The organism is Aeromonas sp. A35_P (assembly GCF_002259925.1).
Taxonomy (GTDB): Bacteria; Pseudomonadota; Gammaproteobacteria; order Enterobacterales; family Aeromonadaceae; genus Aeromonas; species Aeromonas dhakensis.
Genome location: NZ_NEVB01000231.1, coordinates 1 through 55706, shown reverse-complemented (window position 1 = coordinate 55706; position 55706 = coordinate 1). Strand labels below are relative to the sequence as shown.

At 61.7% G+C, this 55706-nt stretch carries 50 protein-coding genes, 4 tRNA genes and 1 pseudogene (1 of these 55 running past the window's edge); 21 read left to right on the top strand and 34 right to left on the bottom strand.

Annotated features, from left to right (window positions below; genetic code table 11):
• The 6 genes from yidD to CAK78_RS18485 all read right to left on the bottom strand — a co-directional run.
• A protein-coding gene (gene yidD / locus CAK78_RS18510) for a membrane protein insertion efficiency factor YidD (protein ID WP_010635605.1) crosses the window boundary here: on the bottom strand, positions 1-118 show its start. It extends 131 nt beyond the left edge of the window; 118 of the gene's 249 nt are visible here — the first part of the coding sequence; its start codon is at positions 116-118; its stop codon lies beyond the left edge, outside the window.
• Positions 85-444 (bottom strand): ribonuclease P protein component, encoded by a 360-nt coding sequence (gene rnpA / locus CAK78_RS18505; RefSeq protein ID WP_005307159.1) that lies wholly within the window; start codon positions 442-444, stop codon positions 85-87. The genes yidD and rnpA overlap by 34 nt, the downstream gene beginning before the upstream one ends.
• Positions 444-578, bottom strand: a complete 135-nt coding sequence (rpmH, locus tag CAK78_RS18500; protein WP_005307156.1) for a 50S ribosomal protein L34 — start codon at positions 576-578, stop codon at positions 444-446. Before rpmH ends, rnpA begins: the two co-directional genes overlap by 1 nt.
• Positions 579-847: 269 nt before the next feature.
• A complete protein-coding gene (locus CAK78_RS18495) occupies positions 848-1582 on the bottom strand; it encodes an amino acid ABC transporter ATP-binding protein (protein WP_005307149.1) in 735 nt (244 codons plus the stop codon).
• 87 nt (positions 1583-1669) lie between these two features.
• Entirely contained in the window at positions 1670-2338 is a 669-nt protein-coding gene (locus CAK78_RS18490) for an amino acid ABC transporter permease (RefSeq protein ID WP_094698249.1), read from the bottom strand.
• Positions 2339-3097 (bottom strand): amino acid ABC transporter substrate-binding protein, encoded by a 759-nt coding sequence (locus CAK78_RS18485; RefSeq protein WP_005307144.1) that lies wholly within the window; start codon positions 3095-3097, stop codon positions 2339-2341. It abuts the gene before it with no gap.
• Positions 3098-3410: 313 nt separating this feature from the next.
• Here CAK78_RS18485 and dnaA point away from each other — a divergent pair, with 313 nt between their 5' ends.
• The 4 genes from dnaA (at position 3411) to gyrB (ending at position 9482) form a co-directional block, all read left to right on the top strand.
• The gene (gene dnaA, locus CAK78_RS18480) at positions 3411-4781 is read left to right on the top strand and encodes a chromosomal replication initiator protein DnaA (RefSeq protein WP_005307141.1); all 1371 of its coding nucleotides are present in this window, start codon (positions 3411-3413) and stop codon (positions 4779-4781) included.
• Between the two features lie 83 nt (positions 4782-4864).
• Entirely contained in the window at positions 4865-5968 is a 1104-nt protein-coding gene (dnaN, locus tag CAK78_RS18475) for a DNA polymerase III subunit beta (protein WP_005307138.1), read from the top strand.
• Between the two features lie 2 nt (positions 5969-5970).
• Positions 5971-7074 carry a DNA replication/repair protein RecF gene (gene recF / locus CAK78_RS18470; RefSeq protein ID WP_094698248.1) on the top strand — a complete coding sequence of 368 codons (1104 nt, stop codon included), beginning with the start codon at positions 5971-5973 and terminating at the stop codon, positions 7072-7074.
• A complete protein-coding gene (gyrB, locus tag CAK78_RS18465; protein WP_017766631.1) occupies positions 7071-9482 on the top strand; it encodes a DNA topoisomerase (ATP-hydrolyzing) subunit B in 2412 nt (803 codons plus the stop codon). The genes recF and gyrB overlap by 4 nt, the downstream gene beginning before the upstream one ends.
• 69 nt (positions 9483-9551) lie before the next feature.
• Here gyrB and CAK78_RS18460 read toward each other — a convergent pair whose 3' ends face one another.
• From CAK78_RS18460 to CAK78_RS18450, 3 genes are all read right to left on the bottom strand, one after another.
• Complete coding sequence (locus CAK78_RS18460; protein WP_094698247.1) at positions 9552-10316, bottom strand: GNAT family N-acetyltransferase; 765 nt, start codon at positions 10314-10316, stop codon at positions 9552-9554.
• Between the two features lie 94 nt (positions 10317-10410).
• Positions 10411-10788: a VOC family protein gene (locus CAK78_RS18455; protein WP_042051610.1), complete on the bottom strand. Its 378-nt coding sequence runs from the start codon at positions 10786-10788 to the stop codon at positions 10411-10413.
• A 66-nt stretch (positions 10789-10854) separates the two neighbouring features.
• Positions 10855-11559, bottom strand: coding sequence for a helix-turn-helix transcriptional regulator (locus CAK78_RS18450; RefSeq protein WP_094698246.1), 705 nt, complete (start codon positions 11557-11559; stop codon positions 10855-10857).
• A 236-nt stretch (positions 11560-11795) separates the two neighbouring features.
• On the opposite strand from CAK78_RS18450, the gene CAK78_RS18445 reads away from it, so the two are divergent.
• On the top strand, positions 11796-12209 hold the full coding sequence (locus tag CAK78_RS18445) for an Hsp20 family protein (protein WP_010635612.1): 414 nt from the start codon (positions 11796-11798) through the stop codon (positions 12207-12209).
• Between the two features lie 93 nt (positions 12210-12302).
• On the top strand, positions 12303-12743 hold the full coding sequence (locus tag CAK78_RS18440; protein ID WP_094698245.1) for an Hsp20 family protein: 441 nt from the start codon (positions 12303-12305) through the stop codon (positions 12741-12743).
• Positions 12744-12836: 93 nt separating this feature from the next.
• On the opposite strand, the gene CAK78_RS18435 is transcribed toward CAK78_RS18440, so the two are convergent.
• Entirely contained in the window at positions 12837-14087 is a 1251-nt protein-coding gene (locus CAK78_RS18435; RefSeq protein ID WP_094698244.1) for a valine--pyruvate transaminase, read from the bottom strand.
• A gap of 281 nt (positions 14088-14368) precedes the next feature.
• Between CAK78_RS18435 and CAK78_RS18430 the strand changes: the two genes are divergently transcribed.
• Positions 14369-14602: a hypothetical protein gene (locus CAK78_RS18430; RefSeq protein ID WP_094698243.1), complete on the top strand. Its 234-nt coding sequence runs from the start codon at positions 14369-14371 to the stop codon at positions 14600-14602.
• On the opposite strand, the gene CAK78_RS18425 is transcribed toward CAK78_RS18430, so the two are convergent.
• Positions 14532-15356 carry an AraC family transcriptional regulator gene (locus CAK78_RS18425; RefSeq protein ID WP_094698242.1) on the bottom strand — a complete coding sequence of 275 codons (825 nt, stop codon included), beginning with the start codon at positions 15354-15356 and terminating at the stop codon, positions 14532-14534. The two genes, CAK78_RS18430 and CAK78_RS18425, sit on opposite strands and share 71 nt — an antisense overlap.
• A gap of 92 nt (positions 15357-15448) precedes the next feature.
• Between CAK78_RS18425 and CAK78_RS18420 the strand changes: the two genes are divergently transcribed.
• Positions 15449-16576: a multidrug effflux MFS transporter gene (locus tag CAK78_RS18420; protein WP_094698241.1), complete on the top strand. Its 1128-nt coding sequence runs from the start codon at positions 15449-15451 to the stop codon at positions 16574-16576.
• 96 nt (positions 16577-16672) lie between these two features.
• On the opposite strand, the gene CAK78_RS18415 is transcribed toward CAK78_RS18420, so the two are convergent.
• From CAK78_RS18415 to CAK78_RS18365, 10 genes are all read right to left on the bottom strand, one after another.
• A complete protein-coding gene (locus CAK78_RS18415; protein WP_017780324.1) occupies positions 16673-17356 on the bottom strand; it encodes a response regulator in 684 nt (227 codons plus the stop codon).
• 38 nt (positions 17357-17394) lie between these two features.
• A complete protein-coding gene (locus CAK78_RS18410) occupies positions 17395-19983 on the bottom strand; it encodes a sensor histidine kinase (protein WP_094698240.1) in 2589 nt (862 codons plus the stop codon).
• A 102-nt stretch (positions 19984-20085) separates the two neighbouring features.
• On the bottom strand, positions 20086-20613 hold the full coding sequence (locus CAK78_RS18405) for a potassium-transporting ATPase subunit C (RefSeq protein WP_094698239.1): 528 nt from the start codon (positions 20611-20613) through the stop codon (positions 20086-20088).
• Between the two features lie 60 nt (positions 20614-20673).
• Positions 20674-22731: a potassium-transporting ATPase subunit KdpB gene (gene kdpB / locus CAK78_RS18400; RefSeq protein ID WP_094698238.1), complete on the bottom strand. Its 2058-nt coding sequence runs from the start codon at positions 22729-22731 to the stop codon at positions 20674-20676.
• Between the two features lie 55 nt (positions 22732-22786).
• Positions 22787-24481, bottom strand: coding sequence for a potassium-transporting ATPase subunit KdpA (gene kdpA / locus CAK78_RS18395; protein ID WP_094698237.1), 1695 nt, complete (start codon positions 24479-24481; stop codon positions 22787-22789).
• 396 nt (positions 24482-24877) lie between these two features.
• Complete coding sequence (gene gorA / locus CAK78_RS18385; RefSeq protein WP_094698236.1) at positions 24878-26227, bottom strand: glutathione-disulfide reductase; 1350 nt, start codon at positions 26225-26227, stop codon at positions 24878-24880.
• Between the two features lie 76 nt (positions 26228-26303).
• Positions 26304-28271, bottom strand: a complete 1968-nt coding sequence (locus CAK78_RS18380) for an ATP-binding protein (protein WP_176452850.1) — start codon at positions 28269-28271, stop codon at positions 26304-26306.
• A 122-nt stretch (positions 28272-28393) separates the two neighbouring features.
• Entirely contained in the window at positions 28394-31474 is a 3081-nt protein-coding gene (locus CAK78_RS18375) for a multidrug efflux RND transporter permease subunit (RefSeq protein WP_094698234.1), read from the bottom strand.
• 15 nt (positions 31475-31489) lie between these two features.
• The gene (locus CAK78_RS18370) at positions 31490-32596 is read right to left on the bottom strand and encodes an efflux RND transporter periplasmic adaptor subunit (RefSeq protein ID WP_094698233.1); all 1107 of its coding nucleotides are present in this window, start codon (positions 32594-32596) and stop codon (positions 31490-31492) included.
• Between the two features lie 32 nt (positions 32597-32628).
• Positions 32629-33192 carry a TetR/AcrR family transcriptional regulator gene (locus tag CAK78_RS18365; RefSeq protein WP_176452849.1) on the bottom strand — a complete coding sequence of 188 codons (564 nt, stop codon included), beginning with the start codon at positions 33190-33192 and terminating at the stop codon, positions 32629-32631.
• Positions 33193-33452: 260 nt separating this feature from the next.
• Here CAK78_RS18365 and CAK78_RS18360 point away from each other — a divergent pair.
• The 5 genes from CAK78_RS18360 to CAK78_RS18340 all read left to right on the top strand — a co-directional run bounded on the left by CAK78_RS18360 (position 33453) and on the right by CAK78_RS18340 (position 34604).
• Positions 33453-33529 (top strand) — tRNA-Arg (locus CAK78_RS18360).
• Positions 33530-33580: 51 nt separating this feature from the next.
• Positions 33581-33656: transfer RNA gene (locus CAK78_RS18355), tRNA-His, on the top strand.
• 20 nt (positions 33657-33676) lie between these two features.
• A tRNA-Leu gene (locus CAK78_RS18350) sits at positions 33677-33762 on the top strand.
• Positions 33763-33826: 64 nt separating this feature from the next.
• A tRNA-Pro gene (locus CAK78_RS18345) sits at positions 33827-33903 on the top strand.
• Positions 33904-34091: 188 nt separating this feature from the next.
• Entirely contained in the window at positions 34092-34604 is a 513-nt protein-coding gene (locus tag CAK78_RS18340; RefSeq protein WP_094698231.1) for an RICIN domain-containing protein, read from the top strand.
• A 63-nt stretch (positions 34605-34667) separates the two neighbouring features.
• Here CAK78_RS18340 and CAK78_RS18335 read toward each other — a convergent pair whose 3' ends face one another.
• The 7 genes from CAK78_RS18335 to CAK78_RS18300 all read right to left on the bottom strand — a co-directional run bounded on the left by CAK78_RS18335 (position 34668) and on the right by CAK78_RS18300 (position 42067).
• Positions 34668-35480: a Cof-type HAD-IIB family hydrolase gene (locus CAK78_RS18335; protein ID WP_094698230.1), complete on the bottom strand. Its 813-nt coding sequence runs from the start codon at positions 35478-35480 to the stop codon at positions 34668-34670.
• Positions 35481-35573: 93 nt separating this feature from the next.
• Complete coding sequence (locus CAK78_RS18330) at positions 35574-36614, bottom strand: alpha/beta fold hydrolase (RefSeq protein WP_094698229.1); 1041 nt, start codon at positions 36612-36614, stop codon at positions 35574-35576.
• Complete coding sequence (gene trmH, locus CAK78_RS18325) at positions 36604-37347, bottom strand: tRNA (guanosine(18)-2'-O)-methyltransferase TrmH (RefSeq protein ID WP_094698228.1); 744 nt, start codon at positions 37345-37347, stop codon at positions 36604-36606. Before trmH ends, CAK78_RS18330 begins: the two co-directional genes overlap by 11 nt.
• 122 nt (positions 37348-37469) lie before the next feature.
• Positions 37470-39587, bottom strand: a complete 2118-nt coding sequence (gene spoT / locus CAK78_RS18320; protein WP_011704079.1) for a bifunctional GTP diphosphokinase/guanosine-3',5'-bis pyrophosphate 3'-pyrophosphohydrolase — start codon at positions 39585-39587, stop codon at positions 37470-37472.
• A 137-nt stretch (positions 39588-39724) separates the two neighbouring features.
• Positions 39725-40000: a DNA-directed RNA polymerase subunit omega gene (gene rpoZ / locus CAK78_RS18315; protein ID WP_005307060.1), complete on the bottom strand. Its 276-nt coding sequence runs from the start codon at positions 39998-40000 to the stop codon at positions 39725-39727.
• 79 nt (positions 40001-40079) lie between these two features.
• Entirely contained in the window at positions 40080-40706 is a 627-nt protein-coding gene (gene gmk / locus CAK78_RS18310) for a guanylate kinase (RefSeq protein WP_094698227.1), read from the bottom strand.
• 302 nt (positions 40707-41008) lie between these two features.
• On the bottom strand, positions 41009-42067 hold the full coding sequence (locus CAK78_RS18300) for a glycosyltransferase family 9 protein (protein WP_094698260.1): 1059 nt from the start codon (positions 42065-42067) through the stop codon (positions 41009-41011).
• 155 nt (positions 42068-42222) lie between these two features.
• Here CAK78_RS18300 and CAK78_RS18295 point away from each other — a divergent pair, with 155 nt between their 5' ends.
• Both CAK78_RS18295 and CAK78_RS18290 read left to right on the top strand, forming a co-directional pair.
• Positions 42223-42936, top strand: a complete 714-nt coding sequence (locus tag CAK78_RS18295; protein ID WP_026139294.1) for a 3-deoxy-D-manno-octulosonic acid kinase — start codon at positions 42223-42225, stop codon at positions 42934-42936.
• A 70-nt stretch (positions 42937-43006) separates the two neighbouring features.
• Positions 43007-43870 carry a sensor domain-containing diguanylate cyclase gene (locus CAK78_RS18290; protein WP_176452848.1) on the top strand — a complete coding sequence of 288 codons (864 nt, stop codon included), beginning with the start codon at positions 43007-43009 and terminating at the stop codon, positions 43868-43870.
• A gap of 7 nt (positions 43871-43877) precedes the next feature.
• Here the strand turns inward: CAK78_RS18290 and CAK78_RS18285 are convergent, their stop codons facing one another.
• On the bottom strand, positions 43878-44732 hold the full coding sequence (locus CAK78_RS18285; protein ID WP_094698226.1) for a DMT family transporter: 855 nt from the start codon (positions 44730-44732) through the stop codon (positions 43878-43880).
• Between the two features lie 43 nt (positions 44733-44775).
• Here CAK78_RS18285 and CAK78_RS18280 point away from each other — a divergent pair, with 43 nt between their 5' ends.
• Positions 44776-45234: a DUF6314 family protein gene (locus CAK78_RS18280; protein ID WP_094698225.1), complete on the top strand. Its 459-nt coding sequence runs from the start codon at positions 44776-44778 to the stop codon at positions 45232-45234.
• Positions 45235-45355: 121 nt separating this feature from the next.
• On the opposite strand, the gene CAK78_RS18275 is transcribed toward CAK78_RS18280, so the two are convergent.
• On the bottom strand, positions 45356-45517 hold the full coding sequence (locus tag CAK78_RS18275) for a hypothetical protein (protein WP_094698224.1): 162 nt from the start codon (positions 45515-45517) through the stop codon (positions 45356-45358).
• Entirely contained in the window at positions 45502-46401 is a 900-nt protein-coding gene (locus CAK78_RS18270; protein ID WP_172442892.1) for a DMT family transporter, read from the bottom strand. The genes CAK78_RS18275 and CAK78_RS18270 overlap by 16 nt, the downstream gene beginning before the upstream one ends.
• Before the next feature lie 91 nt (positions 46402-46492).
• On the opposite strand from CAK78_RS18270, the gene CAK78_RS18265 reads away from it, so the two are divergent.
• Complete coding sequence (locus CAK78_RS18265) at positions 46493-47467, top strand: LysR family transcriptional regulator (RefSeq protein WP_094698222.1); 975 nt, start codon at positions 46493-46495, stop codon at positions 47465-47467.
• Here the strand turns inward: CAK78_RS18265 and trpS are convergent.
• Entirely contained in the window at positions 47446-48459 is a 1014-nt protein-coding gene (trpS, locus tag CAK78_RS18260; protein WP_010635647.1) for a tryptophan--tRNA ligase, read from the bottom strand. The genes CAK78_RS18265 and trpS overlap by 22 nt on opposite strands.
• A 191-nt stretch (positions 48460-48650) precedes the next feature.
• Positions 48651-49085: a universal stress protein gene (locus CAK78_RS18255; protein WP_010635648.1), complete on the bottom strand. Its 435-nt coding sequence runs from the start codon at positions 49083-49085 to the stop codon at positions 48651-48653.
• Positions 49086-49521: 436 nt separating this feature from the next.
• On the opposite strand from CAK78_RS18255, the gene fabV reads away from it, so the two are divergent.
• Positions 49522-50709 carry an enoyl-ACP reductase FabV gene (gene fabV, locus CAK78_RS18250; RefSeq protein WP_094698221.1) on the top strand — a complete coding sequence of 396 codons (1188 nt, stop codon included), beginning with the start codon at positions 49522-49524 and terminating at the stop codon, positions 50707-50709.
• An 18-nt stretch (positions 50710-50727) separates the two neighbouring features.
• On the opposite strand, the gene CAK78_RS18245 is transcribed toward fabV, so the two are convergent.
• Positions 50728-52518 carry a GGDEF domain-containing protein gene (locus CAK78_RS18245; protein WP_094698220.1) on the bottom strand — a complete coding sequence of 597 codons (1791 nt, stop codon included), beginning with the start codon at positions 52516-52518 and terminating at the stop codon, positions 50728-50730.
• A gap of 209 nt (positions 52519-52727) precedes the next feature.
• Between CAK78_RS18245 and ftnA the strand changes: the two genes are divergently transcribed.
• The 3 genes and pseudogenes from ftnA to CAK78_RS18230 all read left to right on the top strand — a co-directional run bounded on the left by ftnA (position 52728) and on the right by CAK78_RS18230 (position 55701).
• The gene (ftnA, locus tag CAK78_RS18240) at positions 52728-53255 is read left to right on the top strand and encodes a non-heme ferritin (RefSeq protein ID WP_021470024.1); all 528 of its coding nucleotides are present in this window, start codon (positions 52728-52730) and stop codon (positions 53253-53255) included.
• Between the two features lie 163 nt (positions 53256-53418).
• Positions 53419-54604: pseudogene (locus tag CAK78_RS18235) on the top strand (NAD(P)/FAD-dependent oxidoreductase).
• A 146-nt stretch (positions 54605-54750) separates the two neighbouring features.
• Positions 54751-55701 carry an IS1595 family transposase gene (locus CAK78_RS18230; protein WP_094697266.1) on the top strand — a complete coding sequence of 317 codons (951 nt, stop codon included), beginning with the start codon at positions 54751-54753 and terminating at the stop codon, positions 55699-55701.
• The last annotated feature ends 5 nt before the right edge of the window (positions 55702-55706 follow it).

Here is a 55706-nt window from a genome sequence, read left to right as displayed (position 1 = left end):
ATTGGGAACAAGTCGGGGTGAAACGGCAGCGCGGCCCGAGCAGCGGGCTAATGATTAGCTGATACAGGCGTATCAGTTTGACAGCTACCCATTGCAACGGCGTGACAGAGTGCGCCATAGCTTTTCCAGTAACTTGAACAGTTCCTCGTTATCCATCTCCTTCACCCCGGCCTTGGCGATCACGACGATGTCGATAGCGGGCAGATTGGCTTGATTGAGGCGGAAACTTTCCCGAACCACCCGTTTTACACGGTTGCGCCAGACGGCACGCTTGAGTGCTTTTTTGGGCACGGCGAGACCAAGGCGAGGGTGTTCGAGCGAATTGGGAGAGGCGAGAAGTGTAATCTGCGGAGAAGCGGCCCGGACAGGCTCGGCGAAAACGCGTTTGAAGTGTTCGGGAGTTAACAGACGTAACTCCCGAGAAAAGGCGTGCTGGGTAGGCATTAGACTACCAGGCGGGCACGACCCTTGGCACGACGAGCGGCCAGAACTTTACGACCGTTGGCAGTTGCCATGCGGGCGCGGAAACCGTGAGAGCGCTTGCGCTTCAGGTTGGACGGTTGAAAAGTACGTTTCATGATTCGATTCCGTATTTCTGTACAGTTTTGATTGTCACACTTAGCCGACGCGCCAGCTATAGCGTGTGACGACTAGCAAAAGAGGCCGAATTCTAAACAGAGTTCGGCTTTTAGTCAATCCGCCGTTCCCTCCCATCCTGCCCCGACCTTGAAAAGGTCTTGGGCGAACGTGAGGATCCGAAGGATCAAGGGCTCCGGATTATACTGGCAACCCGGGGTTTAACAAGGATCCTCCAATAAAAAAGGCGGCAATGCCGCCAAAGAGAGAGCTATTTAAGCACTTTGCGCAGGAACTCCCGGGTGCGGGGATCCTGCGGATCGACCAATATCTGATCCGGCGGGCCCTGTTCCACGATCCGGCCCCCCTCCATGAAGATCACCCGATCGGCAACATCTCGAGCAAATTCAATCTCATGGGTTACCACCACCATGGTCTGGTGCTGGCGAGCCAGCTCCTTCATCAGGCCCAGTACTTCGTCGACCCATTCGGGATCGAGGGCCGAGGTGGGCTCGTCAAACAGGATCACCTTGGAGTGAGCCGCCATGGCCCGGCCGATGCCGACCCGTTGCTGCTGGCCGCCCGACAATGAGGCCGGATAGGCGTCCTGCTTGTCGGCGAGACCTATGTCCTTGAGGATGCCGAGGGCGGTGGCACGGGCCTCAGCCTTCGGCTGTTTCCAGACGGTGATCAGCCCCTCGGCGATGTTGTCCAGCGCCGTCTTGTTGGCAAACAGGGCATAGTTCTGGAACACGAAGGAGGCGCGCTTGCGCAGTTCGATGGCCTGCTGCTCGCTGGCCTTGGCCAGGTTGAGTTGCAGATCGTCAATGGCGAGGGTGCCCGTGTCGGGAGTCTCCAGCAGGTTGAGGCAGCGCAGCAAGGTGGACTTGCCGGTGCCGGAGGGGCCGATGATTACGACGATTTCCCCCTTTTTCACCTCCAGATCGATGCTGTTCAGCACCTGATTGCCGTCATATGCCTTGGAGAGGCCGGTTAGCTTGATCATGATGGCCCTCCTTTAAACAGGCGCAGAGTTAAAACGGACTTCCGGCGTGCATTGCAAGCGGGTCGGTTGCGTTGTCATGGCAAACCCCTAATAGGCACGGTTGAGCCGCACTTCCAGCAGATGCTGCAGGCGGGTAAAGAAGATGACTACCACCCAGTAGACCAGGGCCACCGCCATGAAGCTCTCGAAGAACTTGAAGGAGGAGGAGGCTTCCATCTGCGCCTTGCCCATGATCTCGGCCACCCCCAGGGTGAAGGCCAGCGAGGTGCTCTTGATCATGTCGATGAAGTAGTTCATCAGGGACGGCGTGGCGATGCGGGCCGCCTGCGGCAGTATGATCCGCTGCATTGCCTGGTAACGGCTCATGCCGATGCTGAGGGCAGCTTCCATCTGGCTCTTGTGGATGCCAATGATGGAGGCGCGGATCGACTCGGCCATGTAGGCGGCAAAGTGCAGGGTCAAACCGACGATGGCGGCGGTGAAGGCATCCATTCCCACGAAGATGGGGAACAGCTGCGGCAGCCCGTAGTAGAGCAGGAACAGCTGGACGAGCAGCGGTGTACCCCGAAAGAACGAGATATAGAGCATCGCCAGCCAGTGGATCACGGGAACGCGAAAGACCCGTACTATCGCCAGGGCCAGCGACAGTACGAGTGCCAATGCGAATCCCCACAGGGCCATCTCCATCGTGGTGCCCAGATACTTGAGCAGGATGGGAAACAGCCCCAGCGTGTATTCGAGGTCAAATGCCATCATTTATTTGTCGGTGATGTCGGAAGCGAACCATTTTTCAGAGATCTGACGCAGGGAACCGTCCTTGCGCATGGCGGTGAGGGCGTCATCGACCTTCTTCAGCAGTGCCTGCTTTTCCGGGGTCTTCAGGAAGGGCAGGGCGTTCTCGATGGTTTCGAACGGTGCGCCGGCCTGTTGTAGCGGCAGCTTGGATTCCTTGATCAGCTGGGCGGTGGAGACGCGGTCCATCACGAAGGCATCGATGCGGCCCAGGGCAACGTCCTGCTCGAAGGCGGAGTCATAGGTGCGGATGTCGATCTTCTTGTTGGGGTCGTTCTTGCGCAGCAGCTCTTCGAAGTTGGAGCCCAGGTTCACCGCGACCTTCTTGCCTTCCAGATCCTTGATGCCGTGAATGGTGCTGTTGCCCTTGCGCACCACAATCTGGGCGCCGTCATAGACGTAGGGCTGGGAGAAGGCGTACTTGGCCTTGCGCTCGTCGGTGATGGTGATCTGGTTGGAGATGGTGTCGACGCGGCCGGTTTCCAGCATGCCGAACAGGCCGGAGAAGCTGGCGGTCACGAACTCGACCTTGTAGCCGGTGCGCTCGCCGATCTGGTTCCACATGTCCACTTCAAAGCCCTGCAGCTTGTCCTGCTTGACGAAGGTGAACGGGAAGTACTTGCCGGACATGCCGACCTTGATGGTTTCTTGGGCGATGGCTTGACCGGACAGGGCGGCCAGCAGAATGGCGGCGCCGGAGACCAGCTTGATGGATGACGTCATGGTGATTCCTCTCTCTCTGTAGTTCTGTATTTTTAGTTGTAAACGCTGGGGTTGCGCTGATGTTATTGGAATAAAACATAAAGAATAAATGATATTTGGTTATATAAAATAACCGCTTCAGGTCTGGATCTTTGGTGCATCGGTGACGGGATCGGGCTGTGGGTAACTTTGGGGATGAAATCAGATCCACGGCTGCTGGATCCTTGAAAGTCAAGGATCTTATTTGCTGGATCCGCGAGGTCGCGGCTAGAGATCCAGCCGCTAAAAACGTAGAATAGCCGGTCTTTAGTTAATCAATCGACGGGAGTTTAGAGTGACTGCTTCGCTATGGCAGCAGTGCCTTAACCGGCTGCAAGATGAGTTGCCCTCGGCAGAATTCAGCATGTGGATCCGGCCGCTTCAAGCGGAGTTGAGTGACAATACTCTGACCCTGTATGCACCGAATCGTTTCGTTCTGGACTGGGTTCGAGACAAGTATCTCATCCGGGTGAACGGCATCATCAATGAGCTCTGCGGAGTCGATGGCCCCACCCTGCGTTTTGACATCGGCAATCGTCCCCATCCCGTCGCGGTGGCCAGGGCGCCGGCGCGGGGTGCGGATCCTGTGAATAACTCGCAGAAGAGCTGGGAAAGCAAGGCCGAGGCCAAGCCCGAACCGAACCACAAGAGCAACACCAACGTGAACTATACCTTCGAGAATTTCGTCGAGGGTAAGTCCAACCAGTTGGCCCGTGCGGCTGCCCGTCAGGTGGCTGACAATCCGGGCGGGGCCTACAACCCGCTGTTCCTCTATGGCGGCACCGGTCTGGGCAAGACCCACCTGCTGCATGCCGTCGGCAACGCCATCAAGGAGCGCAAGCAGGACGCCAAAGTCATCTACATGCACTCCGAGCGGTTTGTGCAGGACATGGTGAAGGCGCTGCAGAATAACGCCATTGAAGAGTTCAAGCGTTATTACCGTAGCGTCGATGCCCTGCTCATCGATGACATCCAGTTTTTCGCCAACAAGGAGCGCTCCCAGGAGGAGTTCTTCCACACCTTCAACGCCCTGCTCGAAGGCAACCAGCAGATCATCCTGACCTCGGATCGCTATCCGAAGGAGATCAACGGGGTGGAAGATCGTCTCAAGTCCCGCTTCGGCTGGGGCCTGACGGTGGCGATCGAGCCGCCTGAGCTGGAGACCCGGGTTGCCATCCTGATGCGCAAGGCGGACGAGAACCAGATCCACCTGCCGGACGAAGTGGCCTTCTTCATCGCCAAGCGACTGCGCTCAAACGTGCGCGAGCTGGAAGGGGCGCTGAACCGGGTGATCGCCAACGCGAACTTCACCGGTCGCGCCATCAACATCGACTTCGTGCGCGAAGCGCTGCGCGATCTGCTGGCGTTGCAGGAGAAGCTGGTCACCATCGACAATATTCAAAAGACGGTGGCGGAGTACTACAAGATCAAGCTGGCGGATCTGCTCTCCAAGCGCCGTTCCCGCTCCGTTGCCCGTCCACGCCAGCTGGCGATGGCGCTGGCCAAGGAGCTGACCAACCATAGCTTGCCGGAGATAGGTGATGCCTTTGGTGGTCGTGACCACACTACCGTGCTTCATGCCTGCCGCAAGATCGAGCAGCTGAAGGAAGAGAGTCACGACATCAAGGAAGACTATTCCAACCTGATCCGTACCCTTTCTTCCTGATGACGGAACTGAGTGCACAGATGCAGCTTGAACATGCCAACCTGATCCGAAACCTTTACTCCTAATCACAACGGAGAGCACAGATGCAGCTCGAAATTAGCCGTGAGGCCCTGTTACGTCCTCTGCAACTGGTGTCCGGTGCCCTGGGTGGCCGACCGACCCTGCCGATCCTCGGCAATGTGCTGCTGGATGTCAGCAACGGTCTGCTGTCACTGACCGGGACCGACCTCGAAGTGGAGATGATCGGTCAGGTCTATCTCAACAGCGACAGCCAGGATGGCCGCACCACAGTACCGGCGCGCAAGCTGCTGGATATCTGTCGCGGTCTGCCGGAAGGGGCGGACATTCGCCTCAATACCGAAGGCGAGCGCCTGATCATCCGTTCCGGCCGCTCCCGCTTCAACCTGTCGACCCTGCCGGCCACCGAATACCCGAACATCGAGGATTGGGAATCCGTGCTCGAGTTCGACATCGGCCAGCTGGAGCTGAAAAAACTCATCGACGCGACCCAGTTCTCCATGGCCAGCCAGGACGTACGCTACTACCTGAACGGCATGCTGTTCGAGAGCGAGGGCCATGGCCTGCGTACCGTGGCCACCGACGGTCACCGGCTGGCGACCTGCCGCCGCGAGGTGGTGAGCGAATCGCTGCCCGATCATCAGGTTATCCTGCCCCGCAAGGGCGTGCTGGAACTGGTGCGCCTGCTGGAAGCGGAAGACAAGCCGGTACGGCTGCAGATTGGCCGTAGCAACCTGCGCGCTGCGCTGGATGGCTTCATCTTCACCTCCAAGCTGGTGGATGGTCGCTTCCCGGACTGGCGCCGCGTCATTCCGCGCAACAGCGACAAGGCCCTGATCGCCGGCCGTGAGGATCTGCGCCAGGCCTTTGCCCGTGCCGCCATTCTCTCCAACGAGAAATTCCGTGGGGTGCGTCTCAATCTGCAGGAAAACCTGCTGCGCATCACCGCCAACAACCCGGAACAGGAAGAAGCCGAAGAGCTGCTTGACGTACAATACGAAGCCGGCGAGATGGAGATTGGTTTCAACGTCTCTTATGTGCTGGACGTGCTGAATACGTTAAAATGTGACCAAATCCGGATCAGCCTGAGCGATTCCATCAGCAGCGCCATTATTGAGGATTTTGACAGTCAGGATGCTCAGTACGTGGTAATGCCGATGCGGATCTAGTCGTGTCCCTGGTCAAACTCCAGCTCAGCGACTTTCGCAATATCCAGCAGGCCAGTCTCGCGCTGTCACCCGGCCTCAATATCCTGGTCGGGTGCAACGGCAGTGGCAAGACCAGTGTGCTGGAAGCCATTCACTACCTCGGTCTCGGTCGCTCCTTTCGCACTCACCTGACCGGGCGGGTCATCCGCCAGGGGGAGAGGGCGTTTACCCTGTTCGCCCAGTGCGAACTGGAGGGGCGCCAGGTGCCCATCGGCCTCGCCAAGGACAAGAGTGGCGAGACCCAGCTCAAGATCGCCGGTGCCCAGGCCCAGCGCCTGGCCGAGCTGGCCGAGCTGCTGCCGGTGCAGCTGATCCACCCGGATGGCTTCAACCTGCTGACCGGCGGGCCCCAGGCTCGCCGGGCCTGGCTCGACTGGGGTGTTTTTCATCAGGAACCGACCTTCTTCTCCCTGTGGGGACGGGTACGGCGGCTGCTGAAACAGCGCAATGCACTGCTGCGCCAGAGCACCCAGTATCGCCAGTTGGCGTTCTGGGATCAGGAGCTGGTGCGGTTGGGGGGAGAGCTGGCCGAGTTTCGCGCCAGTTATTGTCAGGCCATTACGCCCCTGATCAAGGAGATGACGGCGGACTTTTTGCCGGAATTCGACATCAGCCTTGGATTCTATCGAGGCTGGGAAAAAGATACCCCACTCAATCAGTTGCTGGAGGCGGGGTTTGAGCGGGATCGGACGCTGGGTTACACGGGCGTTGGTCCGCAGAAGGCCGATGTGCGCCTCAAGGCGAACGGCGTGCCCGCTCAGGATATTTTGTCCAGGGGTCAGTTGAAGTTGTTGGTCTGTGCCATGCGACTGGCCCAAGGGCTCTATTTGAATCAACATAGCAGCCGTGGCTGTATTTTTTTAATTGACGATTTTGCCTCTGAACTGGATGTCGACAAGCGCCGCTTGCTGGCCGCAAGGCTGAAGCAGTGTGCGTCCCAGGTGTTCATCACCGCCATCGACACCGGTCAGCTCGCAGACATGATGGATGCGAATGACTGCAAGTTGTTCCACGTGGAACAAGGCAAGATCTCCGAAACGTTAGAGAAGGCAGAGAGTAAGCTATGAGTGAAAATACTTACGACTCCTCGAATATCAAGGTACTGAAGGGCCTGGATGCGGTCCGCAAGCGCCCGGGGATGTATATCGGCGATACGGATGATGGCTCGGGCCTGCACCACATGGTGTTCGAAGTGGTCGATAACTCCATTGACGAGGCGCTCGCTGGCTACTGCTCCGATATTCAGGTCAAGATCCACTCCGATGGTTCCGTCTCCGTCCGTGACAACGGCCGTGGCATTCCTGTCGACATTCACCCGGAAGAGGGTCGCTCCGCCGCAGAGGTCATCATGACCGTGCTGCACGCCGGCGGCAAATTCGATGACAACTCCTACAAGGTGTCCGGCGGTCTGCACGGCGTAGGCGTCTCCGTGGTAAACGCGCTCTCTGACAAGCTGCTGCTGACCATCCGTCGCAACGGTCACGTCTACGAGCAGACCTATCACCTGGGTGAGCCGCAGGCTCCGCTCAAGCAGATCGGCGATGCCACCACCACCGGGACCGAAGTGCGCTTCTGGCCGAGCCCGACCATCTTCAGCGACACCCTGTTCCACTACGAGATCCTGGCCAAGCGTCTGCGCGAGCTCTCCTTCCTCAACTCCGGCGTCTCCATCCGTCTGATGGACGAGCGTGACGGCCGCGAGGCGCACTTCTGCTACGAAGGCGGCATCAAGGCGTTCGTCGAGTACCTGAACCAGAACAAGACCCCGATCCATCCGAAGGTGTTCCACTTCACCACCGAGCAGGACGGCATCGGCGTCGAAGTGGCTATGCAGTGGAACGACGCCTATCAGGAAGGGGTCTACTGCTTCACCAACAACATTCCGCAGCGTGATGGCGGCACCCACCTGGTGGGCTTCCGTACCGCGCTGACCCGTACCCTCAACTCCTACATGGACAAAGAGGACTACAGCAAGAAGGCCAAGTCTGCCGCCAGTGGCGACGACGTGCGTGAAGGTCTGATTGCCGTTATCTCCGTCAAGGTGCCGGATCCCAAGTTCTCCTCCCAGACCAAGGACAAGCTGGTCTCTTCCGAAGTGAAGACCGCTGTCGAACAGGCGATGGGCGAGAAGCTGGCCGACTTCCTGCTGGAAAACCCGGGCGATGCCAAGATCGTGGTCAACAAGATCATCGATGCGGCCCGTGCCCGTGAAGCGGCCCGCAAGGCCCGCGAACTGACTCGCCGCAAGGGTGCGCTGGATATTGCCGGTCTGCCCGGCAAGCTGGCCGACTGTCAGGAAAAAGACCCGGCGCTCTCCGAACTCTACATAGTGGAAGGGGACTCTGCTGGCGGTTCCGCCAAGCAGGGTCGCAACCGGAAGAACCAGGCCATCCTGCCCCTCAAGGGCAAGATCCTGAACGTGGAGAAAGCCCGTTTCGACAAGATGATCTCCTCCCAGGAGGTGGGCACCCTGATCACCGCACTGGGCTGTGGTATCGGTCGCGACGAGTACAACCCGGACAAGCTGCGCTATCACAACATCATCATCATGACCGATGCGGACGTCGATGGTGCGCACATCCGTACCCTGCTGCTGACCTTCTTCTATCGTCAGATGCCTGAAATCATCGAACGTGGTTATGTCTACATCGCCCAGCCGCCGCTCTACAAGGTGAAGAAGGGCAAGCAGGAGCAGTACCTGAAAGACGAGGATGCGCTGCTGCAGTACCAGACCGCCATGGCGCTGGATGGTGCAACCCTGCACGTCAACGAGTCCGCTCCGGCCATCGGTGGCGAGGCACTGGAGCGGCTGGTCAACCAGCATCGCGCCGTGACCCACCTGATCACCCGCATGTCCCGCCGTGCGCCGGAAGCCGTGCTGACCCAGCTGATCTATCAGCCGGAACTGAACGAAGCACTGCTGACCAGCGAGAGCGATCTGCAGGCCTGGTGCCAGAGCATGGAAGCCGTGCTCAACGAGAGCAACCACGGCATCCAGTACCAGATGCAGGTGCGCCGCGATGAAGAGCGCCGTCTGTTCGTGCCGCACGCCGTGGTGCGTCAGCACGGCGTCGACCGCGAATACCCGATCAGCTACGACTTCCTGCAATCCTCCGAGTACCGTCAGCTGGTCTCGCTGGGCAAGGAGATCGCCAACCTGATCGAGGAAGGCGGTTACATCAAGCGTGGTGAGAAGGTGAAGCCGGTCGCCAGCTTCGTCGAAGCGGTCGAGTGGCTGATGGGCGAAGGCAAGCGCGGCATCTACATCCAGCGCTATAAAGGGTTGGGTGAGATGAACCCGGATCAGCTGTGGGAAACCACCATGGATCCGGAAGCCCGTCGCATGCTGCGCGTCACCATCGATGATGCCGTCGGTGCCGACCAGCTCTTCTCCACCCTGATGGGTGACGCAGTAGAGCCGCGTCGTGACTTTATCGAGACCAACGCCCTGCGCGTAGCCAACCTCGACGTCTAATCGACGCAGTCAGACAGCAAAAAGCCGCTCCCTGTGAGCGGCTTTTTTACATCCCCTGTCTGCGCCTTATCAGAGCAGTTTGCTCATGATGACCAGATTGTGGGGGAGCTCGGCACGATCGCTAGCTGTGCGGTGACGCAACGCTGGCACTATGTGGTGAATGGTCTGGAAGCCCAGTTTGGCATAGAAGGGCTCGGCGGTCTGGGTACCGAGATTGACCTCGTAAACCCCTTGCTGCGTCAGGTACTCCAGCACGGTATTGGCGAGCCGTATGCCGGTTCCTGCGGGTTGCCCAGGTTGCACCACCACAGTGCCGATATAGGCGTATCGCCGATTGTCTGTGGAGTAGATAGACCCGGACATACCTCCCAGCAGCCCATCATCCTCATCATGCAGCATCAAGACAAAGGTCGGCCGGATTTTGGGATCCTGCTCGTTGACGGCTTCGATATAGAGGGTTTTGCCTGCTGGCTGAGAACCGCAATGCACTCTGAAGATTGCAGTGTGATCCGGGCCTGCGGGCATATGAACGGCCTCGTGCTGATAACCGCTTTGGGTGAGAGGGGTATAGAGCTCCTGATACGTGGTGAGTATCACCACCTCATTGATGAGGCGGCCCTGCTGCCGTTGTTCATCGATCAGCTGATCCAGATAATCGAGCGGAGTACCGAGAAAGCCGGCTTCCGGGTAGTGGACGATGACGTTGGGGTTGAAGCCAAACTCCTGCTCACGCAGTTGCAGCAGGGCAAAAAGAGCCAACTGCTTCTCGCTCAGTTCATCGGCTGTGCAGTTATCTGGCTGATACAGTTTCAGTGGATTATGTCGAGTGGTCATTGTTTATCCATAAAATGATGCGCGCAGATGATAACACAGCCGATGGGATGGGCACGTTCCACGTGAAACATGGCTCTGTCTTGATGGTGCCGGCTCAACCCAGTTCGGGGGCCGGGCAGTAGAGACGCAGGCGATGGCCGTCCGGATCGAGGGCCATACAGGTGTAGCCAAACTCCATCCGGGTCGGTGCCTGGATCAGGGTGAGCCCGCGCGCCTGCCACTCCGCAGACTGGCGATCGACGGCGGCATCATCGGGGAGGGCGAAGGCCAGCTCCATGGCCCCGGCAGTTTGGGTCACGGCGGGTTCGACCGTGGCGCTGGACCAGAGTGCCAGTCTGGCGCCTGACTCGAACACGAACATGGTAAAGGTGGGGGACTCTTCTACCGGTGGGCGGCCGAACAGCTCGCGGTAAAAGAGGGCGCTGCGGGTCGGGTTGGCAACGTAGAGGATGGTGAACTGGGGGACTAACATGGTGATGCTCCTTGCTGATGAGATGGCGCATCGGCGCCGACCCCATCAGCATGGCGCCGCCTGCTGTCAGTTTCTGTCAGCAATGAATCTGGGTTGCGGGATCTGCTGGCTGGCGCGCCACTCCTTGAGCAACCGTTCCCGATTGCCAGGATAAGGTTCCGCCTCCAGCCGCATCGCGCTGATCCTGTCCACCCGAAAGTGGCGAAAGCCCTGGCGCAGCTCGCACCAGGCCACCAGTATCCGCACCTGGTCGAAGTAGCCGAGGGCACAGGGCCAGACGGTGCGCTCCGAACTCGCTTCCTTGAGATCCCGATAGCTCAGGGTCACCTTGCGCTGCTGGCGGATGGCGCTGCGCAGCGGAGCCTCATCGACGGGGCTGTCACCGCGAGAGGTGCCGATCAGCAGGGCATTGGCATGCAGCTGTTGGCGGTAGTCGGTGGGCAGCACGGCCTCTATCTTGGCCAGCGCGCTGCTGGCGGCGGTACTGAGGGCATGATCGGCATGGGCCGCCACCCAGCGTGAGCCCAGTACCAGCGCATCCAGCTCCTCTTCGCTGAACATCAGCGGCGGCAGCATGAAGCCGGGGCGCAGCACATAGCCGATACCCGCTTCCCCCTCGATATGGGCGCCCTGTGCCTGCAGGGTGGCGATATCCCGATAGAGGGTGCGCAGACTGATACCAAGCTGGCTGGCCAGCTCGCTGCCGGTAATGGCGTAGCGGTGGCCGCGCAGCAGTTGCAGCAGGGCCAGCAGGCGTTCGGAACGGGACATGATGCGACTCCTCAAGATCTCCGCTCAGGGTGCCATGTTTGTGACTGGAGGAGGAAGCCCAATGAGGAAAAAGCCAGCAAATGGGCGGAGAGAAGATTTTTCGATCAGAGCCCTTGAAAGCCGAAAGCGGGCCCCTATATAGATAACAAGGCCGGAACGCTCGACAGAGGTTTCGACCAGGCGCCCGTCCATAAGGAGGGCAAGCAATCGGTTATCGCTCAAAAGAGGATAATACTATGCGTTCTATCGACTTTTCTCCGCTCTATCGTTCTGCCATCGGTTTCGATCGTCTGGCCAATCTCATCGAGTCTGCCGCCAGCAATGGCAATGCCGGATACCCCCCCTACAACATCGAGCAGCTAGGTGACAGCGATTACCGCATCAGCATGGCGGTGGCGGGCTTTACCCAGGAAGAGCTGGAGCTGAGCTTCCAGGAGAATCTGCTGACGGTGAAGGGCAACAAGCAGGCCGACACCGAGCGTAACTATCTCTATCAAGGCATAGCCGAACGCGGCTTCGAGCGTCGCTTCCAGCTGGCCGACTATGTGCGGGTGAAGGGGGCCGACCTGAAAAACGGTCTGCTGCACATCGACCTGGTGCGTGAAGTGCCCGAGGCGATGAAGCCCCGCAAGATCGAGATCAACGGCTGACAGCCTGACCTCGTTGCATTGTTGATGTTTCCCGGGTGCCGATTGACGGGCCCGTGGAGAGTAAACCCTGTTGCTTTATAGAAGGATAGGATCATGCGTAACCTCGATTTTTCTCATCTCTATTCCAATGCCGTCGGCTTCGAACGGATGGCCCGTGAGCTGGAAGGCCTGTTCGATCAGAAGACCTCGGCCTACCCCCCGTACAACATTGAGAAGCGCGATCACGACGGTTACCTCATCACGGTTGCCGTGGCCGGTTTCGATCGCAATGAGCTGGAGCTAGAGACCGAAAACGGCACCCTCAAGGTGAAGGGACGCAAGGTCGCCACCATGGGTGAGCGCCAGTTCCTCCATCAGGGGATCGCCGAGCGGGACTTCGAGCTCGCCTTCAAGCTGAGCCAGCATGTAGAGGTGCAGGGCGCCAAGCTGGAGCATGGTCTGCTGACCATAGAGCTGGCGCGCGAGCTGCCGGAGGCGCTCAAGCCCCGCGCCATCCCCATCGGCAAACCCGAGCAGCTGGCGCTGCCCGGCTAAACAGTACCGCTGACCAGTTGATAGAAGAGAGGCCTGCATTCGCAGGCCTCTCTGTTTTTGTATCGCCTGACTGGCTTAGCTGGCTTAGCTGGCTTAGCTGGCGTAGAGGGCGTTGATCTCGTCGGCGAGAATGGTGATGCCGCGGCGTACCAGCTCCTCGCTCTGGGAGTAGTTGAGGCGGATGCATTCCCGGCTGTGACGCCACTCCGGGTCGTCGATGCCGGGGAAGAAGTAGTGACCCGGCACGATCAGCAGGTTCTTCGCCTTCAGTCGCTCATACAGCTCCTGACAGTGGATCGGCAGGTCTTCGAACCAGAGCCAGAGGAAGAGGGCACCTTCCGGTTTGTGGATGTGGAAGCGCGAGTCGGGGATGGCTTCGCGCAGCAGCTGCACCGCCAGCTCCGCCTTCTGCCGATAGAAGGGTTTCACCACCTGCTCGCTGAGGGCGATGATCTCGCCGCTCTCGATCATCGGGATGGTGATGGCTGGGCCCAGACTGCCCGGTGCCAGATTGATGATGCCACTCAGGTTGGTGATGGCCTGAATGATCTTCTCGTCGGCGATGACGATGCCGCAGCGAGTTCCCGGCAGGCCGAGCTTGGAGAGGCTCATGCAGAGGATGGTGTTGGCGTTCCAGAATGGCTTGGCCTCGCTGAAGATGATGCCAGGGAAGGGGACGCCATAGGCATTGTCGATCAGCAGTGGAATGCCCTTGTCGCGGGCGATCTGATCGAGGTGCTCGATCTCTTCATCGGTCAACACGTTGCCGGTCGGGTTGGTCGGCCGGGAGACGCAGATCACCCCGATGTCGTCACCCACCTGCAGGCTCTCGAAGTCCACGTGGTACTTGAACTGGCCGTCGGGCAGTTTCTCGATGGTGGGCTTGTAGGCCACGAAGTAGTCGTCCGCCAGTGCCGAGTCGGCATAACCGATGTACTCGGGAGCGAGCGGGAACAGCACCTTCTTCTTGCGGCCATCGGCAAATTCGCCCGCCAGCAGGTTGAACAGATAGAAGAAGGCGTTCTGGCTGCCGTTGGTCAGGGCGATGTTGCGGGCGGAGATCTCCCAACCCAGCTCCTTGCTGAGCAGGGCCGCCAGCGCCTTGGTGAACCTGTCCTTGCCTTGGGGGCCGTCGTAGTTGGCCATCGCCTTCACCAGCTCGCCGTTGTCGAGCAGGCTCTTGGCCTCGGCCTGAAAGCGTTCCAGCATGGCGGGGATGGGGGCCGGATTGCCGCCACCCAGCATGATGGCGTCCGGATTGGTCAGCCCCTGATTAAGGTCATCCATGAGTTGGGTAATACCGGCATGGCGAGTGAACTTCTCGCCGAACAAGGAAAATTCCATTCGGTGACAGATCCAGAGTCAGTTACGGGGGACTAGCACCATAGCTCAGTTTAAAAGCGGGTGTCGATCAAAAAGATGGGACGTTCCACGTGGAACAGCAGGCAAAATCTAGTGTGGTGAAAATGACCACTTGTTGGTTCAATCCTGACTACAGGCTGTTTTCCAACTGGCGCCACTTCTCATCTAAAAGCAATTAATTCGAATAAAATCATTGTGTTATATATTTGGCACGACAATTGGAATAGCTATCTGGTCATCTCAACCACACCGGAGCACACCAGATGAAAATCCTGATCGCAACCTTGATTGCCAGCAGCCTGAGCCTGAACGTCATGGCCGACGAATACCCCAGACCCGAACTGGACAGCGTCAAGCTGGAGCAGGAGGTTTTGGCCCAGCAGCAGCAGGCCTCCCTTGCCGTGGTGGCGGAAGCCATCCACAACCTCAAGCCGCTGGCGCTGGAGACCCTGGTGGTGGAGGCGAGCTCGGCCGATGCGACTCACCCCGAGAGTTGAGATAGCGCAACGGGGTCTGCCCCGTGTACTGCCTGAAGAAGCTGATGAAGGCGCTGTCGCTGGCGAACTCCAGCGCAGCCGCCACCCGGCTGATGGGCTCGGCTTCTGCCAGCAGCTCCAGCGCCCGCAACAGTCGCCACTGTTGGCGCCAGGCCTGGTAGCTCATACCGGTCTCCCGCATGAAGATGCGGCCTATGGTTTTGTCACTGGCACCCACCCGTTCGGCCAGCCGGTTGAGCCGATCGGGCAGGGCGTCGCCCTGTTTCACCTCCTGCAGCCAGCCGGCCAGTCGCACGTCTGACGGCAACGGCAGCTGCCAGGATTCCCGCGGCGCTTGCGCCAACTCCTCTTTCAATAATGCCAGCGTACAGGTCTGCTCTGCCTCCGGCTTGTCCCACGGCCAGAGCGCCATCCGTTCGATGATCTCCCGCAGCAGTGGGTTGACCGCCAGCACCCCCATCACGGTCGGCAAGCCGGGTTCGGGTTTGAAATAGAGGGAGCGATAGGCCACCACCCCGCGCATCAGCACCCGATGGGGCAGACCTGCCGGCAACCAGGCGGCCCGCGTCGGTGGCAGCAGGCAGACCTGATCGTCCAGCTCTATGGTCATGCAGCCAGCCTGGGCGAACAGCAGCTGATGGCGCCTGTGCTGATGACGCCCCGAGTTGTGCCAGCCGAGGGCGGCGGCGATTCCGATGGCACTGCCGTCGTGCTGGTCAGGATCAAAAGAGTGATCGGGAGGAATGAAGGCCATGTGTCCGATTCTTGATGTTTATAGTCCTGCTTATTGTAATCGGACAATCGAAGGCGCTCTAGAATGATGGCCTCTTGTGAAGGAGGTTTGTCATGAACAACAAGTTGCCACCGCTCTGGCTGGTGGTTGGACTGATGATGTTTCCCCAGATAGTGGAGACCATCTACAGCCCGGTACTGACCCATATCGCCACTGAGTTTCGGGTGAGCGAAGGGCAGGCATCCCAAACCCTGTCGGTCTATTTTCTGGCGTTTGCGGCGGGCGTGGTCTGCTGGGGTCGGTTGTGTGATCTCATCGGTCGGCGCCCCGCCATGCTGGCGGGGTTGCTGACCTATGGCGCCGGCACCCTGCTGGCGTTGCTGGCCACCCAGTTTGAAACCTTGCTGCTGGCCCGGGTCATTGCGGCCTTCGGTGCCGCCGTGGGATCCGTGGTGACCCAGACCATGCTGCGCGACAGCTATCAGGGCAGCGATCTGGCGCGGGTCTTCTCGGTGATGGGCATAGCGCTCTCCCTCAGCCCTGTGCTGGGGCTGGTGAGCGGCGGCCTGCTGGCCGATGGTTTTGGTTATCTCGGGGTATTTGGCGCCCTGCTGGCACTGGCAATCGGCTTGTGGCTGATGGCCTGCCGGCAGTTGCCGGAAACCCGGCCGATCACCACCCAGCGAGTGGCACTCTGGCCGCTGGCATGTCGGATGGTGCGTGATAGCGGTTTGTGGCGCAGCGCCGCTCTGGTGGCGCTGTTCAACACCATGCTGTTCGGCTACTACAGTCTGGCGCCGTTTCTGTTTGCCGGGCTGGGGTTGAGCGCGGGCGAGTTTGGTTACTCCGGTGTCGTGCTGGCACTGGCGACCCTGGGGGGGAGTCTGCTCAACAAGCGTCTGTTGGGACTTGGCTGGTCGCCTGCCTCCCTGATCAGGCTCGCCGCCGTGCTGGCGCTGGGTTCCGGCTGGCTGGTGTGGGCCAGCCAGGCTTCACTCTGGTTTCTGCTGCCCATGATGGGGGTAGTGGTGGCGTACGGGCTGGCGATCCCCAATGTGCTGAGTCAGGCGCTGCTGGCCTATCGGGAGGTGGCAGGCAGTGCCGGTGCCCTGTTCGGGCTCGGTTACTACCTGCTGCTCAGCCTGGGGTTGGCGGTTGCAGCCAGCTTGCAGGATCTCGGTCTGCTGCTCGGTGGCTGCGGTCTGTTGGCACTCTGCTGTGGTTGGCGTCGTTCCACGTGAAACATCAGCTGCCGATAAAACGGTAACCGATGCCGGATTCGGTCTCGATGAGGGTGGGTTGCTGGGAATGTTGCCGCCCAGCTTCTTGCTGCAATATCAGCTGCCGATAAAGCGGTAGCCGATGCCGGATTCGGTCTCGATAAGGGCGGGGTCTTGAGGGTTATCCCCCAGCTTCTTGCGCAGGCTGGCGATGACGATGCGCAGGTAGTGGGTGTCCTCCTTGTGGCTCGGGCCCCAGATGTCGTTGAGCAGCTGGGTCTGCAGCACCAGCTTGCCGGGGTGGCACACCAGGGCCTGCAGCAGGGCGAACTCCTTGCGGGAGAGAGCCACCTCTTCCTCCCCCAGGGTGACCCTGTGGCTGCTGCTGTCCAGGGTCAGTCCACACTGGGGGAAGTGGCGGCACTCACCGCTGCTGACCCCGGCCCGCTGGCGCAGCAGCACCCGGATACGGGCCATCATCTCGCCGACGCCAAACGGCTTGCTCATGTAGTCATTGGCTCCGGCATCCAGCAGGCGCACCTTCTCCTGCTCCGAGTCCCGCGCCGACAGCACCAGTACCGGATGCTGATGGTGCTCGCGAATGGCCTGCAACACCTGGAGGCCATCCCCATCCGGCAGACCCAGATCCAGGATCACCAGGTCGGGGTTGAGGTGGCGATACTGCGCCACACCCTCGTTGACGCCGACCGCCTCGCTGACCTGATGGCCTTCGGCGATCAGGCTGATCCGCAAAAAACGGCGGATGGCCGCCTCGTCATCGATGACCAGTATGTGAGCCATTCAACCTCCAGCTCGCTGATGAAAAAGGGCGGCGACCATCAGGCCGCCGGAGCATTGAGGGCCAGCGGCAGGGAGATGCGCATGCAGGTACCGTTGCCGTTGGGGCCGGAAAAGGCCCAGATGCGGCCCCCATGGACCTCTATCATAGCGCGGGAAATGGCGAGGCCAAGCCCGGTACCACGGCTTCCGCAATCACCGACCGGCTGGGTGTAGAAGAGATTGAAGATCTTGTCGCGGTCTGACTCGGCGATGCCGACCCCGATATCTATGATGTCGATGATGAGGTCGGGGTCCGCCAGCATCACCTTGAACTCGATGGGGGTGCCGGCCGGCGAGTAGCGGGAGGCGTTGTCGAGGATGTTGACCAGCACCTGCTCGATCAGGGCGCCGTGCACATAGAGCCGGGGGATCTGCTGATCGAAGTGCACCAGCAGCTTGTGCTGGCGCCAGGAGGAGTCGAGCCGGCGGCGGGCATTCTCCACCAGATCCGCCAGATCGACCCAGTCCCGTTTCAGCTGGAAGTCGGGTGAGCCGATGCGGGTCATGTCCAGCAGGTTCTGCACATAGCTGTGCAGGCGGCGCGCCTCTTCCTGCACCGAGTGCAACAGCTCGCTGCGGTCTTCGCTGCTGATCCGGTCACCATATTCCAGCAGGGTGCTGCCGGCCCCCATGATGGTGGCGAGCGGCGTCTTCAAATCGTGGGAGACAGAAGAGAGCAGGGCGGCGCGCATCCGGTCGGTCTCCGCCTGCAGCTGGCTGTCGGCCAGCCGCTCATTGAGATCGATCCGCGCCAGCGCGGCGCGAATGTCGGTGAGCAGCGCCTGCAGCTGATGCTCGGCTGAGGAGGCGAGCGGATTGGCCAGCAGTATGCCCAGCACCAGCTCATCGCTGAGGTGATGGTACTGGGCCTCGGCCGCGTTGAGGGTGGCGGTGTGGGCGCCGGCGCTCTGCTTCTGGGCCAGACACCAGTCGATGGCCGCCTTGTCGGTCTGCCCCGGCTTGTGCTCGGTCGAGCCGGCCCAGTACTGGTAGTGCCGATCGAGGGCAAACACCGGTTGGCCCAGTGCCAGCGAGATGGCCTGGCTCCCTTGCCTGAGCACCTCGACCGGGCTGCTGGCGGTGGCCAGCCCCTGACTCAGGGAGAGCAGGGCGTTGCCCAGCTGCTGGGTCTCGCGCAGGCCGACCAGCTGCTGGCGCTGACGGGAGGCGAGCCGTCCGGCAGTGATGCCGACGATGAGCAGCACGAACAGGGTGAGCAGGTCACTGTGGCTGGCGACGCTGAGGGAGAAGTAGGGGACGGTGAACAACAGGTTGTGGCCGACGAAGCCCAGCACGGCGGCCAGGATGGCGGGCACCAGGCTGGTGGTGAGCGCGGTGGCCAGTACCCCCAGCACGAACAGCATGGGCAGGGAGGCGGGCGGCAGCCAGTGGGATAGCCCCCAGACGGCGGCCGAGGTGGTCCCCATGATGGCCACCGCCAGCAGGCTCTGGCGAATGTCCTTGGGGTGGAGCGGTTGCAAGCCCAGGCTGGGCTTGCGCTTCTCGGTATCCACCAAGGTGATCTCGAGCCCCTGTGCCTGCCTGAGCAGATGCTGCACCAGGGAGCGGCGCCACGGCGCCTTGTGAGGTTTGCCCAGCAGCAGCTGCGACACCTGCTGCTGTTCGGCCGTCTCCAGCAGGGCGTCGGCCACCGCCGGGCTGGAGAGGGTCAACACCTTGGCACCCAGCTGGGAGGCGAGCGCCAGTGCCTGCTCCTGCTCGGCGGAACGCTGCCCCTTGCTGTCGACGTGCACCACCAGCCAGGGCAGCTGGCGGCGCTGGGCGAAGCGGTGGCCGTAGCGCACCAGGGCGGCGCCGTGCTCGTCGCCGAGGCAGACCATCAGCTTGCCCCGCAGCGGCAGTGTGGTCTTGCCGGCAGCCTGCCACTGCAGTTGCAGATCCCCCTCCACGTGGCTGGCGGCGGTCTGCATCGCCAGCTCCCGCAGGGCGGTCAGGTTGTTGAGGGAGAAGAAGGACTGCAGGGCGGCCTTGGCCTGGTGGGGTACATAGACCTTGCCCTCCTTGAGACGGCCGAGCAGCTCCTTGGGGGGCAGGTCGATCAGCACCAGGCTGTCGGCCTCCAGCAGCACCTGATCCGGCAGGGTCTCCTTGACCCTGACCCCGGTCAACTGCCACACCAGATCGTTGAGGCTCTCCAGGTGTTGCACGTTGAGGGTGGTGTAGACGTCGATGCCGGCGCCGAGCAGCTCCTCCACATCCTGCCAGCGCTTCTCGTGGCGGCTGCCGGGGGCGTTGCTGTGGGCCAGCTCGTCCACCACGGCGATGGCGGGTTTGCGCGCCAGCAGGCCGTCCAGATCCATCTCCTCCAGCCGCTGTTGGCGGTGCAGGTGCAGCTTGCGCGGCTGGATGGCGAGCTTGTCGAGCAGGGCTAGGGTCTCCTGGCGACCGTGGGTCTCGACCACCCCGATCAGGATGTCGACCCCCTCTCTGGCCTGTTCCCGCACCGCCTGCAGCATGGCGTAGGTCTTGCCCACACCGGGGGCCGCGCCGAGAAACACCTTCAGCTTGCCCCTGTGCTCCTGTTCCAGGCTCGCCAGCAGGGCGTCCGCCCTCACTTCATCACGCATCCCCGCGCTCCCGTTGCATCGGCCGAACCGCGGCCGTGACCTCATTGCTCATGCTTGTCCCCGTTGTCGAAAGGGAGCCTTCCCGAACGGCAAGGAGCGCCCTCAGGCGCCCTTTTGATGATCGAGTTGCAGGTTCAACTGGAGAATGTTGACCACCTGCGGGCCAAGGATACCAGCTTGTGTCGCCGACTTGACCAGCTCCGTCAGCCGAACGGGATCCAGTCCCCGTTGCCCGGCAACCCGCTCTACCTGAGCCAGCACCGCGTCGAGCGGCAGATGGGGGTCGAGGCCGGAGGCGGAGCGGGTCAGCAGGGCGGGGACCCTGGCTTCCGGCTGCGCCCTGGCCGCCGCGGCGGCAAACTCGGCCCGCAGCGGCGAGCTCATCCCCAGGTTGCTGGCGCCTCCGCCTATGGTGGCGAAGTCGCTGGCGGAGGGGCGAGAGTGGAAGTAGTCGGCCCGCTCGAACTTCTGTGCCAGCAGGGCGCTGCCGACCACCTGCTGCTTGTCGTTGGTGAGCAGGCTGCCGTTGGCCTGCCAGGGGAAGAGAAGCTGGGCCAGCCCGGTGACGGCCAGCGGATAAGCCACCCCCAGCAGCAGGGTCAGGGTCAGCAGGGTTCTGATTGCTATCATGATTTTCTTGCTCCAAATGCGTTGAGTGGATGCGGGTCTGCCCCGCATCCGGTGATGCCGTTACACCAGCCCCAGGCCGGTGATGACCAGGTCGATCAGCTTGATGCCTATGAAAGGCACTATCAGGCCGCCGACACCGTAGATCAGCAGGTTGCGGCGCAGCAGGCTGGCGGCCGAGCCCTGCAGGCTGACCCCGCGCAGGGCCAGCGGCACCAGTGCGACGATGATCAGGGCGTTGAAGATGATGGCCGACAGGATGGCGCTCTCGGGGCTGCCCAGCTGCATCAGGTTCAACACCCCCAGCTGCGGATAGGCGGCGATGAACAGGGCCGGCAGGATGGCGAAGTACTTGGCCACGTCGTTGGCGATGGAGAAGGTGGTCAGGGCGCCGCGGGTCACCAGCAGCTGCTTGCCCACCAGCACCACGTCCAGCAGCTTGGTGGGGTTGGAGTCGAGATCCACCAGGTTGCCCGCCTCCTTGGCGGCCTGGGTCCCCTCGTTCATGGCCAGGCCCACGTCGGCCTGGGCCAGCGCCGGGGCGTCGTTGGCGCCGTCCCCGCACATGGCGACCAGCCGGCCGTCGGCCTGCTCCTGGCGGATGTAGGCCAGCTTCTTCTCCGGTGTCGCCTCGGCGATGAAGTCGTCTACCCCGGCCTCGGCGGCGATGGCGGCGGCGGTCAGCGGGTTGTCGCCTGTGATCATCACGGTGCGGATCCCCATGTGGCGCAGGATCTGGAAGCGGGCCTTGATGCCCGGCTTGATGATGTCCTTGAGGAACACCACCCCCAGCAGCTTCTCGTGGGTACAGACCAGCAGCGGGGTGCCGCCCTGGCGAGCGATGTTGTCCACCGACTTGAGGATGGGCTCGGGCACCGCCTTGCGATCGAGGGAGAGGTAGCGCAGCACGGCATCCACCGCCCCCTTGCGATAGTGATGACCGTTGCGATCCAGCCCGCTCAGCCGGGTCTCGGCGCTGAAGGGGATCAGGATGTCGCTCTCCAGCTGGCTCGGTCTGGTGTGGCTCTTGCCAGCCAGGGTCAGGATGGACTTGCCCTCCGGCGTGTTGTCACCGAGCGAAGCCAGCATGGCGGCCTGGGCCAGCAGGGCCGGATCGATACCGGGGGCCGGGATCAGCTCATCCGCCATCCGGTTGCCGAAGGTGATGGTGCCGGTCTTGTCCAGCAGCAGGGTGCGCACGTCTCCGGCGGCCTCCACCGCCCGGCCCGACTTGGCGATGACGTTGAGCTTCACCAGCCGGTCCATGCCGGCGATGCCGATGGCGGAAAGCAGACCACCGATGGTGGTCGGGATCAGGGTGATGAACAGGGCCAGCAGGTAGAGCCGGGGCACCTGGGTGCCGTTGTAGTCGAGGAACCAGGGCAGGGTGGCTACCACCAGCAGGAAGATCAGGGTCAGTCCCACCAGCAGGGCGTCCAGCGCCATCTCGTTGGGGGTCTTCTGGCGCTTGGCCCCTTCCACCAGCGCAATCATGCGATCCAGCGTGCTTTCACCCGGATTGTTGCTGATGCGCACCCAGATCTCGTCGGAGACGACGGTGGTGTTGCCGGTCACGCCGCTGCGATCGGTGCCCGACTCGCGGATGACGGGGGCGGATTCCCCTGTGATGGCGGCCTCGTTGACCGAGGCGATGCCGGCGACCACTTCGCCGTCGGCGGGGATCATCTCGCCGCTGCGCACCAGCACCAGATCGCCCTTGCGCAGGCTGGTGGCCGGCACCCACTCCCCCTTGTCATCCTGCGGATGGGTGACCCGGCGCGCCCTGAGCTGGCTCATGCCGGCCTTCAGGCTGTCGGCTCGCGCCTTGCCGCGCCCCTCGGCCAGGGTCTCGGCGAAGTTGGCAAACCAGAGGGTGAGCCAGAGCCAGGCGGTCAGCTGCCAGGCCAGCGAAGGGGCGACGCCGGAGACAGGCTGCCCCAGCAGGGATTCCACGCTGGCCATCACGGCCGCCAGCCAGAGGGTGAACAGGATGGGGCTACCGAGCAGCGCCTTGGGGTTGAAGCGATAGAGGGCTTCCACCATGGCCTGCATGATCTGTGATTTCTGTTTTTTGCCCTTCACCTTGAGGGTGTCGGTGCTCATTGAAGCGGACTTGCTCATTGGAAAGCTCCCAGCATCGAATAGTTGACCACGGCGATCAGTGAGGTGTGCAGCATCAGAAGGCACCTCCCAGCAGGCTCAGGTGTTCCGCCACCGGGCCCAGCGCCAGCACCGGCAGGAAGGAGAGACCCCCCATCAGCAGCACGGTGACGATCAGCAGGGTGATGAAGAGCGGGCCGCTGACGGGGAAGTCCCCCTCGCTTCGCTCCTGGCGCGGGGCGCGGGCCAGTTGGCCGGCGATGGCCAGCACCGGAATGATGTAGCCGAAGCGACCGAGCAGCATGGCCAGCCCGATGGCGATGCACTGCCAGCTGTCGGCGGCGGCCAGGCCGGCGAAGGCGGAGCCGTTGTTGCCGGCGGCCGAGGCATAGGCATAGATCAGCCGGGACAGGCCGTGGGGGCCGTCGTGACCGATGACGGTGGCGGAGTCCGGCATCAGCAGGGTAATGCCGCCGATCACCAATACTCCGACCGGCATCACCAGCATGCTGGCGACCACCCATTTCATCTCGGTGATGCCGAGCCGTTTGCCCAGATAGGTCGGGGTCCGCCCCACCATCAGGCCGCACAGGAACACGGTCAGCAGCACGAACAGCATCATGCCGTAGATGCCGGAGCCGACCCCGCCGAAGATGACCTCGCCGAGCAGCATGTTGATCATGCCGACCATGCCGCCGAGAGGTGTGAAGCTGTCGTGCATGGCGTTGACCGAGCCGTTGGAGGCGCTGGTGGTCGCCACTTCCCAGATGCTGGAGAGCAGGGGGCCGAAGCGGCTCTCCTTGCCTTCCCAGTTGCCGGCCATGTTGCTGGCGTCAGTGGTGAGCTGGGCGAGGGCTGGGTCCGGTTTCAGCTCCTGGGTGATGGAGACGAAGAGCCCGATCACCATCATCAGGGTCATGGCGACGAGGATGGCGCGGCTGTGGGCCAGGTCCTTCACGTAGCGACCCAGGGTGCAGACCATGGCGGCGGCCAGCGTCAGCAGGGCGATCATCTCCAGCCAGTTGGAGAGGGCGGTCGGGTTCTCGAACGGATGGGCCGAGTTGACGCCGAAGAAGCCGCCGCCGTTGGAGCCGAGCTGCTTGATGGCGATCTGGGAGGCGGCCGGGCCGAGCGGCAACAGCTGCTCCTGGCCTTCCAGGGCGTGGAACGGCAGGTAGGCCGACAGGCTCTGGGGTACCCCCTGCCAGACCAGCAGTAGCGCCAGGATCAATGCCATCGGCAACAGCACGTAGAGGCAGAAGCGCACCAGATCCTGCCAGAAGTTACCGAGGTGGGTGGTCTGCTGGCGGGCGATGCCGCGGAACAGGGCGATGGCAACGGCGGCGCCGGTGGCGGCGGAGACGAAGTTCTGGGTGGTGAGCCCCACCATCTGGCTGAAGTAGGAGAGGCTGGCCTCGCCGGAGTAGGCCTGCCAGTTGGTGTTGGTCATGAAGCTGACCGCGGTGTTGAAGGCGAGTTGCCAGTTCAGCCCGGGCAGCTGTTGCGGGTTGAGGGGCAGCAGCCCCTGCGCCAGCAGGATCAGGAACAGCAGGCCGAAGCCGGCACCGTTGAAGGCCAGCAGGCTGAGGGCGTAGGACTTCCAGTCCTGCTCGCGCCCGTCCGTGCCGCAGCAGGCCAGGGTGGCGCGCTCGACGGGAGCCAGCCAGCGACTCTTGCCCTCAAACACCCGATACAGGTAGTTGCCAAGCAGAGGCGCCGGCAGCAGCACCAGCAGTACGAACGCGACGGGATAGATGATCTCTTGCCACATATCCGGTTCCTCACTCATGGGTGCGCGCAAGGGCGCGCAGCAGATAGCCCGCGAGGGCGAGGACCAGCAGCAGATATAGCCAATTCATATCGACTCCATTGGTGTAATTGACGACCAAATGGTAGGAATAACCGGCGTAAAGGCGCCATAAAGCCGGATTTGGCAGGCGTAAAATCGGCGTAAAAAATCAGGTGTGGACGCTATTTGGGGGAGGAGAAAGATCGAAAAACCCGGCCTGAGCCGGGTTTGGTTGCAAGTCGCTGTGACTGACCTGATAGTGACAGGCCAGCTTCAAACATGCTTATCGCATGGTGACAAACTCTTCCGCACTGGTGGGATGAAGAGGGAGAACGCAGTTGTCGAGACCGTCCTCGAGTTTCTCCCCTCACACGGCCATCAGCGCATCGTCACAAACTCTTCTGCGCTGGTTGGATGGATGGCGACACAGTTGTCGAAGTCCGCCTTGGTGGCGCCCATCTTCATGGCAACGCCGAAGCCCTGCAGGATCTCGTCCATGGCGAAGCCGATGCCGTGCAGGCCAACCACCTTCTCTTCCGGCCCGACGCAGACCAGCTTCATCCGGGTGGGCTGGCGATGCTGGGTCAGCGCCGAGTACATGGCGGTGAACTGGCTGCGGTAGACCTTGACCTGATCTTCACCGTATTCGGCGACGGCTTCTGGCTCGGTCAGCCCGATGGTGCCGATGGGCGGGTGGCTGAATACCACGGTCGGCACCAGATCGTAGTTGAGGTGTTCGTTTGGCTTGTTGTTGAACAACCGCTCCGAGAGGCGGCGGCCCGCCGCGACGGCCACCGGGGTGAGCTGGATGCGGCCGGTGTTGTCACCCACGGCATAGAGGTTGGCGATGGCGGTATTCTGGAACTTGTCGGTCGGGATAAAGCCCTTCTCGTCCAACTCGATACCGGTTGCGGCCAGATTGAGGTTGTCGGTGGCCGGGACGCGACCGATGGCCCAGATCAGGCAGTCGACGGTGAGGTGGCGACCATCTTCCAGTTGCAGGGTCAGGCTCTCATCGGCGTTTTTGACCACGGCTTTCGGAATTGCGTGGGTGTGCAGCTTGGGTCCTTCCTGCGCCATGATTTCCACCAGGGTCTCGTGGATCATGGGGTCGAAGTTGCGCAGCGGTGCGTGCTTGCGCACCACCAGGTGGGTCTCGGAGCCGAGGGCCTGCATCACGCCGGCGATCTCCACCGCGATATAACCGGCACCCACCACGGCGACCCGTTTGGGCTGTTCTTGCAACTCGAAGAAGCCGTCGGAGTCGATGCCCAGTTCGGCACCCGGAATGGCCGGCACTTCGGGGCGGCCACCGGTGGCGATCAGTATGTGATCGGCGCTGTACTGCTCGCCATTCACCTCGATGGTGTTGCTGCTGACGAAGCGGGCAAAGCCCTTGATGACGGTGATCTGGTTCTTGCCCAGCACGTTCTGGTAGGACTGATGAATGCGGCCGATGTAGGCCTGGCGGGACTCGACCAGCTTGGCCCAGCTGAAGTGGTTGAGAGTGGTGTCGAAGCCGTAGTCGGCGCCATATTTCAGGGCATCGGCGATCTGGCCGGCATACCACATGGCCTTCTTCGGCACGCAGCCGACGTTGACGCAGGTTCCACCCAACTCTTTGGCTTCAATCAGGGCAACTTTCTTACCGTACATGGCAGCCCGGTTGGCCGAGGCGATGCCGCCGCTGCCGCCGCCGATGGCGATATAGTCAAAATGCTGTGCCATTGCGAGGTTCTCCGCTCATTAAGAATGCAATCACAGCATGATGGGGATAAAGCGGCTGGCTCACAAGAGCCAGCACTCAGTTATGTTGGATCGGCAGGCGAATATGGAACTGGGCGCCTTGCTCCGGTTCGCTGATGCAGTTGATGCGACCACGCAGCAGCTGCACCACCAGGTTGTAGATGATGTGGGTGCCGAGCCCGCTGCCGCCCTGGCCCCGCTTGGAGGTGACGAAGGGATCGAAGATGCGCGGCAGTATCTCGGGCGGAATGCCGCGGCCGTTGTCGCTGTAGTCGATCAGCAGCTCTTCACCCTGCTGCTCCACCTTGATGGTGATCTTCTTGGGCTTGTCCCAGTTGTCGAAGCCGTGGTTGATGGAGTTGAGGATCAGGTTTGAGTAGATCTGGGTAAAACTGCCTGGGAAGGAGAAGATCGACAGCTTGGGATCGCACTGGATATCCACCTCGCACTGGGCCTTCTTCAACTTGTGGCCGAGGGAGACCACCACCTGATGCAGGTTGTCGGCGAGGCTGAAGTTGTAGCGCGCCTCGGACGACTGATCCACCGCCACCTGCTTGAAGCTGGCGATGAGCTCGGAGGCGCGGCGCAGGTTGCCCTGCAGCAGCTGCATGGACTCGTCGAGGTTGACGGTGAACTCGTTGAGATAGGAGCGCGACAGCTGCTTGGATTCGATGTGCTGCTTGAAGTCGGCCACCCGCTCCTGCAGGTAGGAGGAGGCGGTCACGCTGATGCCGATGGGGGTGTTGATCTCGTGGGCCACGCCGGCCACCAGAGAACCGAGGGAGGCCATCTTCTCCGACTCCACCAGGGTCTGCTGAGCCTGTTTCAGATCGTCGTAAGCCTTGCCCAGCTGGTCGTTGGCATCGCTCAGGCTGCGGGTACGCTCCACCACCTTGCCCTCCAGCTGTTCGTTGAGCTGGATGATCTCCCGCTCCACCTTCTTGAGGCGGGTGATGTCGTAACCGAAACCGATCAGGTATTTGAGGTTGGGCCCTTCATAGAAGGGGGCGAAGGTCCACTGCAGCACCAGCTCGTGGCCCTGCTGGTCATGCATCATGACCTCTCTGTCCTCGATGGAGCCGTGATCGGCCAGGGAGGCTGCCAGCTGGTCGCGCTGCTCCTTGCTGACGAACAGATCCAGCCAGTTGTGTTGCAGTATCTCCTGCTGGTGGTAGCCGGTCAGCAGGATGGCTGCCGGGTTGATGCTGGCGATGTTGAGATCCGGCTCCATGCAGCAGATGACCATGTTGGCGGAGTTGATCAGGGTGGCGGAGAAGTCCCGCTCCTGCTGCAGCTGTTCGGCAGCCTTGTGGCGTGCTGCAAATTCGTCGAGCAGCCGGGTGCGCATCTGGTTGAGGGTGGCGACCAGGGTATCGAGCTCGTCGGGTTTCTTGCGGGGCAGGGTGCGCCCCTCCAGAGTCAGCTCGTTGGTGAGCCGGTCCAGATTCAACTTCTGGGCGTAGTGGGCGATGCGGTTGATATGACGCACCACCAGGTAATAAATGATGATCAGGATGCAAAACGAGACCACCAAGGTCTTGATGGTCTGGCTGACCATGATGAGCACGGATTTTTCGATGAGGCGCTGGTAGATCTGTTCCAGCGAAGCGGCGACGAATAGCTTGCCCACCACCTCGCCCTGATAGGTGAGGTTGAACTCCTTGGAGATGTCGTAGCTCTCCCGCTCCACCCCTTGGGTCAGCAGCGGCACTTCCGAGTTGCCGAGCATCTCCTTCACCATCACGAACTGCATGTTGGGCAGGTTCATGATGCCCTCTATCTGCACCTTCACCTGCTCTTCATCCAGGTTCCACAGGCTGGCGGCGATGGGCTGCAGGAAGGAGGCCTCTATCTGGCCGATGCTGTCCTCGATCACGGCCACGTCCTTGCGGTAATCCCAGGCAAGCTGCAACACCGTAATGATCAGCGCCAATACGGTACTGCACACCAGAATATAGGAGAGCAGGCGGTATGAGAGTCCGTTACGGCCGACGGCCCTAGCGGTCTTGGAGAAGAGTCCTGACATGGCGTCCTTGCGGTCTGGATATATTGCCATTTAGTTTAACTGCTTCATGCACTTATGTCGTGTTTCGTTCGCGTGATAAAAACAAGGCCCCGAAACGGGGCCTTGTTGATTCAAAAAGGTTTTTAATGACTCCCTTTCGCCTTGGGCGGAATGGATTCATCGAAGACCGGCAACGGTTTGTGTTCGGAGGCCAGGTAGGTGTAGATCACCGGCAGTACGAACAGGGTGAACACGGTACCTATGGCCAGACCGGCCACGATCACGATGCCGATGCTGAAGCGCTGGGCGGCCCCGGCACCCGCGGCATAGAGCAGCGGGATGAGACCGGCGATCATGGCGGCCGTGGTCATCAGGATGGGGCGCAGACGCACCTTGGCGGCGGCCATGACGGCTTCCATCCGGTTGCGTCCGTGCAGCAGCTGCTCCTCTTTCGCCACCTCACAGATCAGGATGCCGTGCTTGGTAATCAAGCCGACCAGGGTGATCAGACCCACCTGGGAGTAGATGTTCATGGTGGCGGCACCCCAGGCCAGCGCGATCAGCGCCCCGCTGATGGCCAGCGGCACGGAGACCATGATGACCAGCGGGTCACGAGCCGATTCGAACTGGATTGCCAGCACCAGGAAGATGATGGCCAGCGCCAGACCGAAGGTGGCGTACAGGGCGCTGCCCTCGGTCACGAACTGGCGGGCCTCGCCCATGAAGTCGTAACGGTAGCCCTGCGGCAGCTTCTCGTCCGCCGTGGTGTTGAGCCAGTTGATGGCGTCACCCATGGTGGTGCCAGGCATCAGCACGGCACCTATGGTGGCCGAGTTGAGCTGGTTGAAGTGGGGCAGGGAGCGCGGCTCGCCGATCACCTCGATGCTGATCAGGCTGCCGAGCGGGATGGACTGGCCGTCGGCCGCCCGCACGTAGTAGCCCTTGATCGACTCGGGGTTGAGGCGGTATTTGCGTTCGACCTGCGGGATCACCTCGTAGGAGCGGCCATCCAGGTCGATGCGGTTGACGTAACCGTCCGACATCATGGTACCCAGGGTGATGCCGATGTCCTGCATGGTGATGCCGTAGGCTCCCGCCTTGTCCTTGTCGATCTTGATCTTCATGGTGGCGGAGTCGTACTGCAGGTCCAGCTCGGAGTAGACGAAGCGTCCGCTCCCCTGGGCTGCGGTCAGGATCTCGCTGGCCACCTGATAGAGGCTCTCGAAGTTGTTCGGCGTGGTGATGACGAACTGCACCGGCAGGCCGCTCGAGGCGCCCGGCAGTTCCGGGAACTGGAAGGTGGTGATGGACATGCCGGGCACGTCTTTCACCAGCCCGGCCACCCGGTCCAGCACCTCTTTCTGGCTCGCTTCACGCTGGCTCCACGGCACCATGGAGGCGATGCCGAACGCCTGGTTGGCGTTGAACACCCCGGAGAAGACCTGGGAGAAGGCCACTTCCGGCTGGGTGTCCAGCACCTTGTTCACCTGCTCCATGGTCCCCTGGATGTAGTCCAGGTTGACGTTGGAGGGGGCGGTCCCCAGCACGGCCATGACGCCCTTGTCCTCGTTCGGCGCGAGCTCGCTCGGGATGAACTTGAACAGCATCGGCAGGCTGGCGAACACGATAACGGCGAACAGCACCACCACGATGCGCTTTTGCATCACGGCGTGCAGCATGGCGTCGTAGCGTACCGTCATGCGCTCCAGCAGGTGGTGTACCGTGCTTTCGAACTTGCCCGGCTCCTCGTTGGCCTTGAGCATCTTGGCGCACATCATGGGCGACAGGGTCAGGGCTATGATGCCGGAGACGAACACGGCGCCCGCCAGGGTCAGCGCGAACTCCTTGAACAGGGAGCCGGTGATGCCCCCCATCAGGGCGATCGGCGCGTATACGGCGGCCAGGGTGACCGTCATGGCGATGACCGGCACGGCGATCTCGCGGGTGCCTATGATGGCAGCACGGAACGGATCTTCCCCCTCCTTGACGTGACGATCCACGTTCTCCAGCACCACGATGGCGTCATCCACCACCAGGCCGATGGCCAGCACCATGGCCAGCAGGGTCATCAGGTTGATGGAGAAGCCGAACATCTGCATCACCATCACCACGCCGATCAGACTGAGCGGGATGGTGATAATCGGGATGATGACCGCGCGGAACGAGCCGAGGAACAGGGTGATCACCACCAGCACGATGGCGGCAGCCTCGGCGATGGTCTTGATCACCTCGTGGATCGATTCGTTGATGGCCACGGTGGAGTCATAGAGGACGTTGGCCTCCATGGTGCTCGGCATGTTGCTCTTCAGGCTCGGCAGCATCGCCAGCACGTCGTGGGCGATGTTGATCGGGTTGGCGGTCGGCGCCGCGTTGATGGCCAGTACCACGGCCTCGCGGCCGTTGGCGGTGGCGCGATAGGTGTCGTGGCTCTTCTCCAGGGTCACCTTGGCGATGTCGGCCAGGCGGATCACCTTGCCGTCACGGGTAGAGACCACCAGGCGCTCGAGCTCCTCCGTGGTGTTGACCTGGGTCTCGGCGTTGCCGTTGTAGAGGGTGAAGTAGCCGGTAGCCTGGCCGGTGGCGGACTGATAGTTGTTGCTGTTGAGCACGTTCATCACGTCCGCGGCGGTCAGGTTGAACGCCGCCATCTTGGCCGGATCCAGCCATACCCGCAGGGCGTACTTGGTACCGCCGTACATGTCGACCTTGGAGACACCGCCGACGGTGAAGAGCTGGGGCTTGATGACCCGCTCCAGGTAGTCGGTGATCTGGCTGGCGTTGAGCTCTGGGCTGGTGAAGCCGATGTAGAGCACCGCCGTGGTGGAGCCGGTGGACATGGTGACCGAGGGGTCTTCCGACTCCTTGGGCAGCTGGGATCGCACCGAGTTGACCTTGGCCAGAATGTCGGACAGGGCGGCGTTGGGATCGGTGTTGAGCTTCATGTAAGCGGTGATGGTGGAGCTGCCGAGCTGGGTGGACGACGTCATGAAATCGATGTTGTCCGCCTGGGCGATGGCCTGTTCCAGCGGCTGGGTGATGAAGCCCTGGATCAGGTCGGCACTCGCGCCGTAATAGCTGGTGCTGACCGTGACGACCGTGTTGGTCATCTCGGGGTACTCGCGCACCTGCATCTTGAACACGGCCTGCAAGCCCAGCAACGCGATCAGAAAGCTGATCGAGATGGCCAGGATGGGCCGTTTGATGAATATGTCGGTAAAGCGCATCTGTCTCTCCGCGTTTTACAGCATGGGAGCCTGGTCAGGAACCTTCAGACCCTGATCCTGCACGATTTTTACCTTGGCGCCGTTGCTCAGGCGTACCTGGCCGGACATGACCACTTCGTCACCCGCCTTGATGCCGGAGACCACGTGAGCATCGTTGCCCTTGCGCTCGCTCACCTTGACCACGACCTGCTCGACGCGCTTGGCGCCGTCCTGCTCCTTGACCAGGTAGACGTTCTCGCCGTACAGGGTGAAGGTGATGGCAGTCTGCGGCAGCACTATCTGATCCTTCTCGGCCGGCAACAGGATGCTGGCGCGGGCAAACATGCCGGAGCGCAGCTGGCCGTCGTTGTTGGGGATGTTCGCCTGCACCTGGATCAGACCGCTCTGGTAGTTGACGGCCGGCTCGATGGCGCTGATGTGACCCTTGAACTGGCGGTTCGGGTAGGCGTCCACGTTGATCCGGATCTCCTGATTCAGGCTGATGCGGGAGATATCGGTCTGCGGCACGGTGAAGCGCAGACGCATCACGCTGGTGTCTTCCAGCCGCACTATGTCGGTGCCCGGCTGCAGGTACTGGCCGAGGAATACATTGCGCAGGCCGACCACACCGGCAAACGGTGCACGCACTTCGCGGCGGGCGATGGTCGATTTCAGGCTCTCGATATCGGCCTCGAGGGAGCGATAGGTCGCCTCGGCATCATCCAGCTGGTCGCGGGAGATGGAACCCTTGGTAAACAGGTTCTGGTAGCGTTCGTACTTGGCCTTGGCCGCCGGCAGCTTGGCCATGGAGGCGCGCAGGTTGGCCTTCTCGACGCTGGCGTCCAGGCTCAGCAGCAGCTGGTCCAGCTTGACGGTGGCGCCGGATTCGAAGGAGATGCTGTCGATGGTACCGGACTGCTCGGTCGACAGGGTCACCCCCTGGTTGGGTTCGATGAAACCGATCGCCTCTATGGTCGGTACCCAGTCGCGGGTCTCCACCTTGTGGGTGGTGACCGGGAACTCGGGCTCCGGCATGTTGGCCATGTAGTTGGCTATCATCTTTTGCTTGAACAGGTTGAAGCCAATCACGCTGCCGAACAGGGCCAGCGCGATGAGCAACATGATGCTCATCCACTTTTTCATGAACTCTCGCTCCTGAGATATGAGTGCAATGTTTAAGGGGTCAAAATGGCTCGCCAGCTGGCCCGGATCACGGTTTCCAGCTGCTCTTGCGTCAGTTCGAATTGGTGCACCTGGCTTTGCAACGCCAGGTTCGCCACACAGTCCAGGCTCAGCACCTGCAGTACCCGGATGGGCAGGTCGATAAACAGACCCTGTTCTATCCCCCGTTCGTAGAAGCGATCCAGCGGGGCCCAGGCGGCCTGGATGACCGGGTCCTGCTCCAGCTCAACTCCCAGCGGGGATGTTTCATACTGCAATTTGCATTTGAGCGCGTTCGGTTCGTCGACAAAGATGGCGTGGATGTTGAGCCACAGCCGCCGAAATTGTTCGAACGATACCTCCTCTGTCTGCACGCCTTCCATGACCAGGGGATGACACTGGAGGATGGTATGCCGATAGAGTTGACGGATCAGGTCATCCTTGTCGCTGAAATAGCGATAGATGGTGCCTGCCGCCACCCTGGCTTTCTTGGCCACCACGGCAATGGAGAGGCCGTGGAAACCCTGTTCGCCGAGTACTTCATGAGCCGCATCGAAAATGCGTTCTTTCTTGTTCATGATTGGATGATCACAACGACTGAATGAACGTTCATTCATTCTAGGGAGGCTTTGAGGCAAGTCAAGTTTTGCCCACCGTTGTCAGGCAAGATGGCGGGGGTCAAAAGTAGCGGGGAGGGGCCGGAACCGGCCTGAGTAACACAAAAACGCTTAAAAAAAGCCATAAATGATCAAAAAACAAGCGGTTGATTCAGCTTGATAAAAAAAGGGTAGACAAGGTGGCTCCTCATCATTAATATTGCGCCCCGTTCGACAGCGTAGCGCCCGTAGCTCAGCTGGATAGAGCGCTGCCCTCCGGAGGCAGAGGTCACAGGTTCGAATCCTGTCGGGCGCACCATCAAAAGTGCGCCGGTTAAACGGGCGAGTTGAAGAACGAAAAACAGCTGTGGTGGCTGTAGCTCAGTTGGTAGAGTCCCGGATTGTGATTCCGGTTGTCGTGGGTTCGAGCCCCATCAGCCACCCCATTTTACAGCTTGTCAGGTACGCGAAGGTGGCGGAATTGGTAGACGCGCTAGCTTCAGGTGTTAGTGCCCCCCGGGTGTGAGGGTTCGAGTCCCTCTCTTCGCACCATACTTGCTGTATAACGAGGATGACCGCACGGTCGTCTTTGTTTTTTGTAGAATCAAAATACTCTCGGTGATTAGCGCAGCCCGGTAGCGCATCTGGTTTGGGACCAGAGGGTCAAAGGTTCGAATCCTTTATCACCGACCACATTCTGAAAAACCCCGCTTCGGCGGGGTTTTTTGCTTTCTGGCGTTTGCCAATCTGCGGGCGCAGCTTTTTGTCACGTCTGTTTACATTTCTGTTGGCCCGTTCCCGCCCTGGCTTCGGGTATGCTGGGGACAGATCCGCGGCAAGCGGGCATTCGTGATTGAACACACTTCAGGCCAACATGTCATATGCACCCAAATGCTTTGCGCGTCAGTACCCTGGCGCTGATTGTCGTGGCCCTCAGCGGCTGCTCCTACAAACCCAAGCCGGACGAGATCCTGATGGGAGCTGCCCCTATGCAGGAGACGCCCATCACCTCGGCGCTGGTGACCGGCGGCGGATTCTGCGTGGCCCTCAATGACCAGGGGCTGCTGATCACTCAGCCCTGTGATCAGGGGGCCCACCAGCAATTCATCTGGGATGCTGGTGCCCTGCAATTGGCTCAGCGCTGTCTGGTGGCCAAGGGGGTGAGCGAACTGGCCATGGCCGAGTGCCAGGATGAGAGCCGGCAATGGCAGTGGCAGGAAGATCGGCTGTTCAACAGCAAGGCGGACCGCTGCCTGGACGTGGCCGGCCGGCGCCACAAGCCGGGCACTCCGCTGCGGCTGGCCGACTGCTTCGGCGGGGCAAACCAGAGCTTTGAGTGGCAGAACAAGGGCAGCATGCTCGACAAGTTGCACCTGAAAAGCCTCATCTGGTAGGGCATCAGAGGGGAGTTTTGCAGGCCATGGACACCCTTGGATTGGTATCCATGGCTGCCGTGATCAGGCGACGTCAACGCCCTGCAGGGCGAACAGCTGCTCCAGATAGACGGCGACGCCGTCCTCGTCGGAGCTCAGGGTCTGCTCGTGGTTGGCCAGCGCCAGCTTGAGCCGGTCGTGGGCATTGCCCATCACCACGCCGCAGCCGACCATGCTCAGCATCTCGAAGTCGTTCATGCCGTCCCCGAAGGCCACCGCCTGGGACATCTCCAGCCCGTGCAGCTCCAGCACGGCGCGCACCGCATTGCCCTTGTGCACTCCGGCGTGCATCACCTCGAGACAGTCCGGCAGGGAGAAGGTGACGTTGAGCCGATCACCATAACGCTGGTTCAGCTCAGCCTCGATCTGCAGCAGCTTCTCGTGCTCGCCGATGTAAAACACCTTGTTGACCTTGTCCAGCGGATGGCTGGCGAGATCGGTCAGGCGGTAGCTGAAGCCGGATTCATGATGGAACTGCAGCAGCCAGGGTTGCTCCTCTTCCACCAGCCACTCGTCACCGTAGTAGAGGTTGATGTGGATGGAGGGATCGCGCTCCAGCGCGATCAGCTCGGCCGCCACGCTGTCCGGCAGAGCCTGGTTGAAGATCAGCTGATCCTGCTTGTCGTGCACCACGGCGCCATTGGAGGTGATGAGGTAGATGTCGAGCCCGAGCGTGTCGCGGATGCTGCGCACATCCACATGGTGGCGGCCGGTGGCCACCACGAACTTGACTCCCTGATCCACCAGGCGGTGCAGGGTATCGCGGGTGCGGGGGGAGATCTGGTGCTGCCCGTTGAGCAGGGTGCCATCGAGATCAGATACAACGACCTTATACATCATCACCTCGGGGTTACGAATGAAAGCGGGAGCAGTGTACAGCAACCGCTCCCGCGACCCCATTTATTTAGGGATACAAAAAATAACCAGCCGCTAGTAGCGTGCGAAGAAGGCTAGGGTGGCGTTGAGTGCGGCCTGGCGCTGTGGGTCAGCTTCCATGAACAGCTCGTGCCAAGCCCCTTCGATGCGCAGCGGCTTGCCCCCCTCGCAGCGGGCGAGCGCACAGAAGGCATCCTGCGCCGTGTTGTCCACCACGTCGTCGTCACCGGCCTGCAGCAGCAGCAGTGGCGTCTTGATGGCGCCGGCCTCGGCCACGGCGGCGTCCGCCCCCGTCAGCCCCTGATAGATCCAGTGGGCAGTGGCGCCCCCCAGCTTGATCTGCGGGCGCTGCTCATAGAGGTCGCGGAAGGCCTGATAGCGGGCTTCGCTGTGGCTCAGACCGTTGTCGGCAAAGTCGTGGCTCTCGTACGGGCCCTGGCCCGGGCCATAGGGAGGCTCGCCCAGCCAGCCGCCGACCGTGCCGATGGTGGCCGCCAGCCCCTTGGCCAGCCACTTGGGCAGGCCGCCGAGATTGATGCCCATCATGGGGGAGGAGAGCACGGCTGCCTCGATATCATCGGGCCAGCGCTCCAGATAGCGGGCCGAGATGGCGCCGCCCATGGAGTGGGCCAGCAGGAACAGCTTGGCGGGCTGGTCCTGGGCGATCACCTCGTCATGAAACTGCTTGAGATCGAGCACATAATCGTCGAACTGGTCGACATAGCCCTTCTCCTGGTCGGCCAGCAGCCGATCGGACAAACCCTGCCCGCGGTGGTCGATGAGGTAGAGGCTGTAGCCCTGACGCCACAGATCCCAGGCTAGCTCCTGATACTTGAGGTAGCTTTCGACCCGGCCGTTGACGATGAGGATGGCGCGATCGACCTTGGCCTGGCGCAGGGCGGCATAGCGGATGGTGACGCCATCCTTGCCCTTGAAGGCGCTCTCGACGGCGTGCTGGCGCCAGAAGTCGGGCAGCGTCTGCTGATGAAGGGTGGCGACATCGGCTTCCGGCGTCAGCTGATAGGGATTGTTCACGGCGAGGGCTCCGGCAGAAAACAGGGTCAGGGCCAGCAGGGGCAGGTGGTTAAGCTTCATCAGCGTACTCTTCCGAGGGATCATCCGATTGCTGGGCTGCCCAGCCCTTGCGCGTCAGCTGCATCTGCTGCCACCACTGCTCGTCCGCCAGGATTTCGCCGGCTGGACCGAGCTGGGGATAGGGCATCTCTTTCTCCTTGCAGAGCTGGGCATAGATGGGGTAGCCCCCCTCGAACAGTATGCTGTTCTGCTCCTCCAGGTCGAGCGGGCAGCCGCGCTGGTAGCAGCCGGCCAGTTCGCGCTGGCGTTGGGCCTCATAGAGGATGGCGGCGGCGGCCACCGAGACGTTGAGGGACTGCACCATGCCCACCATGGGGATGACGATATGGTGATCGGCCAGGGCCAGCGCCTCTTCGCCGATACCGTGCTTCTCCTGGCCCACCAGGATGGCGGTGGGTTTGGTGTAGTCGATGGCGCGAAAATCCACCGAGCTGTCGGAGAGGTGGGTCGCCAGGATCTGCATGCCGGAGGCCTTGAGCTCGGCCACTGCACTGCCGATGTCCGGGTGCAACTTCACGTCCACCCAGTTCTGGCTGCCGCGAGCGGTGCCCTTGCGCTTGTGGATCCAGGTTTTGGGCCAGACCGCGTGTACCCGATGGATGCCGATGGCATCGGCGGTGCGCACGATGGCGGCCAGGTTGTGCGGCTTGTGGACCTCTTCCATGCAGACGGTCAGATCGAGCTGGCGCTGGGCCAGCATGTCGGAAATTCGTTTGAAGCGTTCAGGTGTCATGTCAGTTTCTATCGGATGAGGCTGGGACGTGCATCGCTTGCATGCACAGGGTCAACTCGCGCTGGCGCCTGGCCAGCATGCATGTCTCTTGAAAAGCAGCAGGCGGCTTGCGCCGCCTGTGGTCAGTTTTTCTGTCGGCTCACCTTGAGCACGTTCGGCATCACCCGGATCTTGCGCATGATGTTGGCAAGGTGGATCCGGCTCTTGGTGGTGATGAGCAGGGTGACCAGATAGACCCGGCCATCCTTCTCCTCGGTGCTGATGGCGTGAATGTTGGCGCCGGTGGCGGCAATCACGTTGGCCAGCTCCGCCAGGGCGCCCTGGTGGTTGACGATCTCGATGCTGATGCCGGTACGGAACTCCTGTTCCTGCTCCTTGTCCACTTCCCACTGCACCGGCAGGTACTTGTCCGGTTCCTTGCTATAACCCTTGATGTTGCGGCAGGCTTCCTGGTGGATAACCAGGCCCTTGCCCGGGCTGATGTGGGCAATGATGGCGTCCCCCGGGATCGGGCGGCAGCAGTTGGCGAAGGTGACCAGCATGCCGTCGGCACCCTTGATCGGCATCTTCTTGCTGCTGGACTTGGGCTGCTCTTCCGGCGGCAGTTCATCTCCCAGCATGCGGCGCGCCACCATCACGCTCATGGCGTTGCCAAGGCCTACGTCGGCCAACAGGCCCTGCAGGTTCTCGTGCTTGGTGTCGGCCAGTACCTGCTTGATGCGCGGCTCCGGGATGTCTTCAATGTTCTTGGCGCCTAGCGCATGGTTGAGCAGGCGGCGACCCAGCACCACCGACTCTTCGGTGCGCAGGTTCTTGAGGAACTGGCGGATCTTGGAGCGGGCCTTGGTGGTCACCACGAAGTTGAGCCAGGCCGCGTTGGGGCGGGCCCCCGGCGCCGTGATGATCTCCACCGTCTGGCCGGAGTGCAGCGGGCTGCTCAGCGGATAGGGGTGGCGGTCGACCCGCGAGCCGACGCAGGCGTGGCCGATGTCGGTGTGTACCGTGTAGGCGAAGTCCACCGGGGTAGCCCCGGCGGGCAGCTCCATGATGCGCCCTTCCGGCGTGAACACGTAGATCTCGTCGGGGAAGAGGTCGGTCTTGACCCCCTCGATGAATTCAAAGGAGCTGCCGGCGCTCTGCTGCAGCTCGAGCAGGCTCTGCATCCAGCGCTGGGCGCGGATCTGGGCCGTGGTGCCCGAGCTGTCGCCATCCTGCTTGTAGGCCCAGTGGGCGGCAACGCCCTTGTCGGCCATCTGATCCATGAATTCGGTGCGGATCTGCACCTCCACCGGCACCCCGTGCGGCCCCACCAGCGAGGTGTGCAGCGACTGGTAGCCGTTGGTCTTGGGGATGGCGATGTAATCCTTGAAGCGGCCGGGGCGGGGCTTGTAGAGGCTGTGCATCTGGCCCAGCACCCGATAACAGGTATCTATGTCCTTCACCCTCACGCGAAAGGCGTAGATATCCATTACCTCATGAAATTGCAGCTCTTTTTTCTCCATCTTGTTGTAGATGGAGAACAGGTTCTTCTCGCGGCCGCTGACCTGGGATTCGATGCCTGCTTCGCGCAGCCGGCCTTCAATCTCGCTCTGGATGGAGTCGATGATTTCACGGCGATTGCCGCGGGCGCGGCGCACCGATTCACGCAACACCCGCGAGCGCATGGGGTAGAGCGCCTCGAAGCCCAGCTCTTCCAGCTCGTTCTTCATGGTGTGAATACCGAGGCGGTTGGCGATGGGGGCGAAGATTTCGAGGGTCTCGCGGGCGATGCGGCGGCGCTTGTCCGGTCGCAAGGAGCCGAGGGTGCGCATGTTGTGGGTGCGGTCGGCCAGCTTGATCAGGATGACCCGGATATCCTGGGTCATGGCCATCACCATCTTGCGGAAGTTCTCGGCCTGGGCCTCCTTGCGATCGCGAAACTTCAGCTTGTCGAGCTTGGAGACGCCGGCCACCAGCTCGGCAACGGCATCGCCAAACAGTTCGGCCAGGTCGGCCTTGGTGACAGGGGTATCTTCGATGACGTCGTGCAGCACGGCGGCCATCAGGGTTTCATGATCGAGGCGCATGTCGCCAAGAATGCGGGCAACGGCAACCGGGTGGGTGATATAGGGCTCGCCGCTGGAACGCATCTGTCCCTGGTGAGCATCACGGGCCACCACATAGGCTTGCCTGAGCTTCTCCACCTGCTCGGGTGGCAGGTAGGAACTGGCTATTTCTTTAAGATTTTCAAATAAATACAAGACAGTCCCCGCAGCGGTGAAACGGCAATCCGTGGATATAGAGGGTATAGTCCTGAGTTTGCGAGGTTTTCGAGCGGTTGTAAATGGGGGAGAACAGTCGGCACCCGGGCGGGCGCCGACTATGGGAAACAGCTGACTTAACCGCGGCCTTCGGCGATGGCAGCAACGGCAGCCAGCTCGGCGGCTTCCTGCTCTTGCTGCTCGTAACGGTCCTGGGTGTCCATCACCTGGTTGTTCACCAGACCCAGTTCGATCTCGCGCAGGGCGATCACGGTCGGCTTGTCGTTCTCTTCGTCAACCAGGGGATCTTTGCCTTGAACCGCGATTTGGCGGGCGCGGCGTGCGGCGACCAGCACCAGGTCAAAACGGTTACCTACCTGTTTTACAGCATCTTCTACAGTAACGCGTGCCATGCAGGACTCCAGTGTTTGGGCTTTCTCGGTTTAAAAAAGCGGTGTTTAAAAATGACGCAAAAGTTTACTTGTTTTTGGCCTATTCTGCCAGTAGCTGTTGCAGCAAGTTTTGTTGGGCCTGCTGCTGCTGGCGCAATTCCAGCCGTTGGCACTCGATGATGGCCCTGAGCTGGAACAGCGCCTGCTCAAAGTCTTCGTTGATGATGACATAGTCATACTCGTCGTAGTGCACCATTTCGGCAATGGCTTTCTCCATCCGACCCTTGATCACCTCGGCACTGTCCTGGCCGCGGCCGATCAGGCGACGTTCGAGCTCTTCGCGGCTGGGGGGCAGGATGAAGATGGACTTGGTCGGCATCTGTTCGCGGATCTGGCGGGCACCCTGCCAGTCGATGTCGAGGAAGACGTCGATGCCCTGCGCCAGGCAGGCTTCGATGGCGGCGCGGGAGGTGCCGTAGTAGTTGCCAAACACCTCGGCCCACTCCAGAAAGTCGCCGCGCTCGATCAGCGCCTTGAACTCTTCCACCTTGACGAAATGGTAGTGCACCCCGTGCTCTTCACCGGGACGGGTGGCGCGGGTGGTGTGGGAGACCGACAGCTGCATCTTGCCTGCGCTGTTGTGCTGGGTCAGCAAGGCATTGAGCAGGCTGGATTTACCCGCTCCGCTCGGGGAGGAGATGATATAGAGAGTGCCTTGTTGCGCCATGTCTGTACCTTTAATCTAAACCCGTGTTTTGGTTGTAGCAGAGGCCGCCGTCTTGTGCCCGAAAGGGAGACAGCCAAATCCGAAACGCGGAAAATTCTTGAAAGAAGAGGGATGTAAAGGCGGCGAATTTTAACAGAAGGCAGCGGATAAAAAAACGGCCGGAATCATATTCCAGCCGATCAAAGTATTCGTAGCTTGCTGCGGGAGCGTAACCCACATTGGCCCTCATTCTGCCTGCCGTTGCGGGGTCGGGCCAGCAGATTATCCCTGCCGCTGGCTTCGGGATTTCCGAGTTGCGCTCATTATCCGTGCGGCAGTTGGCGCTCGGCGCAGAGCCGGTCGAAGGCGGCGATGACCCGTTCGTTGGTGATTTTTCCCATGGCGTCCGCATCCTTGAGGCGGGTGCGCCAGCCGAGCTCGGCCAGCGGCTTGCCGGTCTCCTGCTCGATAAGCGTTTGATAGACGCTGACCGCGTAGTCGCGGCACAGATAGGGGCCGGTCCGATCCGGGTTGTGATGGGCATAGAGGCCGAGCACTGGTGTACCCACCAGGGTGGCCATGTGAGCCGGGCCGGTATCGGGGGCCAGCACCAGGTTGGCCTCCTTGATCAGCGCCAGCAGCTGCTTGAGGCTGGTCTGCCCCACCAGATCCACCGGCTTGCTCTGGCTCAGCTGCTGAATGTCGGCAGCCAGATCCCGTTCCAGCTTGGCTGGCCCGCCGCACAGATAGACCTGAAACCCCTTGCTGGCGGCGTGATCCGCCAGCGCGGCATAGCCGGCCGCCGTCCAGTTCTTGAAGGCCTTGCTGGCGGCGGCGCAGATGAGCAGGGTCGGCTTGCCGCCAATCTGCTCCTTCGCCCAGGCCTGGTGCTCGGCGCTGATGGGCAGTTGCCAGTCCGGGGTCAGATCCTGGATGCCGAGCTCTTTGGCGAAGGCGAGAAAGCCGTCCAGCACGTGAGGTGAGGCGGGTGAGGGCACACGATGGTTGGTGAACAGCCATTGGCCGTCGCTGGCCCGTTCCCGGTCGAAGCCGAGTTTGACCTTGGCCCGGATGCCGAGGGTGGCGATGCTGGCCCGCATGGCCGCCTGCAGGTGGAGCAGGGCATCGAACCTGCGCCCCTTGAGGGCCTGCCAGAGATCGCGGTAGCCGCGCCAGCCCTTGCTCTTGTCGAAGGGGATGACCTCGACCCCGGGCAGGTCGGCAAACAGGGTCGCCTCAATCTTGCCGGTGATCCAGGTGATGTGGGTCTGGGGCCAGGCCCGCTGGATGACGCGCACCAGCGCCAGCGCGTGGCAGCAATCCCCGATGGCGGAGAGCCGCAGGATGCAGATGGAGGAGGGCGGCGTTTGGAACAGCGGCATGATGTGGCGCAACGATGGCAAAATGGATGGATGGCATTATGCAAACTCCCCTGTGGATTGTAAAATTGCGCACGACTGGCAGCCGGCCCCACCGGGCCCCTGTTGCCCTGGCCCTGAGCGCCGACCCGTAGCGATGACCGACCGGAATGACCAAGATGCAAATTCAGACCGAACACAACCAGATCTGCTGGTATGCCGAAGGGGCGTTTCGCGACCCTTCTCCCGAGCTGTTTGATCCGGCCTGGTGGCAGAACAACCGGCAGGTGGTGGGTACCTCCATCGGCCGTGGCGTGACCTGGTTCGTGAAGGACGAGTCGCGCCACCTGGTGCTGCGTCACTACTATCGCGGCGGCATGGTGGGCAAGGTGGTGCGGGATCGCTTCTGGTTCGAAGGGGTGGAGTCGAGCCGGGCCATGGCCGAATACAGCCTGCTGGCCAAGTTGAGCGCTCAGGGGTTGCCGGTGCCGCGCCCGTTTGCCGCCCGCATGGCCAAACAGGGCCCCTTCTACCGGGCCGACATCCTGATCGAGCGCATTCGCGGCGCCAAGGATCTGGTTGCCCTGCTCAAGCAGGGGCCGATCGCCGGCGAGGTGTGGCACAAGGTGGGCCAGACGGTGCGCCGGTTGCACGACGCTGGGGTCTATCACGCCGATCTCAACAGCCACAACCTGTTGCTCGACAAGGAGGGCAAGGTGTGGGTGATTGACTTCGACAAGGGGGCCATCCGCTCGCCCGGCAACTGGCAGCAGGCCAACCTGGAACGCTTGCTGCGCTCCTTCAACAAGGAGTCCCAGCTGCATACCAGTTTTCACTTCGTGCCGGAGAACTGGCAGGCCCTGATGAACGGCTATCAAGGAAAAGCGAGCTGACCCTGTTGCTCGGCGTGAGAGCCAATGTTACTTATTGAGAAGGTCTTCAGATTCGGTGTCGAGGCGCTCGATGGACATGCTCAAGGCTCCCCTCAGGGAGGCAATTACCCGGTTTGATCTGGCGCTGATGGCGGATGCCATCGCCTTGCTGGAAGCAGGGCTCTGGAGCTGGAGTCCGCAGCAGGGCGTGCAGCGGGATCTCTCCTGTCTGCTGCTGCTGGGATTGAACGAAGCCGGTCTGGACGATCTCGGCTGGCTGGAGCGGGTGCACCCCGACGATGTGGGAAACCTGCAGGAGGCGCAGCTGGCCTGCCAGAGCGGGCGGGTGGCCCAGATCCGGCTCGAATACCGCATCCTGCATCACGACGGCCACTATGTCCGACTGGAAGAGCGGGCCAGGCGCGATGTCCACGGCCAGGTGCTGGGGGTGGTGCGTCTGCTCGAACCGCAGACGGTGCAAGTGGAGGAGCGGCACGGTACCGATCCCCTCACCGGGTTGGAGAGTCGCAGCCACTTCGAACAGCTGCTCGATGAGCAGCTGGCTTGCGCCAGCGGCAGTTTCAGCCTGCTGCAATTCAGCGTCGACCACAGAGCCAAGATCCAGCAGCTGTTTGGCGAGGCAGCCTGCGACGCCATGCTGGCTAAGCTGGCCCGCATCGTTCGCCACGAGCTGCGGCGGGAAGACCCCTTCGCCCGCTGGGACGAAGACGGCTTCATTCTGATGCTATCCCAGACCGACCGGCTGAGCGGCCTCGAGATTGCCGAGCGGCTGCGGATGGAGATCGCCGATGCCAGCCTGCTGCCGCAACGGCCGGTGACCGTCAGCATCGGGCTGGTACAAAGCCAGGCCGGCGAGCAGATCGATCATCTGCTGGCCCGGCTGGCCATTTGCCACGGTCAGGCTAGGCGGGAGCACAACACAGTCGTTGGCTGATTTTTAGTCAGCGCTCACTTACCCCATGACGCTGGCACACCCAGAGGGAGGCCAGCATCAGCAGGCCGCCCAAGGTGAGCCTGAGCAGGTCGGTATCCTTGCCCCACAGCAGCAGATTGACCAGCAGACCTGCCGGGATCAGGGCATTGTTCATGATCGCCAGTACCCCGCTGCTGACCCGGGTCGCCCCCTTGTTCCACAGGAAGTAACCAAGGCCCGAGGCACCTATCCCCAGCCACAACAGAATGCCCCACTGCAGGGCGCTGGTGGGGTATTGCGGCGTACCCAGCCACCACCAGGCGGGCAGGGCCACGGCCAGGGCGCCCAGATAGAAGCAGCCGAACACCGCCAGTTGCGGCGGTTGCTGTTCCTCCCGTGCTAGCAGTACCTTGTAGCCCACCTGACCCAGGGCGAAGCAGACGTTGGCACCCTGTACCACCAGGAAGCCCAGCACGTAGCTTTCGGTCAGCCCGTCGAAGCGGATGACGGCCGCCCCCAGCACCGCCAGCAGCGCACCCCACAGATAGACCGGCTTGAAGCGCCGCTCCAGCAGATCGTGGATCAGGGTGACGTAGATGGGGGTGAAGATGGTGAACACCAGTACTTCCGGCACCGTCAGCAGCAGGAAAGAGTGGTAATAGAACAGATACATGATGCCGAGCTGGGTGGCGCCTAGGGCCATCAGCCTGGCCACCAGGTCGGGCCGCAGCCAGCGGCGGCGCAGGAAGGGCAGGAACACCAGGCTGGCGAGCACGATGCGGGTCAGCACCGAAAAGTAGGCATCAACCTGGCCGGCGAGATAGACCCCGATCAGGCTGAAGGAGAATGACCAGAGCAGGGTAACCCCTATCAAGTAGTTCATGTGGTTGATTTGTCGTCAGTTGTCAATTTTGAAGGGGGCTATGATGGCCGAGAAGGAAGCTGTGATCCAGCGTTTATGGCGCCAGTTGCCACAGATCGGAGCATTTGCCTTTAGCGCGAGCAACGGGACAGGCTCCGCCACCGACTGGTGTGGCAGCGGCGAGGGGGAGGTGGTGGTGACCGATCATCAGGGGGGCTGGTTGTTTGTCGAGACGGGTCGTTATACCACGCCCCATGGCCGGGTGCTGACCATGCACAATCGCTTCTGGTGGCAACGTGGCGAGCAGGGGCTCCGGCTCTCCCATCTGCGCTATGAACAGCCGGTGGTGCTGTTCGAGCTGCTGCCCCAGGCCGATGGTCGCTGGCTCACCGCCGAACCCCATCTGTGTGGCCAGGATCACTACAGCGCCGAGCTGACGCCGACCGGGGACGGCTTTCTGATCGGCTGGCAGATCACCGGCCCGCGCAAGAACGAGCGACTCAGTTATCGCTATCGGGTGTGACGGGCGGCAGGTATAAAAAAACCGGCGCAGAGCGCCGGTAGAGGGGACAAATCGGAGGTTTTTTTAAAACGGTCCCAAAAACAGGAGAGATACACTCTCGTCACACATTCAGAAACAGACGTCAGGCGCTCAACGCATAGTTCAGCATGGCTTGCAGCTTGCTGTCGAAGAACCAGGGCAGCAGCACCATCAACAGCCCGAGCAGACCCACCAGCCGCTGGCGATACTGCCAGCCGGCGATCACCACCAGGCCGCCGCAGAGCGTGGTCAGGATGCCTGACATAGGGCAGCCTCCCGCTGGACGCGGCGCTGCTGGGCCCATTGGTTGAGGGCGACCGAGCCCAGGATCAGGGCCAGTGCCACGCCGGTGGTGGACTGGATCTGCTCGCCGAGGAACAGGGCACCCAGCATGACGCCGAACAGCGGCACCAGGTAGTTGCTGAAGGAGGCGAAGGTCGGGCCCGCCTTCTGGATCAGCGCCATGTAGAGGAAGTAGACCAGACCGGTACAGAACACCCCGAGCACCGCGACGGCGCCGATGGCCTGCTGGCTCGGCAGGGTGAGCGCGCTCAGATCGGTGACGAACGGTGCGGCCAGTAGCAGCTGGATGGCCGAAGAGATCAGGATGTTGCGTGCCACGACCACCGGGTGGTCCTTGGCGAAGCGCTTGATCATCAGCAGGCCGATGGCGAAGCAGCTGGCACCGAACAGGATGGCCATGGCGCCGAGCAGGCCGGCATTCATGCCGCTGGCCAGTTTCGGCCAGAACAGCACCAGTACGCCGACGAAGCCGATGACCACGGAGACGAGACCGCCCTTGGTGATTTTTTCACCGGAAACCAACAAGGGTGCCATCAGGATGGTGACAAACGGGATACAACCCATTACTACGGCGGCGATGGCGCTATCCACATACTGTTGACCCCAGGCCACCATGATGAAGGGCAGGGTGGCATCCAGCAGGGCGATCAACATATAGGTACGCCACGGGGTGTGCTCGCTCTTGAGACGCATGAACAGGCAGAGCAGACCCAGGGTCAGGCTGCCACACAAGGCGCGACCCGCTGCCACCATGATGGGGGGCAATTCGGTCACGGCCTGATGCATGAAAATGAACTGGGAGCCCCACAACAGGCCAATCGCCAGCAACAACAGATAGCTACGCATTTTAATCTCCGATGTAATTCGCCTGCGCATTCTATGCAATCTGCTACTATGCCAAAAATGAATTGTCGTCATCCAACCATGGCCAATATCGATGGAATTGCCCCTTTCCCGCCTCGACCTCAACCTGCTCACCGTGTTCGACATGCTGATGCAGGAGCGCAACGTCACCCGTGCCGCCGAGCGGCTGCACCTCTCCCAGTCCACCGTCAGTCATGCGTTGGGGCGGCTGCGAACGGCGCTGGACGACCCCCTGTTCGTGATGAGTCGGCGCGAGATGATGCCGACCGAGCGCGCCAAGGCACTGGCCGGCCCGGTGCGCCAGGCGCTGGCCATGCTGGAGCAGGGGTTGCGACAGGCGAAGGGGTTCGACCCCGCCAGTGCGCGGCGGATCTTTCGCATCGCCACCCCGGGTTCGGTGGAACACGGTCTGTTGCCGGTGCTGGTGGAGCGGCTGCACCGGCATGCCCCGCACTGCCGGCTGGAGGTGTGCGAGCTGGCGGACAGCGACTACGAGCGGGAGCTGGAGAAGGGGGAGCTGGATCTGGTGATCGGTTTCGCCGATGCCAACCACCTCTCGCCCCGGCTGTGGCGCGAGGCCTGGTTCAATAACCCGCTGGTCTGTCTGTCGCCCCTTGGCAGCGAACTGCCGGACGTGCTGGGGCCGGACGATCTGGTCAGCCGGCCCCATATCCACACCTCTAGCTGGGGTCACAGCCAGGCCATGGTGGATCTCTGGCTGGCCCGTTTCGGGGTGGAGCGTGAATTGGGTGTCCGGCTACCGAGCTTTATGGCGGTGCCGCCGCTGATGGCCACCGGCCGCTATCTGGTGGTGGTGCCCGAGATGATCGGGCGCCACTTCTGCCGCTACTACCCGCTGCGCCTGCACCAGCTGGACCCCGACATCCCCATCGTCTACCTGATGGCGGGCCACCCGCTCACCGCCCATGACGAGGCGATCGGCTGGTTCAAGGGGCTGTTGCACCGGCTGGCGTTCGAGCGCTACGGCGCGGATGCGCTCGGCAGCCCGGCGCAGCGCGGGGCGGATCAGTTCAGTCCGGCGAAGTAGTCGAGCCCCATTGCCCCCTTCACCTCGGCCAGCACCTCGTCGGTCAGGGCGCGCGCCTGCTCGGTACCCTGCTGCAACAGGCGCAGCAGCTGGCGCTTGTCGGCGATGGCCGCCTCGCGCCGTTCCCGCATCGGGGCGAGCAGGGTCTGCAGGCAGTCATTGAGCACCTGCTTGCAGCGCATGTCCCCCAGCCCGCCGCGCTGGTAGTGGGCCTTCATCTCGGCCACCAGTGCCTTGTCGGGATGGAAGGCATCGAGATAGGCAAACACCGTATTGCCCTCCACCTGACCCGGATCGCTCACCTTGAGGTGATTGGGGTCGGTGTACATGGCGAACACCGCCTGCTTGATCTCGTCGCTCGACATGCCGAGCTCTATGGTGTTGCCGAGGGACTTGGACATCTTGGCCTTGCCGTCGATGCCGGGCAGGCGGCCGGTGTCGCTCAGAATGGGCTGACACTCGGTCAGCACCTCCTTGCCAACCAGAGAGTTGAAGCGGCGTACTATCTCGTTGGTCTGCTCCAGCATCGGCAGTTGATCCTCGCCCACTGGCACATGGGTGGCGCGAAAGGCGGTGATGTCGGCGGCCTGGCTGACCGGATAGATCAGGAAGCCGGCCGGCAGGCTGCGCTCGAACCCTTTCTGCTGGATCTCCGCCTTGACGGTGGGGTTGCGCTCCAGCCGGGCGACGCTGACCAGGTTGAGGTAATAGGTCGTGAGCTCGGCGAGGGCGGGCAGGGCGCTCTGCAGGCAGAAGGTGGTCTTGGCCGGGTCGAGGCCGGCGGCCAGGTAGTCGGCCATCACTTCCAGCACGTGATCGGTCACCTTGGCCGGGTTGTGGCCGTTGTCGGTCAGCGCCTGCAGATCGGCGATCATCACGAACTGGCGATAATGGTGCTGGGCGGCCACGCGCTGGCGCAGCGAGCCGACATAGTGGCCGATGTGCAGTTTGCCGGTGGGCCGGTCGCCGGTCAGGATAACGGGGTTGTGCATGTCACTCTCTCCAGTTGGGTGAGCCGGGAGGCGACAAAGGGATGAAAACAATGACCGCCTCTCGGCGGTCACGGTGTTTTCTTTGGGGAATTTTACATAGAAAAGCAGTGCCGCCTGTTTAAGAGCAGCACCACCAGTAGTTGTGATTGAACGAGGTCATATTCATGGCAAATCAAACTACGCCTGTTCAGTTACTTCTGCAAGGGGACGACCAGCAGATCGCAGGGCACGGTATTCATCAGCTGGCGCGCGCTCGAGGTGAGCAGGCTCCAGAAGCTCTGGCGGTGGCCGCACACCAGCAGATCGATCTGATAATCCCTGACCGCCTGGTTGACCCGCTCGCTCAAATCGCCGCAGATCACCAGCTTCTTCTCGATGGGGTAGTCCACCGACGCCAGGAAGGCTTCCAGCTTCTCTTTCGCCTCGGCGATCACCTGGTCCTGCACGTTGTCGATGTCGATATCGATCATCTCGGTGTAGAGATCCTTGAGGTCCACATCGACATGGATCACCGACAGCTTGGCGCCGTTGGAGCGGGCCCGGTCGACCGCCTTCTCGATCACCTTGCGGTTGTCTTCCGACAGGTCGATCGCGGCCAGTATGTGTTTGTAATAGGTTCCATTCATGGGAGTTCTCCTCACTGATCCTGAGTCCACTATACCAATGTCTGCTGAAACTAAAATGGTGTCCCCGGCACAGTTTTGGGATTTAAACGAGTTTCTTATGGAGCTTGCGGCCTGTGGTGGGCAATAAACTGGCGATAAATCGAACAGGAGTTTGAAGCCGGTCACACCCGCCGGCTTGCCCGCAGCCGGTGACAGGCATAGGATGTGCCCGTGTTTCGCAATGAACACAAAACAACAAAAAGCATCTGAATACCGCTTTGGGGAGCCTCGCGCTCCCTTTTGTTTTTCTGCCCTCTGCCCGCCGATATTCCGCCCGACATCAAGGTAATCCCGCCCCGCTTGGTTATGCTGTAGCCAGTTCCCTTGGCAAACCGTGGCGCGCCGCTGCGTCCCACGGCCGTTCCTGCTGTCGTATTCTTTTCCCGGAGACTCCTTGATGATCATTCATCCGCAAATCCAGGGCTGCGTCGCCCGCAACTGTCACCCCATCGGCTGCCGCGCCGCCGTGCTGCAGCAGATCGCGCGGGTCCGGGCTGCGGGCCCGTTCAACGGGCCGAAACGGGTGCTGGTGCTGGGCGCTTCGTCCGGCTTCGGGCTGGCGTCGCGCATCGCCCTGGCCTTCGGGGCCGGCGCCGACACCATTGGCGTGTCGTTCGAACGCGGCCCCTCCGACAAGGGGCTGGGCAGCGCCGGCTGGTACAACAACATCTGGTTTCGCACGGAGGCGGAACAGGCTGGCCGCGTGGCCATCAACCTGATCGGCGACGCTTTCTCGGACCAGATGCGTCAGCAGGCCATCGACGTCATCCGCCAGCAGCTCGGGCAGGTGGATCTGGTGATCTACTCGCTGGCGAGCGGCATCCGGGTACTGCCGGACGGCACCCAGGTGCGCTCCGTGCTCAAGACCACCGGCCAGCCCTTTCGTGGCTGGGGGCTGGATCTGGAGCGCGATGCCCTGGTGCAGCAGTCACTGGATCCGGCTACACCGGAGGAGATCCGCGACACCGTCAGCGTGATGGGGGGCGAGGATTGGCAGCTCTGGCTGCAGGCACTGCAGCAGGCAGATTGTCTGGCGCCCGGCGCCCAGACCGTGGCCTACTCCTACATTGGCCCCGAATCGACCTACCCCCTCTATCGGGATGGCACCATCGGTTACGCCAAGGAGCACCTGCACGCCACCGCCGAGACCATCAACCTGCAGCTGGCGGAGATCGGTGGCCACGCCTGGGTGTCGGTCTGCAAGGCGCTGGTGACCAAGGCGAGTGCCTATATTCCGGTGTTGCCTGTCTATCTTGGCTTGTTGATGGGGGTGATGAAGGAGCGCGGGGTGCACGAGGGCTGCATCGAGCAGATGCAGCGGCTGTTCGCCAGCAAGATGTACGGCCCGCAAGGGGTGGTGGCCGACGGCAACCGGCTGATCCGGATGGATGACCACGAGCTCGACCCGGCGGTGCAGGCTGCCGTCTCGGCGCTCTGGTCCAAGGTGACGCCGGACAACTTCCACGCGCTGGGGGATTTTGCCGGCTTGCGGCAGGACTTCATGCAGCTCAACGGCTTCGAGCTGGCGGGGGTGGACTATGGCGAGCCGGTGGATGTCGCCTCCCTCACCGAACTGCAGCCCTGAACCAGGGGAGGTTGCGGCTCAGGCCACGCTGCTGACCGGCTCCTCCCGCTCTTCCTGGCTGCCGGGCTCCGCGGCCAGTATGGTCTGGTTGCGGCCCTGGCGCTTGGCCTGATACATGGCCATGTCGGCCCGGTGGATGAGCTGGCCCAGCCCGTCATCGGCGGCCGAGCGGCCGGCCACCCCGATGCTGATGGTCATGCGCGGCTGTTCGATCTGGCCGATGCGCTGGCGCAGCTGTTCCGCCAGAGACCAGCAATCCGCCGCCGGCAGCGGCACCGCTACCAGAAACTCCTCGCCACCCCAGCGCCCGACCAGCTGCAGGTCGGGCGCCCAGGATCTCAGCTCCCGCGCCAGCCGCTGAATAGCCCTGTCTCCCGCCTGATGGCCATGCCTGTCATTGATCTGCTTGAAGTGATCGATGTCGATGATGAGCAGGGTAAGCGGCCCCTCCTGCTGCCAGCGGCTTGCCAGCCGCTCCAGCAGGGCACGGCGATTGGGCAGCTCGGTCAGCTGATCGAAGGTGGCCAGCTTGTAGAGGTGACGTGAGCTGCGATGCAGCCGATGGGTGGTGAACCCGAGCAGCAGCAGGGCTCCGGCCAGCAGACCGACCAGCATCAGCTGGTAGTGGCGGGCACTCTGCTGGTGCAGCAGTTGCTGGCGCTTGTTTTCGTTTTCCTGTTGCAGCACCCGATTGCTGGCCTCGCTGCGTGCCAGATCCATCTCGGCCTGGAAGGCGGCGGCATGCTGGCTCAGGGTCTGGTTGAAGTGCTGCTTGTAGTCGCTTACGTATTCGCTGAGCGCCTGGTAGGCCTCCGGGTAGCGCCCCTGGTCCGCCAGCAAGCTGGCTTGCAGCGCCTTGCTGGCGGCCCCCGCACTCCCTTGGCTGGTCAGCACCTGCAGCGCCAGCTGTTTCTCGCCGCTACCCTGCAGCGCCCGGGCCCGGGTCTCCAGCAGGCGAGCCCCGGCTTCCGGGTAGCCCAGCTGCCGATAGAGAGCCTGGGCCTCGTCCAGGGTGCGCAGGGCGCCGGCCCAGTCGTGCTGGGCGTTGAGCGCCATGGCTTGATAGCCGAGGATGATGGCGCGGTAATCCGGCGCCAGCTCCGGGTTGCTGAGCAGGTTCTCCAGCAGTCGCCTGGCCAGGGCGGGGCGATCCGTGTCTATGTAGAGCCGCGCCATGTTGGCGCGGATGATGATCTGGCTGTTGGGTTCGTCCAGCTTCACCATGCGTTGCAGCGCCTCCAGGTAATAGCTTTCGGCCTCCCGCGCCAGATTCAGGTCGGCATAGAGGTTGCCGAGGGTCATCAGCAGGCGGGCACACTGCAGGCTGGCGATGGGGGTGTCCGGCTCCGATTGCTTGAGGCGAAAGGCGGTCTTGAGTTCGGCGATGGCCGGGCTCAGTTGCTGGGTGCGGTAGAGGGCGAGCCCGTTCAGGGCGTGCCACTCCGAGGTCTGCTGCGGATGGCCGGCGATGGTAGGTCTGAGTTGCTCCAGCAGGGTGAGCGCCTGATCCGGCGCCTCGGTATCCAGGGTGAGGGCAATCTGCTGCAAGCGGAAGTCGAGCAAGCGCAGGGTCTCCTGCTGGGCGCTGGCCAGCCCGCGGGCCCGGGCGTTGTCGAGCAGGGCCTGCGGATAGCGCCCCAGTGCGGCCTGGGCCAGGGCTCTGGCGTAGAACAATTCCATCTCTTGCGCCGGCTCGGCGTCGAGGCGCTGCAGATAGCCGACCGGATCGCGCGCCGCCTGCAGTTCAGCCTCTTCCAGCAAGGAGGGAGTGGCCTGCAGCTGGGTCATCCAGAGCAGCGCCAGTGCCATTATGAATCTCATTGAATCCTTTCCCCGACCACTGGCGCCATCATAATGGCTGAATCCACTTACACCATGTTTCTTTGCTTCTCTATAACCGTATGGGGGATAGGATGAGGCGAGAAGCTGTCACAACCGGGATCTTAGGCTGCGCTATCTGGTTGCGTCGGGCTGCAACTGTGGCGACAATCGTGACCAAATCACAGTGGAGAATCATCATGTTGGCCAAAGCCATGATCGAGAAGTTGAACGAGCAGATTAATCTTGAATTCTATTCCTCCAACCTCTACCTGCAGATGAGCGCCTGGTGTGAGGACAAGGGCTTCGAGGGGGCTGCCACCTTCCTGCGCCAGCACGCCGTCGAGGAGCGTCAGCACATGGAGCGTCTGTTCACCTACGTGAGCGAGACCGGTGCCATGCCGCTGCTGGGCGCCATCGATGCCCCTCCCCACGAGTTCAAGTCGCTGGGCGACATCTTCCGCACCACCCTCGAGCATGAATACCACATCACCAAGTGCATCAACGGCCTGGCTCACGTGGCGTTCACCACCCAGGACTACTCCACCTTCAACTTCCTGCAGTGGTACGTGGCCGAGCAGCACGAAGAGGAGAAGCTGTTCAAGAGCATCGTCGATCGTCTGAGCCTGGTGGGCGAGGACGGCAAGGGCCTCTACTTCATCGACAAGGAGCTGGCCGAGCTGGCCAAGGGTGCCCCGGCCAGCATCATGGACGGCACCAACGCCTGATAGTCGTGGACACTTAGTGTTCAGCCAGTACAATGACGGCCCCTCTCAACAGGGGCCGTTTTCTGTTGCAGATGCCCTGAAACCACTGGGCTGGTTGCTGCCGGGTACAATGACGGTCTCTCGTGTGAACAGGGGCCGTTTTTCTTTGGATGAGTGAGTGATGATGAAGCAGTTTGATGTGGTGGTGATCGGCGCCGGGGCGGCCGGATTGATGTGTGCGGCCTAGGCCGGTTATCGGGGCCGCTCCGTGCTGGTGCTCGACAACGCCAAGAAACCGGGCCGCAAGATCCTCATCAGCGGCGGCGGCCGCTGCAACTTCACCAACCATCAGGCCGGTCCCCACGCCTTCCTCTCGGCCAACCCCCACTTCTGCAAGTCGGCGCTGGCGCGCTACACCCAGCAGGATTTCATCGATCTGGTGGACCGGCACGGCCTGAACTATCACGAGAAGACGCTGGGCCAGTTGTTCTGTGACGAGAGCGCCAAGGAGATCGTCGACATCCTGTTGACCGAGTGTGACTGGGCCGGCGTGGCCTTGCAGTTCCAGACCGAGATCCTCACCGTCAGCAAGGGCGCAGAGGGTTTCGTGCTGACCACCAGTCAGGGTGAGATCAGCTGCCACTCGCTGGTGGTGGCCACCGGCGGCCTCTCCATGCCGAAACTCGGCGCCACCCCCTACGGCTTCAAGCTGGCGGAGCAGTTCGGCCTCAAGGTGCTGCCGACCCGTGCCGGGCTGGTGCCCTTTACCCTCCATCAGGCAGATAAAGAGGCCTTCGCCGATCTGGCCGGAGTCAGCCTGCCGGTGGCGGTGACCGCCGAGGATGGCACCTGTTTCAAGGAGGCCATGCTGTTCACCCATCGTGGCCTCTCTGGCCCGGCCATCCTGCAGATCTCCTCCTTCTGGTTGGCGGGGGAGAAGATCCACATCAACCTGCTGCCGGAGCTCGACATCGCAGCCACCCTCAGGGAGTGGGCCCAGGCCCATCCGGCGCAGGAGCTGAAAACCGTGCTGGGGCGCGAGCTGCCCAAGCGCTTCGTCGACAAGCTGGTGGAGCTGGGTCAGCTGGTCAGCAAGCCGATGCGCCAATACAACGAGCGGGAGCTGGAGGCGGTAGCCACCCTGCTGGGGGATTGGCAGATCCTGCCCAACGGCACCGAGGGTTATCGCACCGCCGAAGTGACCCTGGGGGGGGGTGGATACCAACGAGCTCTCCTCCAAGACCATGGAGGCGCGCAAGGTGGCCGGCCTCTACTTCATCGGCGAGGTGGTGGACGTGACCGGCTGGCTCGGTGGCTACAACTTCCAGTGGGCCTGGTCCTCCGGTTGGGTAGCTGGCCAGTACTGCTGATGGTGTGCAGTGACAATAAAGTTTGTACATTGCTCATAAAGTTTGTACACAAGGCGATCTTGTAACAATAAAGTTCCTGATTACCCATGATTAGCAGTCACCCCGAACTATACTGATCTTATGCACAGTTATCGAGGAGCGAGATCATGGCCAAAAGCAAAGTCCAATTCCAGAAAGGCTACAGCCTGTTTGAGCTTCTCAAGGACTATGGCACTGAAGCTCAGTGCGAAAACGCGTTGTTCACTTGGCGTTTTCCTCACGGCTTTGTCTGCCCTGAATGTGCCAACAAGACCTGTTGTCACCTGAAAAGTCGGCCACGCGTGCTGCAATGCAATCACTGCCATCACCAGATGTCATTGACTGGGAACACTATTTTCGCAAACACCAAGCTCCCGCTGACCAAGTGGTTTCTGGCGATGCACCTGTTGTCACAAACCAAAACAGGTTTGTCAGCGATGGAGCTAAAGCGCCAGTTGGGCGTCAAATATGACACCGCCTGGATGCTCAAGCACAAGCTGCTGCAAGCCATGAAAGAGTCCGATGACAAGCAGCCCATCAGCGGCATCATTCAGCTCGATGATGTCTACTGGGGTGGCGAGCACCGTGGTGGCAAACGGGGTCGGGGCGCGGCAGGCAAGACGCCATTTGTGGCAGCAGTGGCCCTGAACAAGGAAGGGCATCCAATCAAGATGCGGATGACGGTGGTCGATGGTTTCAAAACCAAGTCCATTGCTGATTGGGCAAAACGGCATGTTGCCAGTGGTAGCGCGGTGATATCCGATGGATTGGCCTGTTTCAGGGCGGTGAAGGAGGCCAATTGTGAGCACCTGGGTGTTGTCACCGGGGGCAACCTTGACTTGCTGGATCATCCGGCATTCAACTGGGTAAACACGATGATAGGGAATGTGAAGAACTCGCTGCGGGGCAGTTGCCATACGCTCGGAGCGAAGCATTTACCGAGACATCTTGCTGAATACTGCTTCCGGTTTAATCATCGTTTTGACCTCAAAAGCATGTTGGTTGAATTGGGGCATGCAGTCGTGGCAAGCCCTCCGATGCCATATCGGCTCTTGAAGCTGGCTGAGGGTCATGGGTAATCAGG

Excerpts from the sequence above, each read along its gene's own strand:
- CAK78_RS18425 (WP_094698242.1), bottom strand. The coding sequence starts at position 15,356 with ATGGCCTTCATTCCTCCCGATCACTCTTTTGATCCTGACCAGCACGAC.
- CAK78_RS18270 (WP_172442892.1), bottom strand. The coding sequence starts at position 46,401 with ATGCGTAGCTATCTGTTGTTGCTGGCGATTGGCCTGTTGTGGGGCTCC.
- CAK78_RS18335 (WP_094698230.1), bottom strand. The coding sequence starts at position 35,480 with ATGTATAAGGTCGTTGTATCTGATCTCGATGGCACCCTGCTCAACGGG.
- CAK78_RS18455 (WP_042051610.1), bottom strand. The coding sequence starts at position 10,788 with ATGTTAGTCCCCCAGTTCACCATCCTCTACGTTGCCAACCCGACCCGC.
- CAK78_RS18290 (WP_176452848.1), top strand. The coding sequence starts at position 43,007 with ATGGACATGCTCAAGGCTCCCCTCAGGGAGGCAATTACCCGGTTTGAT.
- trmH (WP_094698228.1), bottom strand. The coding sequence starts at position 37,347 with ATGACACCTGAACGCTTCAAACGAATTTCCGACATGCTGGCCCAGCGC.
- CAK78_RS18275 (WP_094698224.1), bottom strand. The coding sequence starts at position 45,517 with ATGTCAGGCATCCTGACCACGCTCTGCGGCGGCCTGGTGGTGATCGCC.
- CAK78_RS18435 (WP_094698244.1), bottom strand. The coding sequence starts at position 14,087 with ATGGAATTTTCCTTGTTCGGCGAGAAGTTCACTCGCCATGCCGGTATT.
- CAK78_RS18340 (WP_094698231.1), top strand. The coding sequence starts at position 34,092 with ATGCACCCAAATGCTTTGCGCGTCAGTACCCTGGCGCTGATTGTCGTG.
- gmk (WP_094698227.1), bottom strand. The coding sequence starts at position 40,706 with ATGGCGCAACAAGGCACTCTCTATATCATCTCCTCCCCGAGCGGAGCG.
- CAK78_RS18300 (WP_094698260.1), bottom strand. The coding sequence starts at position 42,067 with ATGCCGCTGTTCCAAACGCCGCCCTCCTCCATCTGCATCCTGCGGCTC.
- CAK78_RS18420 (WP_094698241.1), top strand. The coding sequence starts at position 15,449 with ATGAACAACAAGTTGCCACCGCTCTGGCTGGTGGTTGGACTGATGATG.
- gyrB (WP_017766631.1), top strand. The coding sequence starts at position 7,071 with ATGAGTGAAAATACTTACGACTCCTCGAATATCAAGGTACTGAAGGGC.
- dnaN (WP_005307138.1), top strand. The coding sequence starts at position 4,865 with ATGCAGCTCGAAATTAGCCGTGAGGCCCTGTTACGTCCTCTGCAACTG.
- CAK78_RS18415 (WP_017780324.1), bottom strand. The coding sequence starts at position 17,356 with ATGGCTCACATACTGGTCATCGATGACGAGGCGGCCATCCGCCGTTTT.
- CAK78_RS18430 (WP_094698243.1), top strand. The coding sequence starts at position 14,369 with ATGAAAATCCTGATCGCAACCTTGATTGCCAGCAGCCTGAGCCTGAAC.
- CAK78_RS18255 (WP_010635648.1), bottom strand. The coding sequence starts at position 49,085 with ATGAATGGAACCTATTACAAACACATACTGGCCGCGATCGACCTGTCG.
- CAK78_RS18450 (WP_094698246.1), bottom strand. The coding sequence starts at position 11,559 with ATGTCCCGTTCCGAACGCCTGCTGGCCCTGCTGCAACTGCTGCGCGGC.
- gorA (WP_094698236.1), bottom strand. The coding sequence starts at position 26,227 with ATGGCACAGCATTTTGACTATATCGCCATCGGCGGCGGCAGCGGCGGC.
- CAK78_RS18295 (WP_026139294.1), top strand. The coding sequence starts at position 42,223 with ATGCAAATTCAGACCGAACACAACCAGATCTGCTGGTATGCCGAAGGG.
- CAK78_RS18370 (WP_094698233.1), bottom strand. The coding sequence starts at position 32,596 with ATGAAAAAGTGGATGAGCATCATGTTGCTCATCGCGCTGGCCCTGTTC.
- rpmH (WP_005307156.1), bottom strand. The coding sequence starts at position 578 with ATGAAACGTACTTTTCAACCGTCCAACCTGAAGCGCAAGCGCTCTCAC.
- CAK78_RS18375 (WP_094698234.1), bottom strand. The coding sequence starts at position 31,474 with ATGCGCTTTACCGACATATTCATCAAACGGCCCATCCTGGCCATCTCG.
- CAK78_RS18485 (WP_005307144.1), bottom strand. The coding sequence starts at position 3,097 with ATGACGTCATCCATCAAGCTGGTCTCCGGCGCCGCCATTCTGCTGGCC.
- CAK78_RS18405 (WP_094698239.1), bottom strand. The coding sequence starts at position 20,613 with ATGATAGCAATCAGAACCCTGCTGACCCTGACCCTGCTGCTGGGGGTG.
- kdpB (WP_094698238.1), bottom strand. The coding sequence starts at position 22,731 with ATGAGCAAGTCCGCTTCAATGAGCACCGACACCCTCAAGGTGAAGGGC.
- kdpA (WP_094698237.1), bottom strand. The coding sequence starts at position 24,481 with ATGTGGCAAGAGATCATCTATCCCGTCGCGTTCGTACTGCTGGTGCTG.
- CAK78_RS18380 (WP_176452850.1), bottom strand. The coding sequence starts at position 28,271 with ATGTCAGGACTCTTCTCCAAGACCGCTAGGGCCGTCGGCCGTAACGGA.
- ftnA (WP_021470024.1), top strand. The coding sequence starts at position 52,728 with ATGTTGGCCAAAGCCATGATCGAGAAGTTGAACGAGCAGATTAATCTT.
- CAK78_RS18245 (WP_094698220.1), bottom strand. The coding sequence starts at position 52,518 with ATGGCACTGGCGCTGCTCTGGATGACCCAGCTGCAGGCCACTCCCTCC.
- fabV (WP_094698221.1), top strand. The coding sequence starts at position 49,522 with ATGATCATTCATCCGCAAATCCAGGGCTGCGTCGCCCGCAACTGTCAC.
- rnpA (WP_005307159.1), bottom strand. The coding sequence starts at position 444 with ATGCCTACCCAGCACGCCTTTTCTCGGGAGTTACGTCTGTTAACTCCC.
- trpS (WP_010635647.1), bottom strand. The coding sequence starts at position 48,459 with ATGCACAACCCCGTTATCCTGACCGGCGACCGGCCCACCGGCAAACTG.
- CAK78_RS18280 (WP_094698225.1), top strand. The coding sequence starts at position 44,776 with ATGGCCGAGAAGGAAGCTGTGATCCAGCGTTTATGGCGCCAGTTGCCA.
- CAK78_RS18445 (WP_010635612.1), top strand. The coding sequence starts at position 11,796 with ATGCGTTCTATCGACTTTTCTCCGCTCTATCGTTCTGCCATCGGTTTC.
- CAK78_RS18365 (WP_176452849.1), bottom strand. The coding sequence starts at position 33,192 with ATGAACAAGAAAGAACGCATTTTCGATGCGGCTCATGAAGTACTCGGC.
- CAK78_RS18285 (WP_094698226.1), bottom strand. The coding sequence starts at position 44,732 with ATGAACTACTTGATAGGGGTTACCCTGCTCTGGTCATTCTCCTTCAGC.
- rpoZ (WP_005307060.1), bottom strand. The coding sequence starts at position 40,000 with ATGGCACGCGTTACTGTAGAAGATGCTGTAAAACAGGTAGGTAACCGT.
- CAK78_RS18265 (WP_094698222.1), top strand. The coding sequence starts at position 46,493 with ATGGAATTGCCCCTTTCCCGCCTCGACCTCAACCTGCTCACCGTGTTC.
- CAK78_RS18230 (WP_094697266.1), top strand. The coding sequence starts at position 54,751 with ATGGCCAAAAGCAAAGTCCAATTCCAGAAAGGCTACAGCCTGTTTGAG.
- CAK78_RS18460 (WP_094698247.1), bottom strand. The coding sequence starts at position 10,316 with ATGACCACTCGACATAATCCACTGAAACTGTATCAGCCAGATAACTGC.
- CAK78_RS18410 (WP_094698240.1), bottom strand. The coding sequence starts at position 19,983 with ATGCGTGATGAAGTGAGGGCGGACGCCCTGCTGGCGAGCCTGGAACAG.
- CAK78_RS18495 (WP_005307149.1), bottom strand. The coding sequence starts at position 1,582 with ATGATCAAGCTAACCGGCCTCTCCAAGGCATATGACGGCAATCAGGTG.
- CAK78_RS18330 (WP_094698229.1), bottom strand. The coding sequence starts at position 36,614 with ATGAAGCTTAACCACCTGCCCCTGCTGGCCCTGACCCTGTTTTCTGCC.
- CAK78_RS18490 (WP_094698249.1), bottom strand. The coding sequence starts at position 2,338 with ATGATGGCATTTGACCTCGAATACACGCTGGGGCTGTTTCCCATCCTG.
- CAK78_RS18440 (WP_094698245.1), top strand. The coding sequence starts at position 12,303 with ATGCGTAACCTCGATTTTTCTCATCTCTATTCCAATGCCGTCGGCTTC.